This is a genomic window from Marmoricola sp. RAF53 (assembly GCF_052114005.1).
Lineage (GTDB): Bacteria > Actinomycetota > Actinomycetes > Propionibacteriales > Nocardioidaceae > Marmoricola.
The window spans coordinates 1-52,823 of record NZ_JBFRDX010000026.1; the positions used below are offsets into that span (position 1 = coordinate 1).

General features: G+C 71.7%; 62 protein-coding genes, 1 tRNA gene, 2 pseudogenes and 1 riboswitch (1 of these 66 running past the window's edge). Of the genes and pseudogenes, 40 read left to right on the top strand and 25 right to left on the bottom strand.

What is annotated here, in order from left to right; translation table 11 throughout:
* Both AB4Y76_RS18100 and AB4Y76_RS18105 read right to left on the bottom strand, forming a co-directional pair.
* Positions 1–192, bottom strand: a pseudogene (locus AB4Y76_RS18100) (hypothetical protein); the annotation flags it as partial.
* 99 nt (positions 193–291) lie between these two features.
* Positions 292–495 (bottom strand): cold-shock protein, encoded by a 204-nt coding sequence (locus tag AB4Y76_RS18105; protein ID WP_441927819.1) that lies wholly within the window; start codon positions 493–495, stop codon positions 292–294.
* Between the two features lie 303 nt (positions 496–798).
* Here AB4Y76_RS18105 and AB4Y76_RS18110 point away from each other — a divergent pair, with 303 nt between their 5' ends.
* From AB4Y76_RS18110 to arcC, 5 genes are all read left to right on the top strand, one after another.
* Positions 799–1,242, top strand: a complete 444-nt coding sequence (locus AB4Y76_RS18110) for a DUF5994 family protein (protein ID WP_441927821.1) — start codon at positions 799–801, stop codon at positions 1,240–1,242.
* A gap of 104 nt (positions 1,243–1,346) precedes the next feature.
* Positions 1,347–2,099: an ABC transporter ATP-binding protein gene (locus AB4Y76_RS18115; RefSeq protein ID WP_441927823.1), complete on the top strand. Its 753-nt coding sequence runs from the start codon at positions 1,347–1,349 to the stop codon at positions 2,097–2,099.
* Between the two features lie 11 nt (positions 2,100–2,110).
* Positions 2,111–3,370 (top strand): hypothetical protein, encoded by a 1,260-nt coding sequence (locus tag AB4Y76_RS18120; RefSeq protein ID WP_441927825.1) that lies wholly within the window; start codon positions 2,111–2,113, stop codon positions 3,368–3,370.
* Complete coding sequence (locus tag AB4Y76_RS18125; RefSeq protein WP_441927827.1) at positions 3,367–3,960, top strand: hypothetical protein; 594 nt, start codon at positions 3,367–3,369, stop codon at positions 3,958–3,960. Before AB4Y76_RS18120 ends, AB4Y76_RS18125 begins: the two co-directional genes overlap by 4 nt.
* A 31-nt stretch (positions 3,961–3,991) precedes the next feature.
* Positions 3,992–4,906 carry a carbamate kinase gene (gene arcC / locus AB4Y76_RS18130; RefSeq protein WP_441927829.1) on the top strand — a complete coding sequence of 305 codons (915 nt, stop codon included), beginning with the start codon at positions 3,992–3,994 and terminating at the stop codon, positions 4,904–4,906.
* 9 nt (positions 4,907–4,915) lie between these two features.
* Here arcC and AB4Y76_RS18135 read toward each other — a convergent pair whose 3' ends face one another.
* Complete coding sequence (locus AB4Y76_RS18135; protein ID WP_441927831.1) at positions 4,916–6,172, bottom strand: acetyl-CoA hydrolase/transferase family protein; 1,257 nt, start codon at positions 6,170–6,172, stop codon at positions 4,916–4,918.
* Positions 6,173–6,209: 37 nt separating this feature from the next.
* Between AB4Y76_RS18135 and AB4Y76_RS18140 the strand changes: the two genes are divergently transcribed.
* Positions 6,210–6,641, top strand: a complete 432-nt coding sequence (locus tag AB4Y76_RS18140; RefSeq protein WP_441927833.1) for a type II toxin-antitoxin system Rv0910 family toxin — start codon at positions 6,210–6,212, stop codon at positions 6,639–6,641.
* Between the two features lie 10 nt (positions 6,642–6,651).
* Here AB4Y76_RS18140 and AB4Y76_RS18145 read toward each other — a convergent pair whose 3' ends face one another.
* A complete protein-coding gene (locus tag AB4Y76_RS18145) occupies positions 6,652–6,837 on the bottom strand; it encodes a hypothetical protein (protein WP_441927835.1) in 186 nt (61 codons plus the stop codon).
* Between the two features lie 96 nt (positions 6,838–6,933).
* On the opposite strand from AB4Y76_RS18145, the gene AB4Y76_RS18150 reads away from it, so the two are divergent.
* Entirely contained in the window at positions 6,934–8,127 is a 1,194-nt protein-coding gene (locus AB4Y76_RS18150; protein ID WP_441927837.1) for a benzoate/H(+) symporter BenE family transporter, read from the top strand.
* Between the two features lie 83 nt (positions 8,128–8,210).
* Complete coding sequence (locus tag AB4Y76_RS18155) at positions 8,211–8,624, top strand: HIT family protein (protein WP_441927839.1); 414 nt, start codon at positions 8,211–8,213, stop codon at positions 8,622–8,624.
* Here the strand turns inward: AB4Y76_RS18155 and AB4Y76_RS18160 are convergent.
* Positions 8,591–9,703, bottom strand: a complete 1,113-nt coding sequence (locus AB4Y76_RS18160) for a phosphatase PAP2 family protein (protein WP_441927841.1) — start codon at positions 9,701–9,703, stop codon at positions 8,591–8,593. The genes AB4Y76_RS18155 and AB4Y76_RS18160 overlap by 34 nt on opposite strands.
* 143 nt (positions 9,704–9,846) lie before the next feature.
* Between AB4Y76_RS18160 and AB4Y76_RS18165 the strand changes: the two genes are divergently transcribed.
* Complete coding sequence (locus AB4Y76_RS18165; RefSeq protein ID WP_441927843.1) at positions 9,847–10,605, top strand: glucose 1-dehydrogenase; 759 nt, start codon at positions 9,847–9,849, stop codon at positions 10,603–10,605.
* Between the two features lie 112 nt (positions 10,606–10,717).
* A complete protein-coding gene (locus AB4Y76_RS18170; protein ID WP_441927845.1) occupies positions 10,718–11,767 on the top strand; it encodes a DUF3048 domain-containing protein in 1,050 nt (349 codons plus the stop codon).
* Positions 11,768–11,782: 15 nt separating this feature from the next.
* Here AB4Y76_RS18170 and AB4Y76_RS18175 read toward each other — a convergent pair whose 3' ends face one another.
* A complete protein-coding gene (locus AB4Y76_RS18175) occupies positions 11,783–12,499 on the bottom strand; it encodes a TetR/AcrR family transcriptional regulator (protein WP_441927847.1) in 717 nt (238 codons plus the stop codon).
* Positions 12,500–12,639: 140 nt separating this feature from the next.
* Here AB4Y76_RS18175 and AB4Y76_RS18180 point away from each other — a divergent pair, with 140 nt between their 5' ends.
* The 5 genes from AB4Y76_RS18180 (at position 12,640) to AB4Y76_RS18200 (ending at position 16,962) form a co-directional block, all read left to right on the top strand.
* Entirely contained in the window at positions 12,640–13,170 is a 531-nt protein-coding gene (locus AB4Y76_RS18180; RefSeq protein WP_441927849.1) for a hypothetical protein, read from the top strand.
* Between the two features lie 94 nt (positions 13,171–13,264).
* Positions 13,265–13,828: a YqgE/AlgH family protein gene (locus tag AB4Y76_RS18185; RefSeq protein ID WP_441927851.1), complete on the top strand. Its 564-nt coding sequence runs from the start codon at positions 13,265–13,267 to the stop codon at positions 13,826–13,828.
* Positions 13,829–13,918: 90 nt separating this feature from the next.
* Positions 13,919–14,131 (top strand): DUF3039 domain-containing protein, encoded by a 213-nt coding sequence (locus AB4Y76_RS18190; protein ID WP_441927960.1) that lies wholly within the window; start codon positions 13,919–13,921, stop codon positions 14,129–14,131.
* A gap of 20 nt (positions 14,132–14,151) precedes the next feature.
* Positions 14,152–15,141, top strand: coding sequence for a zinc metalloprotease (locus AB4Y76_RS18195; RefSeq protein WP_441927852.1), 990 nt, complete (start codon positions 14,152–14,154; stop codon positions 15,139–15,141).
* 9 nt (positions 15,142–15,150) lie between these two features.
* A complete protein-coding gene (locus AB4Y76_RS18200) occupies positions 15,151–16,962 on the top strand; it encodes a DEAD/DEAH box helicase (protein ID WP_441927854.1) in 1,812 nt (603 codons plus the stop codon).
* A gap of 3 nt (positions 16,963–16,965) precedes the next feature.
* On the opposite strand, the gene AB4Y76_RS18205 is transcribed toward AB4Y76_RS18200, so the two are convergent.
* Positions 16,966–17,433 carry an Lrp/AsnC family transcriptional regulator gene (locus tag AB4Y76_RS18205; protein WP_441927856.1) on the bottom strand — a complete coding sequence of 156 codons (468 nt, stop codon included), beginning with the start codon at positions 17,431–17,433 and terminating at the stop codon, positions 16,966–16,968.
* 81 nt (positions 17,434–17,514) lie between these two features.
* Here AB4Y76_RS18205 and hppD point away from each other — a divergent pair, with 81 nt between their 5' ends.
* The gene (gene hppD, locus AB4Y76_RS18210) at positions 17,515–18,744 is read left to right on the top strand and encodes a 4-hydroxyphenylpyruvate dioxygenase (protein ID WP_441927858.1); all 1,230 of its coding nucleotides are present in this window, start codon (positions 17,515–17,517) and stop codon (positions 18,742–18,744) included.
* 1 nt (position 18,745) lies between these two features.
* Here hppD and AB4Y76_RS18215 read toward each other — a convergent pair whose 3' ends face one another.
* The 3 genes from AB4Y76_RS18215 to AB4Y76_RS18225 are packed head-to-tail and all read right to left on the bottom strand — an operon-like array spanning position 18,746 to position 19,924.
* Positions 18,746–18,880, bottom strand: a complete 135-nt coding sequence (locus AB4Y76_RS18215; RefSeq protein ID WP_441927860.1) for a hypothetical protein — start codon at positions 18,878–18,880, stop codon at positions 18,746–18,748.
* Positions 18,881–18,908: 28 nt separating this feature from the next.
* Positions 18,909–19,196, bottom strand: coding sequence for a DUF4873 domain-containing protein (locus tag AB4Y76_RS18220; RefSeq protein ID WP_441927862.1), 288 nt, complete (start codon positions 19,194–19,196; stop codon positions 18,909–18,911).
* On the bottom strand, positions 19,196–19,924 hold the full coding sequence (locus AB4Y76_RS18225) for a TetR/AcrR family transcriptional regulator (protein ID WP_441927864.1): 729 nt from the start codon (positions 19,922–19,924) through the stop codon (positions 19,196–19,198). Before AB4Y76_RS18225 ends, AB4Y76_RS18220 begins: the two co-directional genes overlap by 1 nt.
* Positions 19,925–19,982: 58 nt before the next feature.
* On the opposite strand from AB4Y76_RS18225, the gene AB4Y76_RS18230 reads away from it, so the two are divergent.
* Positions 19,983–20,888: an AurF N-oxygenase family protein gene (locus tag AB4Y76_RS18230; RefSeq protein WP_441927866.1), complete on the top strand. Its 906-nt coding sequence runs from the start codon at positions 19,983–19,985 to the stop codon at positions 20,886–20,888.
* Between the two features lie 12 nt (positions 20,889–20,900).
* On the opposite strand, the gene AB4Y76_RS18235 is transcribed toward AB4Y76_RS18230, so the two are convergent.
* The gene (locus AB4Y76_RS18235) at positions 20,901–22,553 is read right to left on the bottom strand and encodes an ABC-F family ATP-binding cassette domain-containing protein (RefSeq protein ID WP_441927868.1); all 1,653 of its coding nucleotides are present in this window, start codon (positions 22,551–22,553) and stop codon (positions 20,901–20,903) included.
* A gap of 34 nt (positions 22,554–22,587) precedes the next feature.
* On the opposite strand from AB4Y76_RS18235, the gene AB4Y76_RS18240 reads away from it, so the two are divergent.
* Entirely contained in the window at positions 22,588–23,097 is a 510-nt protein-coding gene (locus AB4Y76_RS18240) for a DinB family protein (protein WP_441927870.1), read from the top strand.
* 20 nt (positions 23,098–23,117) lie between these two features.
* On the opposite strand, the gene AB4Y76_RS18245 is transcribed toward AB4Y76_RS18240, so the two are convergent.
* From AB4Y76_RS18245 to AB4Y76_RS18265, 5 genes are all read right to left on the bottom strand, one after another.
* The gene (locus AB4Y76_RS18245) at positions 23,118–23,873 is read right to left on the bottom strand and encodes an amino acid ABC transporter ATP-binding protein (RefSeq protein ID WP_441927872.1); all 756 of its coding nucleotides are present in this window, start codon (positions 23,871–23,873) and stop codon (positions 23,118–23,120) included.
* Positions 23,874–23,880: 7 nt separating this feature from the next.
* Positions 23,881–24,666: an amino acid ABC transporter permease gene (locus tag AB4Y76_RS18250; RefSeq protein ID WP_441927874.1), complete on the bottom strand. Its 786-nt coding sequence runs from the start codon at positions 24,664–24,666 to the stop codon at positions 23,881–23,883.
* Positions 24,667–24,700: 34 nt separating this feature from the next.
* Positions 24,701–25,501 carry an ABC transporter substrate-binding protein gene (locus tag AB4Y76_RS18255; protein WP_441927876.1) on the bottom strand — a complete coding sequence of 267 codons (801 nt, stop codon included), beginning with the start codon at positions 25,499–25,501 and terminating at the stop codon, positions 24,701–24,703.
* Between the two features lie 74 nt (positions 25,502–25,575).
* Entirely contained in the window at positions 25,576–26,805 is a 1,230-nt protein-coding gene (gene fahA / locus AB4Y76_RS18260; protein WP_441927878.1) for a fumarylacetoacetase, read from the bottom strand.
* Positions 26,806–26,817: 12 nt separating this feature from the next.
* Positions 26,818–27,702 carry a hypothetical protein gene (locus AB4Y76_RS18265; RefSeq protein WP_441927880.1) on the bottom strand — a complete coding sequence of 295 codons (885 nt, stop codon included), beginning with the start codon at positions 27,700–27,702 and terminating at the stop codon, positions 26,818–26,820.
* Positions 27,703–27,740: 38 nt separating this feature from the next.
* On the opposite strand from AB4Y76_RS18265, the gene AB4Y76_RS18270 reads away from it, so the two are divergent.
* The 5 genes from AB4Y76_RS18270 (at position 27,741) to AB4Y76_RS18290 (ending at position 33,755) form a co-directional block, all read left to right on the top strand.
* Positions 27,741–29,012 (top strand): homogentisate 1,2-dioxygenase, encoded by a 1,272-nt coding sequence (locus tag AB4Y76_RS18270; RefSeq protein WP_441927882.1) that lies wholly within the window; start codon positions 27,741–27,743, stop codon positions 29,010–29,012.
* 127 nt (positions 29,013–29,139) lie between these two features.
* Positions 29,140–29,212: riboswitch (cobalamin riboswitch) on the top strand.
* A gap of 96 nt (positions 29,213–29,308) precedes the next feature.
* Positions 29,309–30,163: a hypothetical protein gene (locus AB4Y76_RS18275; protein ID WP_441927884.1), complete on the top strand. Its 855-nt coding sequence runs from the start codon at positions 29,309–29,311 to the stop codon at positions 30,161–30,163.
* Between the two features lie 21 nt (positions 30,164–30,184).
* Complete coding sequence (locus tag AB4Y76_RS18280; protein ID WP_441927886.1) at positions 30,185–31,297, top strand: energy-coupling factor transporter transmembrane component T; 1,113 nt, start codon at positions 30,185–30,187, stop codon at positions 31,295–31,297.
* Positions 31,294–32,967, top strand: coding sequence for an ABC transporter ATP-binding protein (locus tag AB4Y76_RS18285; protein WP_441927888.1), 1,674 nt, complete (start codon positions 31,294–31,296; stop codon positions 32,965–32,967). Before AB4Y76_RS18280 ends, AB4Y76_RS18285 begins: the two co-directional genes overlap by 4 nt.
* Complete coding sequence (locus AB4Y76_RS18290; protein WP_441927890.1) at positions 32,964–33,755, top strand: ECF transporter S component; 792 nt, start codon at positions 32,964–32,966, stop codon at positions 33,753–33,755. Before AB4Y76_RS18285 ends, AB4Y76_RS18290 begins: the two co-directional genes overlap by 4 nt.
* Before the next feature lie 12 nt (positions 33,756–33,767).
* Here AB4Y76_RS18290 and AB4Y76_RS18295 read toward each other — a convergent pair whose 3' ends face one another.
* Entirely contained in the window at positions 33,768–34,310 is a 543-nt protein-coding gene (locus tag AB4Y76_RS18295) for a DUF1697 domain-containing protein (RefSeq protein ID WP_441927892.1), read from the bottom strand.
* Here AB4Y76_RS18295 and AB4Y76_RS18300 point away from each other — a divergent pair.
* Positions 34,299–35,891: an acyl-CoA synthetase gene (locus AB4Y76_RS18300; RefSeq protein ID WP_441927894.1), complete on the top strand. Its 1,593-nt coding sequence runs from the start codon at positions 34,299–34,301 to the stop codon at positions 35,889–35,891. The two genes, AB4Y76_RS18295 and AB4Y76_RS18300, sit on opposite strands and share 12 nt — an antisense overlap.
* A 4-nt stretch (positions 35,892–35,895) precedes the next feature.
* Here AB4Y76_RS18300 and AB4Y76_RS18305 read toward each other — a convergent pair whose 3' ends face one another.
* Positions 35,896–36,471: an isochorismatase family protein gene (locus AB4Y76_RS18305; RefSeq protein WP_441927896.1), complete on the bottom strand. Its 576-nt coding sequence runs from the start codon at positions 36,469–36,471 to the stop codon at positions 35,896–35,898.
* Between the two features lie 45 nt (positions 36,472–36,516).
* On the opposite strand from AB4Y76_RS18305, the gene AB4Y76_RS18310 reads away from it, so the two are divergent.
* A complete protein-coding gene (locus AB4Y76_RS18310; RefSeq protein ID WP_441927898.1) occupies positions 36,517–36,870 on the top strand; it encodes a nuclear transport factor 2 family protein in 354 nt (117 codons plus the stop codon).
* Positions 36,871–36,877: 7 nt separating this feature from the next.
* Here AB4Y76_RS18310 and AB4Y76_RS18315 read toward each other — a convergent pair whose 3' ends face one another.
* The gene (locus AB4Y76_RS18315; RefSeq protein WP_441927900.1) at positions 36,878–38,191 is read right to left on the bottom strand and encodes a nicotinate phosphoribosyltransferase; all 1,314 of its coding nucleotides are present in this window, start codon (positions 38,189–38,191) and stop codon (positions 36,878–36,880) included.
* Positions 38,192–38,218: 27 nt separating this feature from the next.
* Here AB4Y76_RS18315 and clpS point away from each other — a divergent pair, with 27 nt between their 5' ends.
* The 7 genes from clpS (at position 38,219) to AB4Y76_RS18350 (ending at position 41,608) form a co-directional block, all read left to right on the top strand.
* On the top strand, positions 38,219–38,518 hold the full coding sequence (clpS, locus tag AB4Y76_RS18320; protein ID WP_441927902.1) for an ATP-dependent Clp protease adapter ClpS: 300 nt from the start codon (positions 38,219–38,221) through the stop codon (positions 38,516–38,518).
* A gap of 91 nt (positions 38,519–38,609) precedes the next feature.
* Positions 38,610–39,191: a DUF2017 domain-containing protein gene (locus AB4Y76_RS18325; protein ID WP_441927904.1), complete on the top strand. Its 582-nt coding sequence runs from the start codon at positions 38,610–38,612 to the stop codon at positions 39,189–39,191.
* 35 nt (positions 39,192–39,226) lie between these two features.
* On the top strand, positions 39,227–39,655 hold the full coding sequence (locus AB4Y76_RS18330; RefSeq protein ID WP_441927906.1) for a Mov34/MPN/PAD-1 family protein: 429 nt from the start codon (positions 39,227–39,229) through the stop codon (positions 39,653–39,655).
* Positions 39,656–39,662: 7 nt separating this feature from the next.
* Positions 39,663–39,935, top strand: coding sequence for a MoaD family protein (locus AB4Y76_RS18335; protein ID WP_441927908.1), 273 nt, complete (start codon positions 39,663–39,665; stop codon positions 39,933–39,935).
* Entirely contained in the window at positions 39,935–40,882 is a 948-nt protein-coding gene (locus AB4Y76_RS18340; protein ID WP_441927910.1) for a PLP-dependent cysteine synthase family protein, read from the top strand. The genes AB4Y76_RS18335 and AB4Y76_RS18340 overlap by 1 nt, the downstream gene beginning before the upstream one ends.
* Positions 40,879–41,238 (top strand): hypothetical protein, encoded by a 360-nt coding sequence (locus tag AB4Y76_RS18345; protein WP_441927912.1) that lies wholly within the window; start codon positions 40,879–40,881, stop codon positions 41,236–41,238. Before AB4Y76_RS18340 ends, AB4Y76_RS18345 begins: the two co-directional genes overlap by 4 nt.
* On the top strand, positions 41,231–41,608 hold the full coding sequence (locus AB4Y76_RS18350) for a hypothetical protein (protein ID WP_441927914.1): 378 nt from the start codon (positions 41,231–41,233) through the stop codon (positions 41,606–41,608). Before AB4Y76_RS18345 ends, AB4Y76_RS18350 begins: the two co-directional genes overlap by 8 nt.
* Before the next feature lie 53 nt (positions 41,609–41,661).
* Here the strand turns inward: AB4Y76_RS18350 and AB4Y76_RS18355 are convergent, their stop codons facing one another.
* Positions 41,662–43,980 (bottom strand): choice-of-anchor J domain-containing protein, encoded by a 2,319-nt coding sequence (locus tag AB4Y76_RS18355; RefSeq protein ID WP_441927916.1) that lies wholly within the window; start codon positions 43,978–43,980, stop codon positions 41,662–41,664.
* 173 nt (positions 43,981–44,153) lie between these two features.
* Between AB4Y76_RS18355 and AB4Y76_RS18360 the strand changes: the two genes are divergently transcribed.
* A complete protein-coding gene (locus AB4Y76_RS18360; RefSeq protein ID WP_441927918.1) occupies positions 44,154–45,398 on the top strand; it encodes an MFS transporter in 1,245 nt (414 codons plus the stop codon).
* Positions 45,399–45,547: 149 nt separating this feature from the next.
* The gene (locus tag AB4Y76_RS18365; RefSeq protein ID WP_441927920.1) at positions 45,548–46,306 is read left to right on the top strand and encodes an MBL fold metallo-hydrolase; all 759 of its coding nucleotides are present in this window, start codon (positions 45,548–45,550) and stop codon (positions 46,304–46,306) included.
* 3 nt (positions 46,307–46,309) lie between these two features.
* Here the strand turns inward: AB4Y76_RS18365 and AB4Y76_RS18370 are convergent, their stop codons facing one another.
* Both AB4Y76_RS18370 and AB4Y76_RS18375 read right to left on the bottom strand, forming a co-directional pair.
* A complete protein-coding gene (locus tag AB4Y76_RS18370; protein ID WP_441927922.1) occupies positions 46,310–47,005 on the bottom strand; it encodes a response regulator in 696 nt (231 codons plus the stop codon).
* Positions 46,984–48,165 (bottom strand): sensor histidine kinase, encoded by a 1,182-nt coding sequence (locus AB4Y76_RS18375; RefSeq protein ID WP_441927924.1) that lies wholly within the window; start codon positions 48,163–48,165, stop codon positions 46,984–46,986. Before AB4Y76_RS18375 ends, AB4Y76_RS18370 begins: the two co-directional genes overlap by 22 nt.
* 142 nt (positions 48,166–48,307) lie before the next feature.
* Between AB4Y76_RS18375 and AB4Y76_RS18380 the strand changes: the two genes are divergently transcribed.
* The 4 genes from AB4Y76_RS18380 (at position 48,308) to AB4Y76_RS18395 (ending at position 51,480) form a co-directional block, all read left to right on the top strand.
* A complete protein-coding gene (locus AB4Y76_RS18380; RefSeq protein ID WP_441927926.1) occupies positions 48,308–49,246 on the top strand; it encodes an ABC transporter ATP-binding protein in 939 nt (312 codons plus the stop codon).
* Positions 49,243–50,019, top strand: a complete 777-nt coding sequence (locus AB4Y76_RS18385; protein ID WP_441927928.1) for an ABC transporter permease — start codon at positions 49,243–49,245, stop codon at positions 50,017–50,019. The genes AB4Y76_RS18380 and AB4Y76_RS18385 overlap by 4 nt, the downstream gene beginning before the upstream one ends.
* A gap of 113 nt (positions 50,020–50,132) precedes the next feature.
* Complete coding sequence (gene rph / locus AB4Y76_RS18390) at positions 50,133–50,852, top strand: ribonuclease PH (RefSeq protein ID WP_441927930.1); 720 nt, start codon at positions 50,133–50,135, stop codon at positions 50,850–50,852.
* A complete protein-coding gene (locus AB4Y76_RS18395; protein WP_441927932.1) occupies positions 50,845–51,480 on the top strand; it encodes a non-canonical purine NTP pyrophosphatase in 636 nt (211 codons plus the stop codon). The genes rph and AB4Y76_RS18395 overlap by 8 nt, the downstream gene beginning before the upstream one ends.
* A gap of 1 nt (position 51,481) precedes the next feature.
* Here AB4Y76_RS18395 and AB4Y76_RS18400 read toward each other — a convergent pair.
* Positions 51,482–51,554, bottom strand: a tRNA-Leu gene (locus AB4Y76_RS18400).
* A gap of 54 nt (positions 51,555–51,608) precedes the next feature.
* A pseudogene (locus AB4Y76_RS18405) lies at positions 51,609–51,875 on the bottom strand (redoxin domain-containing protein); the annotation flags it as partial.
* Positions 51,876–51,924: 49 nt separating this feature from the next.
* Here AB4Y76_RS18405 and AB4Y76_RS18410 point away from each other — a divergent pair.
* Together AB4Y76_RS18410 and AB4Y76_RS18415 are read left to right on the top strand one after the other, a co-directional pair.
* A complete protein-coding gene (locus AB4Y76_RS18410; protein ID WP_441927933.1) occupies positions 51,925–52,170 on the top strand; it encodes a DUF3618 domain-containing protein in 246 nt (81 codons plus the stop codon).
* Positions 52,171–52,237: 67 nt separating this feature from the next.
* The gene (locus tag AB4Y76_RS18415; protein ID WP_441927962.1) at positions 52,238–52,537 is read left to right on the top strand and encodes a GroES family chaperonin; all 300 of its coding nucleotides are present in this window, start codon (positions 52,238–52,240) and stop codon (positions 52,535–52,537) included.
* A gap of 5 nt (positions 52,538–52,542) precedes the next feature.
* Here the strand turns inward: AB4Y76_RS18415 and AB4Y76_RS18420 are convergent, their stop codons facing one another.
* Positions 52,543–52,823, bottom strand: partial view of a DNA adenine methylase gene (locus AB4Y76_RS18420; protein WP_441927935.1) — the end only. 784 nt of this gene lie beyond the right edge of the window; only the last 281 of its 1,065 coding nucleotides appear in the window; its start codon lies off the right edge, out of view; its stop codon occupies positions 52,543–52,545.

Consider the following 52,823-nt stretch of genomic DNA (forward strand, 5'->3'; position numbering starts at 1 on the left):
CAGCAGCGCTCCCATGAAGATCGAGGTCTTCGTCAGGCCGAGGCCGAGGGTGTCGTTGAGGTAGTCGGCCGCGGTCTCGCCGACCGTGGTGCACAGGATCTTGATCAACCAGAAGTAGACGGTGACTTCGGGGACCTTGTTCAGCATCGTCCGCGCGTCAGGAACACGGGTCGTCGTCGTGGGAGCACTCATGGAAGCAGAGCGTGACGGCAGGTTCCTGACACCCACCTGACAGCCCGGAAAGCACGAAGGGCCCCGACCGTGTTCACGGTCGGGGCCCTTCGCGAGAAATCAGGAGACGCGGACGTTCTCGGCCTGCGGGCCCTTCGGGCCCGTGGTCAGGTCGAACTCGACCTTCTGGTTCTCGTCGAGCGACTTGAAGCCGTTGCCCTGGATCGCGGAGAAGTGCACGAAGACGTCGTCGCCGCCGCCATCCTGCGCGATGAAGCCGAAGCCCTTGTCAGCGTTGAACCACTTGACGGTGCCCTGAGCCATGATCTTTACCCTTTGTTCGGTACTGGGCGCACTGTGCACCCGAGCTGCTGAAGACATCTACCTGTGCTGATGATGTCCAGCGCGAACCGAAGACCAGGAGTACGAGATACACAAGCCGGGACATCCTGCCCGGCCAGAACGACGCGTAGTCGTCCCTTCAACAAGACCAGCGTACGGCATCGACAGCCGGACCGGCGATTTCGTCTGAGGGCGCGCCGGACCGAGGTGTACCGTCTGAGCAGGGACTTGGGCGTTGCGATCCAATGATTGTCGTCGATCCGGTGCCGGAGAGGGCGAGTCCCGATGACGACCGTACGCCTCAGCAACAGGTTCAGATCGGGTGGTTCGTCGGCCCGGCTCGGCATGCTCGATCCGCCCGACACCGGCATGCACGGCGTCTGGTGGCCGCGGACGCGCCAGCTCAGCAGCGAGCTGGTCGACCTCAACGAGGTCCTCGTCGGCGTCCACGGCCTGATGCACCGGATCACCTACGCCGCCAGCGATTGGGACGACACCGAGAACGGCTCGTGCCGAGCCACCCGAGCGGGCAGCTTCGTCCGCCTCGCGGCCTCCACGACGATGCCGACCCACACCCTGCTGATCGACACGCTGCGCAACACGAACATCAGGCTCCTGGTGCTCCCGCCGTCGTTCGACGAGGTCCAGGCCCGGTGGGCCCTGCGGCTGATGCAGCGGACCAACGGCCGTTGCAGCGCCGACCAGATCCTCCGCTGGTGCGGGGTCTGAATCCCGGCGTTGCCAACTCGCGTAATCCCTGAGGTCGGGCCCACGTCCTACCGGTGACAGCAGTGCCGAGCAGCGGCACGCAGCCACGGGAGGTAGGACCCGCGATGTTGAGCTGCATCGGCCTCGGCCACGTCTACCGGCCCTCGAACACGGCCCTGTCTGCGATCGACCTCTCGTTCGGCCCTGAGGTGACCGGGCTCGTCGGCGTCAACGGCGCCGGGAAGACCACCCTGCTGCAGGTGGGCGCGGGAGCGCTTTGTCCGACGACCGGGAGGGTGTCCGTGGACGGCGCCGATCTCTACGCATCGTCCCGCAGCCGGCGCCGACTGCTCCGGGGGATCGCGCTCATGCCCCAGGACTTCCGGGTTCCCGCGGAGCTGCGGGTTCGTGATGTTCTCGCCTACTGCGCCTGGCTTCGCGGGCTCGGCGGGGACGTCGCCTCGGAACGTGTCGAGGCGTGTCTGTCGGCCGTGGACCTCGTCGCCCGCGCCGACGAGCGGTTCGCGGCGTTGTCCGGGGGGATGAGGCGCCGCGTCGCGCTCGCGCAGGCGCTCCTGGCCGACCCGGACGTTCTGCTCCTCGACGAGCCGACCACCGGCCTGGACCCCGAGCAGCGCGCCGGCGTGCGGACGCTGCTGCACGACCTGGCCGCGCAGCCCGGCGGCCGCACGATCGTGCTCAGCAGCCACGTGATGGAGGACCTCGAGGCGCTGGCGTCGCGCATCGTCGTGATCGATGCCGGTCGCGTGGTGCACGACGGACCGATGAGCGTCTTCCGGGAGACCTTCGGCGGACCCGAGAGGTCGGCGGAGACGGCCTTCCTGCGGGTGGTCTCCCGTCACCGGGAGGCCTCGTGAGGTCCGGTGCGGTGTGGCTGCGCGGAGCGCCGGGCGCTCTCGCTGCTCTCGGATTCCTGACGTTCCTCGGCGCCGTCGTCCTGGTGGCCGGTCCGCCGTGGTCCGGCTCGTGGAAGATGGCGCTGGACCAGGCGACCGGCGTGGTCCTGCTCGTGGGGCCCGGCGCTGCCGCGATCGCCGCCTGGACCTACGCCCGGATGACCGGAGCGCAATGGCCCCGGCAGCTCGCCGGTGTCGAACGCGGCCTTCGAGGCTGGCTGAGCCCGGTGGGCTGCGTCCTCGCCGTCGCACTCGCAGGCCTGCTGCTGTGCGTGCTGGCGGCGACCACGATCGCCTCGGCCACCGGCGCTCTCGCCTCGCCGGGCTCGCTGGCCATGCTCGTCCAGCCTGTCGCGGCGCTCGGCTGCGAGGTGGTCCTCGGAGCCGTGTTCGGGACCTACGTCCGCGACTGGATCGCCGTTCCGCTCGCGGCGGTGACCAGCTTCCTGCTGGCGGTGGTCTCCGTCGACGGCATTCTCCCGGGGCTGTTCCGCACCGGCGGCGTCACCGGACCCCTGGCAGGGGAGCGGTTCGTGCTGCCGACGCTCTACCTCCAGGCGGCGGTCCTCGCCGCGATCGGCGTCGCGCTGCTCACGGTCCTGATCCGTCCTGCGACCGCCACCTCGGCGGTGCGCCACGTCCTGCCGGTTGCCGCAGCAACGACGCTCGCCGCGCTCGGCATGACCCAGCTCTGGAGCCACGGGTACACGCGGTACGAGGCCGAGCCGGGGGGCCCGCGGCTCGCCTGCCGGGGGTCGGCACCGCAGGTCTGCACCTCCCGCGACACGACCCGTCCGCTCGGCGACCTGGTGGCGAAGCTCGGGAAGTTCTCCGGCCCGATCACCGCGGCCGGCGCGACGCTCCCGGAACGCTTCGTCCAGGACCTCCCCGGGCGCGTGCCGGACCGGGACGGCGTCGTCATCCTGGTGGGGAGCGAGCCGGTGTCCTCGACCGTGTCGACCGGGTCGGCGGTCCTCGCACTCGCGACGCCACGCGGCTGCCCGGCCTTCTCCGCCGAGCGCCCGCCCGAGCAGGCCCTGCAGGTCCGTGCCGTCCTGGCCGACTGGATCGCCGTGCGGAACCGGCTCCCTGGCATCGCGGTCGATCCCGCCTCGCCGGAGGGGCGTTGGTTCTCCACGCCGGCGGAGGAGCAGCAGCGCTGGGTCGCGCGGACCTACGCCCAGCTGCGCGCGTGCGACCTGACGAACCTCCGGCTGCCGTTCAGCCCGTGAGGACCTGCCTCGTCGTCGTGCGTGCCTGGGGACTGAGCCTGTCCCTGCCGATCGCCGTGGGCCTCGGACTCCTGGCGGCGCTGACCTGGGACGACAGCGCCCAGGTGCCGACGATCCCGCTCCCGATCTCGACCGCGGTGCTGATCCCGGTGGTGGCAGTCCTGCTGCTGTCCGCCACCGCCGCCGACCGTTGGGAAGGGCAGACCCGTACGGCGACTCGGGCCGGCTGGAGGATCGCGGCAGCGCGGTACGCCGCCACCCAGCTGGTCGCCTGCACGCCCGCCCTCGTCGGGGCGCTGGCCTGGTCGTCGGTCGAACCGGTCGTGGTCACCTGGTGCGGCGTGGGCCTGATGTCCCTGGCCTGGACATCGGTCGGCCGCCTCGCGCCGCTGGCCGGTCTCCCCGTCGCGTACCTCTGGCTCCGGTTCGCGAGCAGCCGGAGCCCGCTGCACCTCCTCGACCACGCGCTGCTCGCGGCCGTGCTCCTCGGTGGTGCGCTCGGCGCTGCCTTCGTGCTCGTCACCGTGGCACGGGACGCGCACCGCTTTCACCCGCCGAGGGTGAGCCGGGCACGGTCGCCGGGCCCGTAGCCTCCTGGAGATCCGTCCCGGAGGAGGCCTGATGCGCGTCGTCGTCGCTCTCGGAGGCAATGCGCTGCTGCGCCGGGGCGAGCCGATGACCGCGGAGGCGCAGCGGGCCAACGTCCGGTCGGCGGCGCCGGCGCTGGCCACGGTCGCGGCGGAGCACCAGCTCGTCCTCAGCCACGGCAACGGGCCCCAGGTGGGGCTGCTGGCGCTGCAGGCCGCGGCGTACACCGAGGTGGCGCCGTACCCGCTCGACATGCTGGGAGCCCAGTCCGAGGGCATGATCGGTTACGTCCTCGAGCAGGAGCTCGGCAACGTGATGCCGCTCGACGTGCCGCTGGCGACGATCCTGACCATGGTCGAGGTGGATCCCGGCGACCCGGCGTTCGCCGACCCGACGAAGTTCGTCGGTCCCGTCTACACCGAGCGCGAGGCCGACCGGCTCCGGGCCGAGCGGGAGTGGGCGTTCAAGCCGGACGGGAACGCCTGGCGGCGGGTGGTGCCGTCGCCGGAACCGCGGCGGATCTTCGAGATCCGGCCGATCCGGTGGCTCCTGGAGCAGGGAGTGGTGCTGATCTGCGCGGGCGGCGGCGGGATCCCGACGATGTTCACCGAACCCGACGAGAGGACGCTGGTCGGCGTCGAGGCCGTCATCGACAAGGACCTCGCCAGCGGCCTGCTCGCCCGGGAGGTCGACGCGGACCTCCTGGTGATGGCCACCGACGTCGACGGCGTGTACGCCGACTGGGGGACGCCGCGACAGCGGCTGATCGAGCGGGTCACCGCGGCCGAGCTCCGCGCCGGCGCGTTCCCCGCCGGGTCGATGGGCCCGAAGGTCGAGGCGGCCTGCCGGTTCGTCGAGGCCACCGGCGGGCGGGCCGCCATCGGCGCGCTCACCGCGATCCACGAGATCGTCGGCGGAGCCGCGGGAACGCAGGTGGTCGCGTCCTGAGAGCCGGAGTCACCGCAGGCCGAACGCGGCCGCGGCCTCCCAGAGCGCTTCCCGGACCCGGGGGTGTGCGGCTCGCTCGATCAGGTTGCTCGCCTGGGTGCGTTCGTCGCGCCCGTACATCTCGGCGACTCCGTTCTCGGTGATCACCGCGGTGTGCTGGAAGCTGGTGACGGGTGCGCTGAGCCGGTCGACGATGGTGGAGACGTCCGCCTTCGGGTGCCAGGAGGCGAGCGTCATCAGCGCCTGCCCTTCGGGAGCGTGCAGGGCTCCGACGATGAAGTCGGTCTGGCCGCCGAACCCGGAGTAGATCCGGGCGCCGATCCTGGACGCGTTCGCCTGCCCGAACAGGTCCACCTGCAGCGCGGTGTTGATCGACACCATCCGCGGGTTCAGCGCGATCCGGGCGGGGGAGTTCACCAGCTCGGTGCGCATCAGGCGCACCGCCGGGTTGCGGTCGACCCAGGAGTACACCGCCGGCGAGCCGAGCACGAACGAGGCGATCACGGGCTCGTTCTCGTCGAGGCACCCGTGCTCGGCCAGGTCGAGGACTCCGTCGGAGAACATCTCCGACCAGACCCGCAGCTGCCGGTGGGATCCCAGCCTGGCCAGCACCGCGTCCGGGATGGCGCCGATCCCGGTCTGCAGGGTGGCGCCGTCGAGGACCCGGGCGGCCGCGGCGTCCGCGATCGCGCCGGACAGCTCGTCCGCCGCCGGCCGGGGCGGGGGACCGCCGAGTCCGGACCCCGCCTCCAGCACGTAGTCGACCAGGTCCGGGTCGAGGACGGCGTCGCCGAACGTGTACGGCATCGCCGGATCCGCCTGCGCGATCACGACACCTCCGCGGGCCCGGCACGCCTCGATGGCGCCCGGAAGGATGTTGACCTCGATGCCGAGCGACAACCGGCCGTCGGGTGCGGCGGGCGTGGTGTGCACGATGACCACATCGGGCGGCAACGTGGTCGCGAACAGGTGCGGCACCAGCGAGAGCCGGGCCGGCACGTAGGACAGCGACTCGCTGTGCCGCATGGCCGGCCCGACGAAGGCGGTCTCGTGGACGACGCCGTCGCGGGCCGGGATCGGCGGGTGCGCGTTCAGCACGAACAGCCGGTAGCTCGCCACCTGCTCGTCGAGGATGCCGAGCGCCACCTCCGGGCGGGCGGCGTTGCCGGAGACGACGACCCGTAGCGGCTCGCCGTCCTGCCCGGTGTGCCACTCGCCGAGGGCGCCGAGGATCGAGGCGAGCTCGGCCTCCGACACGTTTCTCATCGCCACCGACCCTAAGCCCCGCTGCTAGCCTCCGGCCATGCCTCAGGTGCACCTCACCGAGTCCGTGCCGGTCCCGATCGAGCGCGCCTGGGTGCTTGTCTCCGACCTCTCCCGGTACGGCGAGTGGCTGACCCTGCTCGACGGCTGGCGCAGCGAGCTGCCCGCCGAGCTGGCCAGCGGCACCGAGGTCAGCGCGGTCGTGAAGGCCAAGGGGATCCGCAACCGGGTCACCTTCACCGTCGGCGAATTCGATCCGCCGCACCACGTCAGCCTGGTCGGCGCAGGCGTCGGCGGCACCGGCGTCACGATGACCTTCAGCCTGACCGCGGCGGGGGCGTCCACCGACCTCGCCTTCGACGTGGACTTCCGGCACCCTGCCCTCAAGGGGCCGATGAGCACGATCGCCGCGCGGACGATCAAGGGCGACCTGGCGACGTCGCTGGCCCGGCTGCGGGCGCTGGACGCCTGACCGCGTCGGCTCAGTGCGGGCCGAAGCCGCCCTGGATCCGGTGCTGGTTCATGAGGCCCTCGGCGTAGTCGTCGTTGTGGTTCGCGAACTCGCCGTGGGCCTTCCGACGGCGGGCGAGGCCCGACCACTGCAGTGCGGCCAGGGCCAGGCCGAGCATCACCACGAGGACCACGACGGTCCAGATCCAGCTGGGCATGCGAACTCCTAGGAATGAGGTCCCTCCAGGGTAGGGCCGGACAGCCGACCGGTGTCGGGATCTGCCGAGCAGTCGACGTCGTTATCGTGTCGGCCCATGGAGCGGCACGACGTGGAGACCATCGAGGACCGGCTGCTCCATCCCGTCACGGCCGGGGTGATGGCCGCGCTCGTCGGGTTCGCGAGCTCGTTCGCCGTCGTGCTGGCGGGCCTGCGCGCGGTCGGGGCGACGCCGGCCGAGGCCGGCTCCGGCCTGCTCGCCCTCTGCCTGACCCAGGCGCTCGGCATCCTCTGGCTCACCTGGCGGCACCGGATCCCGCTGGTACTCGCCTGGTCGACCCCGGGGGCCGCGCTGCTGGCCAGCACCGGGGCTGTCGACGGCGGCTGGCCCGCTGCCGTCGGTGCCTTCCTGGTGGTCGGCCTGCTGATCCTGCTGACCGCGCTCTGGCCGCGGCTCGGCGACCTGATCGCCGCGATCCCGGGGGAGATCGCGCAGGCGATGCTGGCCGGCGTCCTGCTGGCGATCTGCCTCGAGCCGGTCCGGGCGCTGGTGGACCGGCCCGGGCTGGTGGCGCCGATCCTCGTCGTCTGGCTGGTCCTGCTCCGGTTCTCGCCGAAGCTGGCGGTCCCCGGCGCCTTCGTGACCACGCTCGTGGTGATCGCGGCGTACCTGGTCGCGCACCCGGCGCCGGCCCCGCGGCTGCTGCCCGAGGTGGTGTTCACCGCGCCGCACCTGAGCTGGCAGGCCGTGGTCGGGCTGGCGGTGCCGCTCTACGTGGTCACGATGGCCTCGCAGAACGTCCCCGGCGTCGCCGTGCTGGCGACGTTCGGCTACCGGGTGCCGTGGCGGGAGTCGATGACGGTGACGGGGCTGGGGACGCTCGCGGGGGCGACGGCCGGCGGGCACGCGATCAACCTCGCCGCGATCACCGCCGCGATGGTGGCGTCGCCGGAGGCGGACCCGCGTCCCGAGCGGCGCTGGATCGCGGCCCACACCGCGGGCTGGACCTACGTCCTGCTGGCGGCCGCCTCGACGGGGCTCGCGGGCTTCGTCGCCGGGGCTCCCGACGGCCTGGTGGAGACGGCGGCCGGGCTGGCGCTGCTCGGCACCCTCGCGGCCGCGCTCTCCGGCGCGACCTCCTCGCCGACCGGCCGGGAGGCGGCCGTGGTCACGTTCGTCGTCGCTGCCAGCGGGGTGACCCTGGGCGGCATCGGCGCCGCCTTCTGGGCACTGGTCGCCGGCCTGGTCGTCCACGTCGCGCTCGCCTGGGGAAGACGGCCGACGGCCTGAGCGCGCTTCACGCAAGGTGCATCCACGACGACGGAGCTGGAGATCAGCGACGTTCCGGAGGAGCCTCCACTAACCTCGCACGCATGCGCGACTGCCTCTTCTGCGCGATCGCGGCGGGGGAGCAGCCCGCGACCGTGGTGCTGGCCGACGACGACTTCGTCGGCTTCCTCGACGTGCGCCCGGTCTTCAAGGGGCACGTGCTGCTGGTCCCGCGGGAGCACGTGGTGACCCTGCCGGACCTGCCGGCCGGGTTGCGCGACGGCTTCCTGGCGCAGGCGCAGAGGCTGGCGTCCGCGATGGTCGACGGGCTCGGCGCCCAGGGCTCCTTCGTCGCGATGAACAACACCGTCTCGCAGTCGGTCCCGCACCTGCACTGCCACGTCGTCCCGAGGACCAAGGGGGACGGCCTGCGCGGGTTCTTCTGGCCGCGGACGAAGTACGCCGACGAGGCCGAGGCCGACGACTACGCCGGCCGGTTGAGGGCCGCGCTCGGCTGATCGTCGTGGTCGGTCGGCTCCGTGGCGTGCTCGTAGGTGCCGCGGTCGACGAGCTTGGGCCTGCCGTTGACGTGGTTGCCCGTCCCGAGCGCCGCGAGCCAGACCGCCAGACCGCCGAGGACGAAGCCGCCGAGGGCGTCCAGCGAGAAGTGCCAGCCGAAGTAGATGGTGGCCAGGATGGTGAGGCCGAGGTAGACCCAGGCGACGATCCGCATCCAGCGGGCCGCGCCGACCAGGGTGAGGAAGAGGCAGATCGTGACCATGATCCCGACGTGCAGCGACGGGAACGCGGCGATGGTCTGCAGTGCGTGGGTACCGTGCGGGTCGCCGCCGGTGGCCCCGCCGGGCAGGCCGGGCGGGACGACCAGGCCGCGGTCGTGGGCGAGGTTCTCGACCAGCTGGGTGGTGTAGGTGCGCCGCAGGTCGCTGAAGTCGCCCGGACGGCTGTACGCCGGCCCGAGGGTCGGCAGCAGGTAGTAGCCGATGGCGCCCAGGCCCCAGCACAGCGAGATCGCGGTGACGTACCAGGAGCCGGCCGCGGGGTGCCGGGTGAAGACCAGCGCGATCGCGATCGACACCGGGACCAGCACGATCCAGGAGACGTAGATGAAGGAGAAGAACTCCGCGGCGAGCGTGGTGCCGAAGATCGCGTGCAGGACGTTCGCCGGGTCGTGCCCGAGCCAGAGCGCGTGGTCGATCCGGAGCAGGGTGTCGTCCCAGATCCGGTCGTTGACGAACGGCACGTAGCTCTTCAGGTTCCGGAACGCCGCGTAGCAGACGTACCAGGTCGCCAGGCCGCTGAGCGCGAACACGGTGTGCCGCCGGTTCCAGCGCTCGTGCACGACCTCGGCGAAGTGCGCCGGCAGCCGGCGCCACTCGCCGAGACTCCGCCCGACCGCGCGGGGGACCACGTCGAGCAGCCAGGCCACGCCGAGGATCATCGGGATCTGCACGTAGGCGGGCACCACGACGCCGTCGGGGTCGCGGATCGGCAGGTCGTGGATCGAGGAGATCAGCCACGTCGAGATCGCGAGCGCGACGGCGCACGCGCCCCCGAACATGAAGTTGGCCTTACCCACGGGGTGCAGCCTAAGGCGTGCCCCCGCGCGTTGCGTGGTCCGGCCGCCCGGACCACCTCCGGAGCGGGCTCCCGCACGGCCTAGAGTGACCCGTGCGCTCCGCCCCCGGAGCCGCTCACCACGGATTCGATCAAGGAGCAGTCATGGGTCGTTACGACGGACGCGTCGCGATCATCACCGGTGCCGCGCGCGGGATCGGCGCGGGCACCGCCAAGCGTTTCGCCGACGAGGGCGCCGCGGTGGCGATCTTCGACATCAACGAGGAGCAGGCCGCGGAGACCGCCGCCGGCCTCGGGGGTGCGGCGAAGGCGATCGGCGTCGGCGTCAACGTGACCGACGCGGCGTCCGTCGAGGCCGGCGTGGCCCGGGTGCTCGACGAGCTCGGTGGCCTGCACGTCGTGATCAACAACGCGGGCATCACCCGCGACAACCTGCTCTTCAAGCTCACCGAGGACGACTGGGACTCGGTCATGAACGTGCACCTCAAGGGCGCGTTCCTGATGAGCAAGGCCGCGCAGAAGGTCTTCGTCGAGCAGAAGTACGGCAAGATCCTCAACCTCTCGAGCATCTCCGCGCTCGGCAACCGCGGCCAGGCGAACTACTCGGCCGCCAAGGCCGGCGTGCAGGGGTTCACCCGGACCCTCGCGCTCGAGCTCGGCCCGTTCGGCGTGAACGTGAACGCGATCGCCCCGGGCTTCATCGCCACCGAGATGACCGACGACACCGCCCGCCGGCTGAAGATGGACGTCGACGAGTTCCGCAAGCTGAACGCCGAGGCCAACCCGGTCAAGCGCGTCGGCTTCCCGGAGGACATCGCGGCCGCCGCGGCGTTCCTCTGCAGCGACGAGGCGTCGTACATCACCGGCCAGACGCTGTACGTCGACGGCGGCGCGAAGATCTGACCCGCTCGGTTCATCCCGAATGGTCCGAATGGACCAGTTTGGTGTGAGACAGGTCACGCAACACGGAGGGGTCCTGCCGGAAACGCTAGGACCCCTCCTGCATGCTTGCCGCATGAATTCTCGCAGCACTGCTCGTCGCACGTCCCGCTACCGCCTCTCCGCTGCGGTAGCGCTCGCCCTCGTCGCCGGTCTCGTGGCCGCCGGCTGCGGCTCGACCAAGGACTCCGGCGGCAGTGGTGACGAGCCCGTCTCGCAGCCGACCCAGGGTGGCACCGAGCTCGCCGCGGTCTGGCCGCTGACCGGCCTGCCGGCCCCGGAGCAGACGCCGGACCACCCGGTGATGATCGTCAAGATCGACAACACCTACGCCAGTGAGCCGCAGGTCGGCCTCGGCAAGGCGGACATGGTCGTCGAGGAGCTGGTCGAGGGCGGCATCACCCGCCTGGCGACCCTCTTCTACTCGCAGCTCCCGCAGACCGCGGGCCCGGTCCGCTCGATGCGCGCCTCGGACATCGGCGTCGTGAAGCCGACGCACGCCGTCCTGGTGGCCAGCGGTGCCGCCCCGCCGACCTACGGCCGCCTGAACGCCGCCAAGGTCAAGTACTTCACCGAGGGCGCCCCGGGGATGGTCCGGGACCACTCGCGGCACGCGCCGTACAACCTGTTCATGCACCTGCCCGAGCTGGCCAAGAGCCTGAAGGGTCAGCCGGTCGTCCCGGCGAGCTACCTGCCGTGGGGCCAGGACAGCGACTTCGCGGGCGTGGCGCCGGCGACGACGATCTCCGCGAAGTTCAGCCCGGCGACCACCACGAAGTTCGCGTTCAACCCGCAGACGAAGAAGTACCTCAACACCAACACCCACGCCGGCAGGAACGACCAGTTCCGGGCCGACTCGGTGCTCGTGCTCCGGGTCCGCGAGGGTGACGCCGGCTACCGCGACCCGGCCGGCAACCCGGTCCCGGAGACGCTGTTCTTCGGCACCGGCAACTTCGTCCTCTTCCACAACGGTCAGGCCGTGCGCGGCACCTGGACCAAGCCGAAGCGGGAGAGCCCGCTGGAGCTGTCGACGGCGGCCGGCTCGCTCAAGGTCCCGGCCGGGCACACCTGGATCGAGCTGCTCCCGAAGGACGTCGCGGGCGGGCACCTGTCGTTCGCCCCGTGAGCCGAGGCCCGGGGGCTACTCCTCCTCGTCGGGGAGCAGGTCCTCCGGGTCGGGCAGCTCGACGCCGCTCTCGGCCAGGGAGCGGAGGCCGGCGAGGATGAACGCCATCGCGGTCTCGACCTGGGCCACGGCGATCTTGGTGTCGGTGGCCGTGCTGACGCTCTCGCCGGCCGCGGACATGGCGCCGAAGAAGATCCGGCTGAAGGTCTCGAGCATCTCGTCGCTGAGGTCGTAGGCCGAGCCCTCGAGGACGAGCTTGACCATCTCCTGGACCAGGCCGAAGCTCGAGCGCTCCTCCTGCTCGCGGAAGCGCTCGTAGCCCAGGACGGCGGGGCCTTCCTGGATGACGACTCGCTGGTAGGCGGGGTCCTGGACGATCTCCAGGAAGGCGCGCAGCCCGATCAGTGCCTTGTCCCACGGGTCCTTGGAGCGCTTGAGCGCCTTGCGGATGTGGGCCGAGGCGTCGTTCTCGATCCGCTCGAAGACGGCCTCGAAGACGGCCTGCTTGCCGCTGAAGTGGTGGTAGAGCGCGCCCTTGGTGACCCGGGCTCCGGCGACGATCGCGTCGAGGCTGGTGGCGGCGTAGCCCTGCTCGGTGAAGAGGCGCGTCGCGACGTCGACGAGCGCCTTCTTGGTGGTCGCGGAGTACTGCGCCCGGCGTGAGACCCCGGGCACCTTGGGCACCTTGGGGAGCGTCGAGCGCAGCTTCTCGGCGTGAGATCGGCTGGCCACGGGCGCAGTCTATGGCCTGTCCGCCGCGCTGATGTGGTTGAGGTCACCGCCGGAAACGCGGCTTCTGAGTTGCCTACCCCCGGTCGGCTGCATACTCTCAGTACGTACCAACGGTATGTGAATGAGAAAGGATGTGGACCATGACCTGGAACGCTTTCCATCACCGCGGAGAGATCCTCCAGACCGTTATCGACACCGCGGACCTGCGGCGCGACGGCGTCCTGCCGCTCGACGTACCGGGTGTCTCCGAGACCTTCCACGGCGAGCTGGACCTCGTCGGCGCACTGCACCTCAAGTGGCACGCCCGCCTGTCGGGCAACATCGAGCGCGAGCTGATGACCCAGCCGATGGACCTGCAGGACGCGATCGCCCGTGCCTGGGCCAAGACGAGCGTCGAGGCCCCTGGCATCCGGATGATCATCGACCGCTATACCGAGACCCCCACCGACGCCCAGATGGCCGACGCCCTCCAGCGCGCCCGCACCAAGGAGTGGCTCAAGCTCGCGGCCGCCGCCGGGCTGTCCAGCGACGAGAGCGCCTCGTCGGCCCGTGCCGGCGAGCAGGTCGAGCTGAAGGGCCGCGCCGCGGTCGGTCAGCCGGCCTCCCAGAACATCGACGATGTGGTTACTCCCTCCCTCGTCGACCGGATCAAGGCGGTTCTCGCCGCCTGATCCACCTCCCACAGAAATGATCCCCGGGCCGCCCTCCCTTGGCCCGGGGATCGCTGTTTCCCTCCGGCGGTCGGCGGGTGACACCATGGACGGCATGGATCCCGCGCCCGGACGGCTGCTCGTCGCTTCGCCGACGCTCGCCGACCCGAACTTCGCGCGGACGATCGTGCTCCTGCTGGACGCCGGGGACGACGGCGCCCTCGGCGTCGTGCTGAACCGCCCCACCTCCCTGGAGGTCGCCGAGGTCCTGGCCGGCTGGGACAGCGTCGTCGACGGTCCCGGGGTCCTGTTCCAGGGCGGCCCGGTCGAGACCGACAGCGCCCTCGGCGTCGCGTCGGTCGCCGGGACCGACAGCGAGGACGGTGAGCCCCTCGGCTGGCGCCGGGTGTTCGGCAGCACCGGCCTGGTCGACCTGGACGCCCCGATCGAGCTCATGGCCGAGGCGGTCTCCGCGCTGCGGATCTTCGCCGGGTACGCCGGCTGGTCGGCGGGTCAGCTGGAGGACGAGATCGCCGAGGGCGCCTGGTACGTCGTCGCGGCCGAGCCCGAGGACCCGTTCCGGGTCGACCCGAGCGACCTGTGGGCCGAGGTGCTCCGCCGTCAGGGCGGCGTGCTGGCGATGATGGCGACGATGCCGGTCGAGCCCGGGTTGAACTGAAGGGATTTACCGGACAGCCGGTAGGATGCCCCGGTGACTTCGCCGCAGAACCCGGGACTCGGGACGAGCGTCCTCGAGGACGACCTCGTCATCGAGGAGCGCGTCAACCTCGAGGAGGGGGACCACGAGCGCTTCTCGCACTACGTCCCCAAGGACAAGCTCATGGAGGCGATGGTCAACGGGACTCCCGTGATCGCGCTCTGCGGCAAGGTCTGGGTGCCGAGCCGGGACCCGCAGCGCTTTCCGGTCTGCCCGGACTGCAAGGACATCTGGGAGAACATGAAGGAGGGCGACGACGAGTGAGGGCCGCAACCACGACCTCGATGGCCAGGTTCGCAGGCGTCGGGGCGGCCGCAGTCGCGCTCCTGAGCCTGTCGGTCCTGGGGACCGGGGCCGCCCAGGCCGTCGCCCGTCCCGCGAGCAGCGCCACAGTTCCGTGCGCCGCGACGACGTCCGCCGCACGCACGGCAGTCCCGACGTCGGGCTGGCGTCGCAGCACGGACACCCTCGACCTGAGCTCCGCTGAGCGGACCGCGACCCAGGCCCAGCTGGGCACCTCCCAGCGGACCCTGAACCGCTCCGCGCGCACCGAGGTCGCCGCGCTCGCCTCACGGGTGGTGATCCCGGTCTACGTGCACGTGATCCAGGGCAGTCACCGCAAGGAGCGGACCGTCAACGTCACCAAGGTCCGCCGGACCCTGGCGATCCTGCGCGGCGGTTTCGCCGGCACCCAGGCCGCCGGTGCGGCCCGGACGCGCTACAGCTTCACGATCAAGAAGATCAACTTCGTGAAGAACGACAAGTGGTACCACGCGTCGCTGTTCAGCAAGGCCGACCGGCAGATGAAGACCAAGATGCACCGCGGCGGGTCGCGCTCGCTGAACCTGTACCTGAGCGGAGCCCGGGCCGACGGCCTGCCGCTGCTCGGCTACTCGCGCTTCCCGTGGCAGTACCGGCTGAACCCGAAGCTCGACAGCGTGACGGTGAATGTCGACGGCCTCACCGGCGGTCGTGCGAACGGCTACAACCTGGGCGACACCGTCATCCACGAGGTCGGCCACTGGATGGGCCTGTTCCACACCTTCGAGGGTGGCTGCAGCGAGATCAACGACGCCGTCGCGGACACCCCCGCGGAGAAGGCGCCCAACTACCGCTGCGCCGACGTCGGGCACGTCTGCGACCCGACCGAGCTCGCCACCAAGGTCGACCCGGCGTACAACTTCATGGACTACTCGCTCGACCAGTGCATGCGGATGTTCACCGAGGGCCAGGCCAGCCGGATGGACGCCGAATTCGCGCTCTACCGGTCCTGATCCGCCTCGATGACCTCCCCTGAGCCGCCGGCGCCGCTCGACAAGCTCTCGCCGGCCTACCCGGCGCGTGCCGCCTGGGGCACCGCGACGAGCCTGCGTGCGTGGCAGGCCGAGGCGATCGGTCAGTACTTCACCACCGACCCGCAGGACTTCCTCGCGGTCGCGACGCCGGGCGCCGGCAAGACCACCTTCGCCCTCACCATCGCCGCCGAGCTCCTCGCCCGCCGGGTGGTCGACCGGATCACGGTGGTCGCGCCGACCGAGCACCTGAAGACCCAGTGGGCGCAGGCCGCCGCGAAGGTCGGCATCCCGATCGACCCGGCGTACTCGGGCGGCAAGGGCAGGACCAGCGGCGACTTCGTCGGCATCGCGGTGACGTACGCCGGCGTCGCGGCCAACCCGCTGGCGATGCGGATCCGCACCGAGCGGTTCAAGACGCTGGTCATCCTCGACGAGATCCACCACGCCGGCGACGCGCTCTCCTGGGGCGACGCGGTCCGGGAGGCCTTCGAGCCGGCCCGGCGGCGGCTGGCGCTCACCGGGACGCCGTTCCGCTCCGACATCAACCCGATCCCGTTCGTCACCTACGAACCCGGCGGTGACGGGATCCCGCGGTCGCGCGCCGACTACGGCTACGGCTACGGCCACGCGCTGCGCGACCACGTCGTCCGGCCGGTGCTCTTCTGGGCCTACGGCGGCGACCTGCAGTGGCGCACCCGGGCCGGTGACGAGGTCACCGCACGGCTCGGCGAGCCGTTGACCAAGGACATGGCCGCGCAGGCGCTCCGGACCGCGCTCGACCCGGGCGGCTCGTGGATCTCCTCGGTCCTGGAGGCGGCCGACAAGCGGCTCTCCGAGGTCCGCAAGAACGTCCCCGACGCAGGCGGGCTGGTCATCGCCAGCGACCAGGACTCGGCCCGCGCGTACGCCGCGGTGCTCGCCACCATCGCGGGCGAGAAGCCGACGGTGGTCCTCTCCGACGAGAAGGCGGCGTCGAAGAAGATCGAGAAGTTCGCCGGCGACACCTCGCGCTGGATGGTCGCGGTGCGGATGGTCTCCGAGGGCGTCGACGTCCCGCGGCTGGCCGTCGGCGTCTACGCCACCAACACCGGCACCCCGCTGTTCTTCGCCCAGGCGATCGGCCGTTTCGTGCGCTCGCGCGGCCGCGGCGAGACCGCCTCGATCTTCCTGCCGTCGAGCCCGTCGCTGCTCGGCTTCGCCTCCGAGATGGAGGTCGAGCGCGACCACGTCCTCGGCCGCAAGATCACCGACGAGGGCGACATCTTCGCCGCCGAGGACGCGATGATGCAGCGCGCCCAGGCGGGGGAGGCGGCCTCGGCGGAGCTGGAGGCGGTGCCGTTCGAGGCGCTCGGCTCCAGCGCCACCTTCGCCCACGTCCTGTACGACGGCGCCGAGTTCGGCCACGCCGGCGAGGTGCACGTCGGGTCGGAGGAGGAGATGGACTTCCTCGGCATCCCCGGCCTGCTGGAGCCCGACCAGGTGCGCAGCCTGCTGCAGAACCGGCAGAAGCAGCGCCGGGAGCGGCAGGCCAGCGCCGCCTCCCGGGCCGCCGCGGAGGTGGACGTGGTCGCGCCCCGCGAGGATCCCGACGTGGCCGCGCACGAGCGGCTCGGCATCCTGCGCCGCGAGCTCAACGGCCTGGTCGCGGCGTGGAACCACCGCACCGGCCAGCCGCACGGGGTGACCCACGCGGCGCTGCGCAAGGAGTGCGGCGGGCCGGCGGCCGCGGTGGCCACCAGCGAGCAGCTGCAGGCGCGGATCGACCGCCTCCGGGAGTGGGCGGCGAAGAAGTCGTCCTAGGGATCAGTCCTGGTCGACGACCGAGCGCAGCAGCGGCGCGGTCCGGTGCGGCACCTGGGTGGCGAGCGCGATCACGGTGGAGGAGCGGACGATCCCGGGGTGCGCGAGCGTCCGGTCGATCACTGTCTGCAGGTCCGCGTTGCTGCGTGCGACCACGCGGCACCACATGTCGCCGGGCCCGGTGATCGTGCACGCCTCGAGGACTTCGGGGATCGCGGCGAGGTGCTCGCCGACGGTGTCGTGCCCGGCGCCCTGGCGGATCTCCAGGGTCAGGAACGCGGTGACCGGGTGGCCGAGGGCGGCCGGGTCGAGGTGCGGCCCCCAGCCGGTGATGACGCCGGTGCGCTCGAGCCGCTCGAGCCGGGCGGTCACGGTGCCGCGGGCGATGCCGAGCCGGCGGGACGCCTCCAGGGCGCCGATCCGCGGCTCGGAGGTGAAGAGTTCGATCAGGTTGACGTCGAGCGTGTCCACGCGGAGCCCCCGTACTGTGCAATCTGCTCACTTGATTCCTGAAGTGTTGCACAGGATGCCTGAAGCGACGACCCTGGGCGCATGGCTGTGACGACCACTGACTCCGGATCCCTGACCGTCGACGAGCTCCGGGCGGACCTCACCCTGGAGCAGCTCAAGCAGCTCGTCGGCCTGGTCGAGTACGACGCCGAGCAGGACGTCTTCCCGGTCACCGGCTGGGACGCGATCGTCTTCGTGGTCGGCAACGCGACCCAGACCGCGCACTACTACCAGTCCGCGTGGGGGATGCAGCTCGAGGCGTACTCCGGCCCGGAGAACGGCAACCGCGACCACAAGGCGTTCGTGCTGCGCTCCGGCTCGATCCGGTTCGTCGTCACGGGCGCGGTCGACCCGGAGAGCGCGCTGGCCGACCACCACCGGCGGCACGGCGACGGCGTCGTCGACATCGCGCTCGAGGTGCCCGATGTCGACCGCTGCATCGCGCAGGCCCGGTCCGCGGGCGCCACGGTGCTGGTCGAGCCGCACGACGAGACCGACGAGCACGGGACCGTCCGGGTGGCCGCCATCGCGACGTACGGGGAGACCCGGCACACGCTCGTGCAGCGCACGGTCGACGGCGTGACCTACGCCGGCCCGTACCTGCCGGGCTACCAGCCGCGGTCCTCGTCGATCGTCCGCAAGCCGGGGCAGCCGAAGCGGCTCTTCCAGGCGCTCGACCACATCGTCGGCAACGTCGAGCTCGGCCACATGGACGAGTGGGTCGACTTCTACAACCGGGTGATGGGCTTCACCAACATGGCCGAGTTCATCGGCGACGACATCGCGACCGACTACTCGGCGTTGATGAGCAAGGTCGTCGCCAACGGCAACCACCGGGTGAAGTTCCCGCTGAACGAGCCGGCGATCGCGAAGAAGAAGAGCCAGATCGACGAGTACCTGGAGTTCTACCGCGGCGCGGGCGCCCAGCACCTCGCGGTCGCCACGAACGACATCCTCGCGACCGTCGACGCGCTGCGCGACAACGGCGTGGAGTTCCTCGACACCCCGGACTCCTACTACGAGGACCCGGAGCTGCGGGCCCGGATCGGCAACGTCCGGGTGCCGATCGAGGAGCTGCAGCAACGGAAGATCCTGGTCGACCGCGACGAGGACGGCTACCTGCTGCAGATCTTCACCAAGCCGCTCGGCGACCGTCCGACGGTCTTCTTCGAGCTCATCGAGCGGCACGGCTCGCTCGGGTTCGGCAAGGGCAACTTCAAGGCGCTCTTCGAGGCGATCGAGCGCGAGCAGGACCTGCGCGGCAACCTCTGACTCAGGTCGCGGGAATCTCGCAGACGCGCTCGGCCAGCGGCGCGCCGTCGCAGCAGTTCGCCTTCATGTGACAGTGCGGGCACAGCCAGCGGGTGCTGATCGGGTCGAACGGCTGGCCGCAGTAGTCGCAGGGCATGGGCCGAAGTCTAGAACGGGCGCAGGGTCTAGAACGGAGGCGTGCCGAGACCGGCGATCCGGAAGCGGCCCCACGGGTCCTTGTCGGAGAGGCGGCCCGCGGCCTCGCCGTACGGCGTCCGGAGCGTGACCGTCGAGCCGGAGCGGTGGGCCTGGTCGAGGGCCTCGTCGGCGGCGATCCGGCCGTACCAGTGGAACCGGCCGTCCAGCGGTTCGAAGTGCCCGCGCAGGGTCACCTCGACCGGGAGCGGGCCACTCTCGGCCGCGATCTCGGCGGCGCCGGCGTACTCCTCCTGCTGCTCGTGCGCGGTCTCCATCAGGCTTCCTTCTTCCGGGTCCGGGCCGGCTTCTCGGACTGCACCAGCCGGAGCTCGTCGACGCCGTCGACGACGACGCCGTTGTCCGCGGCGAAGCCGCTGAACGCGTGCCAGATGAAGGAGGCCAGGTAGTCGGCGGTGGCCTGCCGGCTCATCACGTCGCGGCGCAGGTACCACTCGCCGACCGACAGCCCCATCCCGATCACGCCGTGCGCCCACGGCTCCGCGCCACCGGCGTCGACGCCGAGGCGGCGCAGGGTGTCGCCCATGAGCTTGGCGAAGGTGGCCGCGATCTGCTCCTTGCCGTCGGCCAGCGGGTCGTCGCTGGACCGGTGCTCCACGAGGAGCAGGAAGACCTGCGGGTGCTCGTCGAGGAAGGCCAGGTACTCCGCGCAGCCGCGGTAGACCTTCTCCCGGATCGTCTCCTTGGTGAGCAGCACGGGCAGCAGCCGGTCGACGACCTGCTCGGCGCCCCACTGCCCGACCGCGCGGTAGAGGTCGTCCTTGTCGCCGAAGTAGCGGTAGAGGACGGGCTTGCTGACGCCCGCGGAGGCGGCGATCTCGGCGATCGACGCCGCCGGCCCGTGCCGGTCGATCGCGTCGACCGCGGCGGCGACCAGCTCGGCGCGCCGTGCCTCCCGGTGGTCGTCCCAGCGGGTGCTGCGCCCGTCGCCGTCCTTCTGCCCCAATGCCGGTTCGGGGGTGGGGTCCTTGACTCGCGATGCCATGTGGACCACAGTAGCGGATTAGATGTTACTGGGAGTAACACCAAGCCGAGGAGCTCCGATGACCGCCACGCTGCCCCCGCCGGACACCGCTCTCGTCGAGCGGCTGCTCAAGGGGTCCGCCCGCCAGTCCTACGACCCCGACGTCGACCTTGACTGGGACGCCCCCGAGGTGCCCGGCCTGTGGTGGATGCAGCCCGAACGGATGTCGCTCTACGGCACCGAACTCTGGGACGGGCTCACCGAGGAGCAGCGGATCCTGCTCTCCAAGCACGAGGTCGCCTCGATCGCGAGCGTCGGCCTCTGGTTCGAGATCGTGCTCATGCAGCTGCTGCTCAAGGACGTCTACCGCAGCGACCCGACCTCGCCGCGGACCCACTACCTGCTCACCGAGATCGCCGACGAGTGCCGGCACTCGACCATGTTCGGCCGGGCGATCGGGCAGTTCGGCGTGCCGGCGTACGGGCCGCGGGAACCGCTGCACACGATCGCGAAGCTCGGTCCGGCCGTGCTCCGCGGCGCCAGCGCGTACGCCGGCATCCTGATCGGCGAGGAGCCGGTCGACCGCTGGCAGCGCGACGCGATGAACGACGAGCGGCTGCAGCCGCTGATCCGGATGGTCGCCCGGATCCACGTGCTCGAGGAGGCCCGGCACGTCAGCTTCGCCCGCGACGAGCTGGAGAAGGCGACCCGGTCGATGACCCGGCGCGAGCGGCTCTGGCACCAGACGATGACGGCGCAGATCGCCTACGCCACGATGCGCTCGCTGGTCCACCCTGAGGTGTACGCGGCCGTCGGCATCGACCCGATGACCGGCCGCCGCGCCGCGCTCTCGAACCCGCACTACCGGGAGACGATCGCCTGGATGGGCGAGAAGATCGTCCCCTACCTGGACGGCCAGGGACTGATCCCGGAGACCGGGCGCAACCGGAAGACCTGGCAGGCGTCGTTCCTGCTGCGCAAGTAGGTCCGCGCCCGCTCAGCCCACGTGCACGGTGGTGACCCGGCCGTCCTCGACCTGCCAGCGCTGGTCGAGCCGGACGTTGTCCAGCAGCCGGCGGTCGTGGGAGACGAGCAGCAGGGCGCCGTCGTAGGACTCCAGGGCTTCCTCGAGCTGCTCGATCGCCGGCAGGTCGAGGTGGTTGGTCGGCTCGTCGAGGGCGAGGAAGTTGACCCCGCGCGCCTGCAGCAGCGCCATCGCGGCACGCGTCCGCTCGCCCGGGGAGAGCCGGGCGACGAGGCTGGTGACCTGGTCGGCCTTGAGGCCGAACTTCGCCAGCAGCGTCCGCACGTCGGCGGGAGCCATCTGCGGCACCGCGGCCTCGAACGCGTCGCCCAGGGGCAGGTCCTCGGCCAGCCCGGTCCGGGCCTGGTCGATCTCGCCGACCGCGACGGAGGCGCCCAGGCTGGCCCTGCCGGTCGACGGGGCGAGCCGGCCGAGCAGGAGCCGCAGCAGTGTGGTCTTGCCCGCGCCGTTCGGGCCGGTGACGCCGATGCGGTCGCCTGCGCTGACCTGGAGCGAGGCCGGGCCGAACGTGAACTCGCCGAGGTTCGCCGTGGCCGCGTCCAGGGTCGCGACGACCGAGCTGGAGCGTGGGGCGCCGGCGATCGTGAACTGGAGCACCCACTCCTTGCGCGGCTCCTCGACCTCCTCGAGGCGCGCGATCCGGGACTCCATCTGGCGGACCTTCTGGGCCTGCTTCTCCGAGGACTCCGACTGCGCCTTGCGGCGGATCTTGTCGTTGTCGGGTGACTTCTTCATCGCGTTCCGGACGCCCTGGGAGCTCCACTCCCGCTGGGTGCGGGCCCGGCTGACCAGGTCCGCCTTCTTGTCCGCGAACTCCTCGTACGCCTCCCGGGCGTGCCGGCGGGCGACCGCACGCTCCTCGAGGAAGGAGTCGTAGCCGCCGTCGTACACGGCCACCTGGTTCTGCGCCAGGTCGAGCTCGACGATCCGGGTCACGACCCGGGACAGGAACTCGCGGTCGTGGGAGACCAGCACGACCCCGGCACGCAGACCCCGCACGAACGTCTCCAGCCGTTCCAGCCCAGCGAGGTCGAGGTCGTTGGTGGGCTCGTCGAGCAGCACCACGTCGAAGCGGCTGAGCAGGAGCGCGGCCAGCGCCGCCCGCGCGGCCTGCCCGCCGGACAGCGCGGTCATCAGGGCGTCCGGGCCCACGTCGAGACCGAGGTCGGCGAGCATCGGCGGGAGTCGCTCGTCGAGGTCCGGGGCGCCACTGGCCAGCCAGTGGTCGAGGCTGTGCGCGTAGGCGTCCTCGTCCGCCCGGGAGGGGCTCTCGGCGCCCAGCGCGTGGGCCGCTTGCTCCATCGCGGCAGTCGCGGCGGCGGCGCCGGTTCGGCGGGCGACGTACTGGCCGACGGTCTCGCCGGGGACGCGCTCGTGCTCCTGGGGGAGCCAGCCGACGAACGCGTCGCTCGGCGCCGTCGCGACGACGCCGTCCAGCGGGGCCAGGTCGCCGGCGAGGATCCGCAGCAGAGTGGTCTTGCCGGCACCGTTGGCGCCGACCACGCCCACGACGTCGCCGGGCGCGACGGTCAGGTCGAGGGCCTCGAAGAGAGTGCGGTGAGCGTGCCCGCCGGACAGGTTCTTGGTGACGAGGTTCGCGCTCATCCGGCGATCCTAGAATGCCGCCCTAGAATGCCGCGTGGACATCATCGCCGAGACCTACCAGGTGCACACGGCCGACGAGCGGACGCAGCTCGACGCCTTCCTCCGCACGTACCGACGCGCGTTGAACGAGGCGCTGGACGGGGTGACCGAGGAGGAGGCGCGCACGCGGCTCGTCCCGTCGAAGACGACGCTGCTCGGACTGGTCAAGCACGCCGCGTACGTCGAGCAGGTCTGGTTCGTCGAGACCGTCTCCGGGACGCCGCGCGCCGAGCTGGGACTGCCGCCCGCGGTCGACGCGTCCTTCGACCTCGAACCGGGGGACACGGTCGCCGGGGTGCAGGCGTACCACCGGCGGGTGTGCGACGCCTCGGAGGCAGCCGTCGCGTCGCTGCCGCTCGACACCGTCCTGGTCGGCCACCCGCGGATCGAGCAGGTCACGCTTCGCTGGGTCCTGCTCCACGTGATCCGCGAGCTCGCCCAGCACACGGGCCACGCCGAGATCCTGCGCGAGCAGCTGTTCGCGGCACGGGGGAGCGCCCGGTAGCGGCCGGGTGCGCTGGCCGCCTACAGCACCTTCGACAGGAACGCCTGCGTCCGCTCGTGCTGCGGGTTGGCCAGCACCTCGTGCGGGTCGCCGGCTTCGACGATGACGCCGCCGTCCATGAAGACGAGCTTGTCGCCGACCTCGCGCGCGAAGCCCATCTCGTGGGTGACGACCATCATCGTCATGCCCTCCTGGGCGAGCTGACGCATCACGTCGAGGACGTCGCCGACGAGCTCGGGGTCCAGGGCGCTGGTGGGCTCGTCGAAGAGCATCATGTCGGGGTCCATAGAGAGCGCCCGCGCGATCGCGACGCGCTGCTGCTGGCCGCCGGAGAGGTGCGCCGGGTAGGCGTCCTCCTTGCCGGCGAGTCCGACCTTGGCCAGGTTGGCCCGGGCGATCTCGACCGCCTCGGTCTTGTTCCGCTTCTTGACCCGCTGCTGGGCGATGCAGAGGTTCTGCATCACGGTCATGTGCGGGAAGAGGTTGAAGGACTGGAAGACCATGCCGATCCGGCTGCGGATCTGGTCGAGGTCGATCTCCTCGTCGGTGATGTCGACACCCTCGACGATGATCTTGCCGGAGGTCGGCTCCTCGAGCCGGTTGACGCAACGCAGCAGGGTCGACTTGCCGGACCCCGACGGGCCGATCACGCAGACGACCTGCCCCTGGTCGACGTGGAAGTCGATGCCCTTGAGCACCTCGTTCTCGCCGAAGTACTTGTGCAGCTCGCGCACCTCGATGGCGCGGTTGCTGGTCTTGTTCATATCGGTCGTCATCGCTTCCTCACCGGGCCCTCTGCTGGCGCTTCTCCAGCCACGCCACCAGGCGGGTCAGGGGGAGCGTGATGATCAGGTAGAGCAGCGCGACCTGCGTCAGGGCGGTCGACGTACCGGCCGTGGCGCCGCTGGAGGTGAAGTCGCGGGCGACGCTGGAGAGCTCGCGCTGGCCGAACTCGACGCCGATCAGGTACAGCAGCGAGGTGTCCTTGAGGATCAGCACGAACTCGTTGGTCAACGGCGGGATCACGATCCGGAACGCCTGCGGGAGCACGATCGAGAACAGCGTGCGCGCATTGCTCATGCCCAGCGAGCGCGCTGCCTCGGTCTGCCCCTTCGGCACCGCCTGGATGCCGGCGCGCAGCGTCTCGGCCATGTACGCCGAGGAGACCAGGATGAGGCCGAGAAGGCCCGCCCAGATGATCGGCGGGTGCCAGTCGAAGGCGATCGGTACGCCGAACGCGCACGCCAGGATGACGACCAGGGCGGGCAGCCCGCGGAAGAACTCGATGTAGCCGGTCGCGAGCCAGCGGTACGGCGCCACCGGGGACAGCTTCATCAGCGACAGCACGGTCGCGAAGATCAGGCCGACGAAGAAGCAGACCGCGGTGTACTCGAGGGTCTTCACCACGCCGATGGTGATCAGGTCGTGCCAGTTGTCCTTGCGGCCGGGCGCCCAGAAGGTGGCGTGGACGGCCTGCCAGTTCACCGTGAGGGCGACCCAGGCGACGATCGCGACGAACAACGCGTAGAGCCCGAGACGGGTGAGCTTTCTCTTGGTGGACCGCTTCACTGGTTCTCCGTCCCGGGCTCTCGCGTCGTCGTGATCAGTTGGTGGCGAAGTACGAGTCGTAGATCTTCTTGTACTCGCCGTTCGTGTTCAGCGTCTTCAGCTGCTCGTTCACCGCGTCGACGAGCTTGGTGTTGCCCTTCTTCATGGCGAACCCGTACTGCTCGTCGGTGGAGTACTTCTCGACGACGGCGTACTTGCCGTCCTTGGTGTGGTCGAGGTTGACCGGGAGGTCCTGGAGCAGCGCGTCGACCTGGCCGGCCTTGATCGCGGCGAACATCTCCGCGTCGCTCGGGAAGGTGACGATCTTGGCGCCCTTGGCGTTCTTCTCGGCGTAGCTCTTGCCGGTGGTGCCCTGCTGGACGCCGACCTTCTTGCCGTCGAGGTCGTTGATCGAGGTGATCGACGAGCCGGTCGGGACCAGCAGCGACTGCTCGGAGTCGTAGTAGCCGTCGGAGAAGGCGAGCGCCTTCTTGCGGTCCTCGGTGATCGTCATGGCGCTGGCGACGAGGTCGCACTGGCCGGCGTTCAGCGACTGGCCGCTCTGCAGCGCGTCGAAGGAGGAGTCCTTGATCTTGAGCTTGAGGTCGAGGCCGGTGGAGATCTTCGAGATGACGTCCACGTCGAAGCCCTTGAAGCCCAGGTCCGAGCTCTTGTCGAAGTCCTCGAACGGCGGGTAGGGCACGTCCGAGCACACGGTCAGGGTGCCGGAGGAGATCAGGTCGAGCCCGTTGGAGGAGCCGGTCTTGTCGCTGCTGCCCGAGCTGCCGCACGCGGTCAGCGCGAGACCCAGGACCGAGGTCAGCGCGAGGGCCTTGAACACGTTGTTGGTCGTCATGACGAGCACCCTAGACCGCGCGCCGACGCGGGGGACAGCGCACTGTGACGGGAAACCGTTCCGTATCCGAGACGTTATCCAGCCGTGATCCGGCCGGTCACCTCGCCGAGGGCGATCCGGTTCCCGAGCGTGCCCGGGGCGGTCGCGCGGAGGGTCACCTCGTCGCCGTCCTCGAGGAAGGTCCGCGGGCCCGACGCGGTCGCGAACGGCTCCTGGCCGCCCCAGGAGAGCTCGAGGAAGGACCCGCGCTCGGCGACCTCGTCACCGCTGATCGTCCCGCTCGCGAACAGGTCGCCGGTGCGCAGCGACGCCCCGTTCACGGTCAGGTGGGCGAGCATCTGCGCCGGCGACCAGTACATCGAGGCGTACGGCGGCCGGCTGACCACCTCGCCGTTCAGCAGCACCTCGAAGGCGATGTCGAAGCCGGCCGGCCCGTCGACCTCCAGGTACTCCAGCGGCGCCGGGTCCTGGCCCGGCAGGTCGACCCGGGCCGCGGCGAGCGCCGCCAGGGGGGTGACCCAGGCGGAGACCGAGGTCGCGAACGACTTGCCGAGGAACGGGCCGAGCGGGACGTACTCCCAGGCCTGGATGTCGCGGGCCGACCAGTCGTTGAGCGGGGTGACGCCGAAGACGTGGTCGGCGAAGGCCGACGTCGGCACCGACGTGCCGAGGGCCGTCGGGGTGCCGACGACGAAGCCGAGCTCGGCCTCGATGTCCAGGCGCCGGCTCGGGCCGAAGGCGGGCGGGCCGCCGTCGGCGGACGGGCGGCCCTGACCGGTCGGGCGGCGGACGTCGGTACCGGAGACGACCACGGTCCCGGCCCGGCCGTGGTAGCCGACCGGCAGGTGCCGCCAGTTCGGCAGCAGCGCCTCGCCGTCGGGACGGAAGATCCGGCCGACGTTGGTGGCGTGCTGCAGGGAGCAGTAGAAGTCCACGTAGTCGGCGACCGTGAACGGCAGCTGCATCGTGACGCTGTCGAGCGGGTGCAGGAAGGGCTCGACCAGGCCGCGGTCGGACTCGTTGGTGAGCAGGCTGACCAGCCAGGACCGGGCCTCGTCCCAGACCGGGCGGCCGGCCGCGAGGAACGGGTCCAGCGAGTCGGTCCCGAAGAGGGCGGCGAGACCGCCCTCGGTCCAGAAGCCGGCGCCCGCCGCGACCGCGGCGAGATCGACCACGTAGTCACCGATCCGAGCGCCCACCCGGGCCGGGTCCTCGCCCTCGGAGAAGACGCCGTACGGCAGGTTGTCGACGTCGTACGCCGATCCGGCGGCGCCGTCCACCCAGGTCTGCTGCTTCTCGCTCATCGGTTCTCCTCCTCAGGTCAGCAGGCCGAGCTCGACCAGGTCGTCGTGGGGCTCCAGCACCGAGCAGGAGCCGAAGCCGGTGAACCAGTGCCGCGTCCGTGCGGCCTCCTCGGCGTCGAAGCCGTCGAGCAGCACCCGGGCGGACTCCTCGGCGAGCACCTCCGAGCCGTCCTCGCCGTCGAGCGCGGCGCGGGTCGCGCGGAGCACGTTGAGGAAGCCGTGGTGGGTCAGGCCGGTGGCCGGGTCGTGGTGCCGGACCGCGTGGTGCAGGCCGGCGGTGCACTTGAACGGGACCTCCCGGTCCAGCGCCGCCGCGATGGCGTCGGCGAGCTCGCCGGAGGTGGGGAAGGCGTCCTGGTCGACGCCGCCGGTGCGGAACTTCGCGCGCAGGCCACGCATGCCTACCTCGTCGAGGGCGGCCAGCCAGCCGGCCGTCGGCTCGCCGCGCAGCGGCGGGAGCTCGAGGTAGACGTCCACCTCGTCCAGCTCGGCGTCCAGCGTGTCGACCACGGTGATCGCCCGGCGGGCGTTGTGGGACAGGTCGGCCTCCTCGCGGAGCGCGAACTCGATCGCCCGCAGGTGCAGCAGCGGCGCCCGGGTCGCCCACCGGACGGCCGGCTCGATCGCTCCGGCGCCGCCGGTGACCACGACGTTGACGCCGAGGGAGCGCTCGTCGTCGCGCTCGTCGAGATAGTGCTCGTCCAGGTGGGCGATCAGGTCGGGGAGCTTCACGTCGCTGACCACGAAGCCGCCGACGAGGGCGGCGTACTCGGCGTCCTGGTGCTCGTAGTGCTCGGCCACGGCCCGGTCCAGGGGCAGGTTGCCGGGCGGGAAGATCGACGCGTCGTCGACGAGTCCGGTGAGCCAGGTGGGGAGCGAGCCGTCGGAGGAGACCACGGTCGCCACGTTAGTACCGGTCGTGGCAAGGTGAGCAGGTGGCGTATTACAGATCAGTCGGAGAAGTGCCGCGGACCCGTCACACGGCCTTCCGGGACCCGGACGGGAACCTGCGCTACGAGGAGCTGATGGGGGAGGAGGGCTTCTCCTCCGACTCCTCGCTGCTCTACCACCGCGGCGTGCCGTCGGCGATCGTCGACAGCCGGGCCTGGGCGCTGCCGGACCTGAGCACCACCGCGAACCACCCGCTCAAGCCCCGGCACCTCAAGCTCCACGACCTCACCACCCACGACGAGGACCGCGAGGGCCCCTCGCGGGAGCCGAACGCCGTCGAGCACCGACGCCTGGTCCTCGGCAACGCCGACGTCCGGATCTCCTACGTCGTCGCGGACGCGCCCTCGCCGCTCTACCGCAACGCCGTCGGGGACGAGTGCGTGTACGTCGAGTCCGGCAGCGGGACCGTCGAGACGGTCTTTGGGGTGCTGGCCTACCGGAGCGGCGACTACGTCGTGCTGCCGCGGGCGACCACGCACCGCTGGGTCCCCGCCGAGCTCAGCCGGCTCTACGCGATCGAGGCGAACAGCCACATCACGCCGCCGCGGCGCTACCTGTCCCGCTTCGGGCAGCTCCTCGAGCACGCGCCGTACTGCGAGCGCGACCTGCACGGGCCCGGCGCGGTGCACCTGGTCGAGGGCCCGGAGGCGACCCAGGACGTGGACGTGCTGGTCAAGCACCGCGGCAACGGGCCGTCCGGCCTGGTCGGCACCCGGCTCACCTACGCGACCCACCCGTTCGACGTGGTCGGCTGGGACGGCTGCCTCTACCCGTACACGTTCAACGTCGAGGACTTCATGCCGATCACCGGCAAGGTGCACCAGCCGCCGCCGGTGCACCAGGTCTTCGAGGGCCACAACTTCGTGGTCTGCAACTTCTGCCCGCGCAAGGTCGACTACCACGAGGGCTCGATCCCGGTGCCGTACTACCACTCCAACGTCGACTCCGACGAGGTGATGTTCTACGTCGGCGGCGACTACGAGGCGCGCAAGGGGAGCGGCATCGGCCTCGGCTCGATCTCGCTGCACCCAGGCGGCTACGCGCACGGTCCGCAGCCCTCGGCGATCGAGGCGTCCATCGGCGTGGAGTACTTCGACGAGCTCGCCGTGATGGTGGACACCTTCCGCCCGCTCGAGCTCGGCGAGGCCGCGCTGGCAGTGGAGGACCCGGCGTACGCGTGGACGTGGAGCGGCCGGAGCCGACCGAGGGACGAGGTCGGGTCCGACGCCGCGAAGGTCGAGCGAGCGCGCGACTGAGCCTGCGAAGTCGCGGATGCGGGTCGAGACCAGGGCCGCGGACCGACCGAGGGACGAGGTCGGGTCCGACGGGGCGGTGTAGATTTACCCGCTGGAGCCCGCAGGGCTCCACCACCGAGATGCCCAGGGGAAGCCGGTCGAAGTCCGGCGCTGACCCGCAACCGTAGGCCGGTCCGGAAGGACGGGTGAGCCGGAGCACCTGGTCGCTCGTGCGGCTCCCTGAACACCCGTCGAGGTCCACGGGACGGAGCCTGGGTGCCGGTCATCCAGGTCCTTCCGGGCCACCTGGAGAACACATGAGGCACCACCCGCCCGTCGTCTGGCTCGCCGGCGTCGTCGTCGCCCTCGGAGCATTCGTCGTGGGCGCTCCGGCCGCGCAGGCGGCCGCCTGCTCCGGCACGTCGGGGGTGACCGTCGTCGTCCAGTTCCCGGACCGGACCATGATCGGCTGCGCGCCGGGCAACCCGAGCTCGGGGTACGACGCGCTCCGGTTGGCGGGCTTCGATCGGACCTTCGCGCAGGGCAACGGCGCCGGCGCGCTCTGCCGCATCGACGGCGTCCCGGGCAGCAACCCGTGCACGAGCATGCCGCCGGCGAACGCGTACTGGTCCTACTGGCACGGCAAGCCCGGCGGGTCCTGGAGCTACGCCAGCACCGGCGGCGGCGCCTACGACCCGGCGCCCGGAACGGTCGACGGCTGGCGGTTCGGCGACGGCAATTCCGCGCCGAGCACTCCGCCGCCGGGGGCGACCGCCCCCAAGCCGACGCCCAAGCCGACGCCCAAGCCGACCCCGAAAGAGACCGTGAAGCCCACCCCCCGGGCCACGACGTCCGCGCAGGTCGCCGCACCGGGCACGACGGCCCCGGACGCCACCGCTTCTGCTCCCGCCGCTGCCTCGACGTCCGCCGCGCCCGTCCCGTCGGCGAGCGCCTCGGAGGACTCCACCGCCGACTCCGCCGCCGACCCCGCCGCCGACACCTCCGACGGTCCGACCGACGACACCACGGTCGCCGCCGCCGGCACCGAGGACGAGGCACCCGCCGCGGACTCCGCGGACTCCGGGGGCCTCTCCTGGGTCTGGGGCGTCGCGCTGCTGGCCGTCGTCGGCACCGCCGGCACGGTCACCTACCTCCGCCGACGTCAGGGCTGAGCCGATGGCCGGGCCGAACCGATGACCGGGGCGCGACTGCCCCGTGCGCTGCACCCGCTCGCGTGGTGGGGCTGGGCGCTCGGGCTCGCCGTCGCGGCAAGCATGACCACCAACCCGCTGCTGCTCGGCCTGCTGGTCGGGGTGATCTGGTTCGTGGTGAGCGAGCGGCGTACGGCCTCGCCGTGGGCGCGCGCCTTCCGGCTGTACGTGACCCTGGGCCTGGTCGTGATCGCGTTCCGGGTGGTGCTGCACGTCCTGGTCGGCCTGAAGTGGGGCACGATCGTGGTGCTGCCGCTGCCGAGCATCGCGCTGCCGTCGTGGGCGGCCGGGATCAACCTGCTCGGCACCGTCTACCTGGAGGGCTGGCTCGCCGCCGTCCTGCTCGGCGTCCAGCTCGCCGTGCTCATCATCGCCATCGGCGGCGCCGTCGCGCTCGCGAACCCCAAGCGGCTGCTCCGGTCGCTGCCCAACGCTCTCCACGAGGTCGGCACCGCCGTGGTCGTCGCGATCAGCGTCGCGCCCCAGCTCGCCGACAGCGTCCAGCGGGTGTTCCGGGCACGCCTGCTCCGCGGGGACGCCGAGCGCGGCCTGCGGGCCGTGCCCCGGGTCGCGCTGCCGGTCCTCCAGGACACCCTCGACCGGTCGCTGCTGCTGGCGGCGGCGATGGAGTCGCGCGGCTACGGCAGCCGGCACGTGGAGGCCGACGCCCGGGCTCGCGCGGGCCGCCGCGCCGCGACCGGTGCGCTCACCCTGCTCGGGCTGCTCACCGTCGCTTTCGGCATGTACGGCGTCCTCGACCCGACCCGGTCCCCGGGATGGTCCGGCGCGCCGGTGCTCGCCCTCGGCCTCGCGATGGCCTTCGCCGGGATGGCGCTCGGTGGCCGCGAGGTGCGGGTCACCCGGTACCGGCCGGACCCCTGGCGCTGGCCGGAGACGGTGACCGTGCTGTGCGGACTCGTCGCCGTCGCCGGCATGTTCGTCAGCCGGGACCAGTCGCCGCTGCTGCTCGCGATGCCGCTGTCGCCGCTCGCGGCTCCGGGACTGCCCGTCGCCGCGACGCTCGGGATCCTGGTCGCGGCGCTGCCCGCCGTCGTCACCCCGCCGCCCCCGGCCAGCGGGAGGGCGGGCCGATGACCGGGCCCGGGAGCAGTGACGCACTGTCGCTCCGCGGCGTCTCGGTCCGGTACGACGGCGCCGACCAGCCGGTGCTCCGCGACGTCGACCTCGTCGTCGAGGAGGGCGAGCTCGCGCTCGTCGTCGGCCGGACCGGCTCCGGCAAGAGCACCCTGCTCGGCGTCCTCAACGGCCTGGTCCCGCACCTCACCGGCGGTGAGCTGTCCGGGTCGGTCCGGATCCACGGGCGCGACACCCGCGACCACCGCCCTCGCGACCTGGCCGGGCTGGTCGGCGTCGTCGGGCAGGACCCGCTCGCCGGCTTCGTGACCGACACCGTCGAGGAGGAGCTCGCCTACGGGATGGAGCAACTCGGGCTGGCGCCCGCGGTGATGCGCCGCCGGGTCGAGGAGACGCTGGACCTGCTCGGGATCGCCGACCTGCGCGACGCCCCGCTCGCCGAGCTCTCCGGTGGTCAGCAGCAGCGGGTGGCGATCGGCTCGGTGCTGACGCCGCACCCGCGGGTGCTGGTCCTCGACGAGCCGACCTCCGCGCTCGACCCGACCGGGGCCGAGGAGGTGCTCGCCGCGATCACCCGGCTGGTGCACGACCTGGCCGTGACCGTCGTGGTCGCCGAGCACCGGGTCGAGCGCGTCCTCGCGTACGCCGACCGGGTGATCCACGTCGCCGACGGCCGCGTCGAGTCCGGCGACCCGGCTGGGCTGATGCGGACCTCGACGATCGCCCCGCCGGTCGTCGAGCTCGGCCGCTGGGCGCACTGGTCGCCGCTGCCGATGTCCGTCCGGGACGCGTGGCGGGCCGGCCGCGACCTGCGGCACGAGCTGGACCGGGTGCCTCCTTCCCCGGTGGTCGAGGAGGGTGCTCCCGCGCCCGTCTCGAAACCCGCCGAGGTGCTCACCGCCTCCGGCCTCACCGTCCGGCACGGCGACCTGGTCGCGGTCCGGGCGGTCGACCTGGCGCTGCGGGCCGGCGAGGTCGCCGCGCTGATGGGCCGCAACGGCGCCGGGAAGTCGAGCCTGCTCTGGGCGCTGCAGGGCACCGGGGCACGCACGTCCGGCAGCGTCCTGGTCGACGGCACCGACCCGAGCGGCCTGTCCGCCTCGGTCCGTCGCCGCCGGGTCGGCCTGGTACCGCAGACTCCGGCGGACCTCCTCTACCTGCCGACCGTGGAGAAGGAGTGCGCGCAGGCCGACGAGGAGACCGGGTCGGCGCCCGGGACCTGCCGCGGCCTGCTGGACCGGATCGTCCCCGGCATCGACGGCCGGACTCACCCGCGCGACCTCTCCGAGGGGCAGCGGCTCGGGCTGGTGCTGGCCGTCCAGCTCACCGCCGAACCCGGGATCGTGCTGCTCGACGAACCGACCCGCGGTCTCGACTACCAGGGCAAGGCCGCGCTCGCGGCGCTGCTCCGCGGCCTGGCTGCCGAGGGCCGGGCCGTGCTGCTGTCGACCCACGACGTCGAGTTCGTCGCCGAGGCGGCCGACCGGGTGCTGGTGATGGCCTCCGGCGAGGTGGTCGCCGACGGGCCGACCGCCGAGGTCGTCACGGCGAGCCCGGCCTTCGCGCCCCAGGTGGCCAAGGCGCTCGGGCACGGCCTGCTCACCGTCGACGACGTCCGGGAGCGGTTCAGCGAGCGCGCAGCGGAGCCGCCGACCGGGGTCCTGCCATGAGCACGAGCACCCGGGTCCGCCCGGTCAAGGCGATCGCGCTGCGGCCGCGCTCGACGGCCGCGATCGCCCTCGCGGTGGTCGCGGGCGTGCTCGCGTTCTGCTGGCCGCTGTTCATGTCGGCGGACTCTGCCCTGGCCGGCAACCCGGTCGCGCCGCTGGTGCTCGGCCTGCTGCTGCCGGTGATCCTCGCGGTGGTGCTCGTCGAGATCAGCGAGGGCGGTCTGGACCCGAAGGCGGTCGCGATGCTGGGCGTCCTCTCCGCGGTCGGTGCCGCGCTGCGCCCGCTCGGCGCCGGCACCGCCGGGCTGGAGACGGTCTTCTTCCTGCTGGTCCTGGCCGGCCGCGTCTTCGGCGCCGGCTTCGGGTTCGTGCTCGGCGCGACCACGCTGTTCGGGTCGGCGCTGATCACCGGGGGCGTCGGGCCGTGGCTGCCGTACCAGATGCTCGCCGCCGCGCTCGTCGGCCTCGGTGCCGGCCTGCTGCCGCCACTCGGCGGCCGTGCGGAGGTGCTCCTGCTCGCCACCTACGGCCTGGTCGCCGGGCTGCTCTACGGCCTGCTGATGAACCTGTCCTTCTGGCCGTTCACCGTCGGTGAGGACACCCAGCTCAGCTTCGTCGCCGGGGCGCCGGTGGCGGAGAACCTGCACCGGTTCGTCGTCTACTCGGTGACGACCGCGCTCGGCTGGGACCTGGTCCGCGGGATCACGAACTTCGTGCTGATCGTGGTGACGGGGCCGGCGATCCTGGCCACGCTGCGCCGGGCGGCGCGCAAGGCCGCCTTCCGCTAGCGAGCGGGTGGCTCAGCACCACCGCGCGACGATCTCGCGCAGCACCTTGAGGCTGCGGTTCGTGGCCGGTCCGACGGTCCGCTCCAGCTTCGGGTTGGACAGCTTGCCCTGGCCGAAGGCGACGTCGTACAGCAGGTGCACCGCGCGCCCGCGGACGACGACGGTCTCGCCGGGCAGGCTCAGCTCCGCCCCGGCCCGCGCGACGGCGGCGGTGGCCGGCTCCTTGAGCAGGCTCACGTAGTGGGCGTACTCGGGGGCGCGGCCCAGCGCCCCGGTCGCGACCTCGTCGGCCTCGTCCACGACGGCGGCGAGCTCGGCCGGCGCGAAGACCATCGTGGTCACCTCGAAGCCCCGGTCGGCCAGGAAGAGCGCCTCGAGCTCGGCCTCGACCTTGGCGCGCGAGCGCAGCGGCGAGTCGATCCGGATGTTGCCGGTCTGGATGTAGGTCTCCACACCGCCGTACCCGGCGCCCTCGAGGGCGGCCCGCAGGTCCGCGGTCTTGTACTGGCGCTTGCCGATGTTGACGGCGCGGAGGAAGCCGAGATGAGTAGCCACCCGGCCACCCTAGTCAGCACTACGGTGGTCGGCATGTACCCCGGAACCTGGGCGGCGACGACGCCGGACAAGCCTGCGCTGATCATGGCCGCCACCGGGGAGGTCACCACGTACGCCGCCCTGGAGGAGCGCAGCGCCCGGCTGGCCCGGCACCTCCACGACCGGGGCCTGCGTCCCGGTGACGTGGTCGCCCTGGTCACCGAGAACCGCCCGGAGGCGTTCGTCGCGTACTGGGCGGCGCTGCGCTCGGGGCTCTACCTCACCGCCGTCAACCACAACCTGAACGTGGACGAGGCGGCGTACATCGTGACCGACTGCGGCGCCCGCGCCCTGATCGGCTCGGCCGGCAAGGCCGACCTGGTGTCCGGGATCGCGGACCGGGTCGACATCGAGCACCGGCTCGCGTTCGGCGGGGCGCTCGCCGGGTTCGCGGACTTCGAGGATGCCCTGGCGGCGGCCTCGCCCGAGCCGCTGCCCGAGCAGCCGCACGGCGACGACTTCCTCTACTCCTCGGGCACCACCGGGCGGCCGAAGGGGATCAAGATCCCGCTGCCGCCGATCCGGGTCGACGAGCCCGGCTACCCCTACGTCGTGATCTTCGGCGGGCTCTTCGGGTTCGGCCCGGAGACCGTCTACCTGTCGCCGGCGCCCGTCTACCACGCCGCTCCGCTGCGCTTCATGGGCGTGATCCAGGCCCTCGGCGGCACCGTGGTGATGATGGAGAAGTTCGAGCCGGAGGCCTTCCTGGCCGCCGTCGAGAAGTACCGGGTGACCGACACCCAGGTGGTGCCGACGATGTTCGTCCGGATGCTCAAGCTGCCGCCGGAGGTGCGCGAGCGCCACGACCTGTCCTCGCTGCGGATGGTCGTCCACGCCGCGGCTCCCTGCCCGGTCGCGGTCAAGCAGCAGATGATGGTGTGGCTCGGCCCGATCATCCACGAGTACTACGCCAGCACCGAGGCCAACGGCGCCACCTACGTCGGGCCGGAGGACTGGCTGGCGCACCCGGGCACCGTCGGCCGGCCGCTGCTCGGGGTGCCGCGGATCTGCGGGCCGGACGGCGAGGTGCTCGGCGCCGGCCGGGTCGGCACCGTCTACTTCGAGCGCGACGCGATGCCGTTCAGCTACCACGGCGACCCGGAGAAGACCGCCTCGACGCAGCACCCGGAGCACCCGACCTGGTCGACCGTCGGCGACCTCGGCTACCTGGACGAGGAGGGCTACCTGTTCCTCACCGACCGCAAGGCCTTCATGATCATCAGCGGTGGCGTCAACATCTACCCGCAGGAGATCGAGGACCTGTTCAGCCTGCACCCCGGGGTCTCGGACATCGCCGTGATCGGGGTCTCGGACGACGAGATGGGGGAGCGGGTCGTCGCGTACGTCGAACCCGCCGGCGACACCGACGGGCTGGCCGAGGAGCTGACCGGCTACGCCCGCGACCGGATCGCGCACTTCAAGGTGCCGCGCGAGTTCATCCTCACCGACGACCTGCCGCGCACGCCGACCGGCAAGCTGGTCAAGCAGACCCTCCGCGACCGGTACGCCGCGCTGGTCGTCGAGCCTGTCGAGACGGAGTGAGGGCCTACTCGACCGCAACCCCGGCGACCCGCATCACCCCGATCGCGGTCTCCGTCGTCTCCGGGTCGACACCCGCGCAGAGGTCGAGGAGCACCCGGGTCGCGAAGCCGCTGCCGACCGCGTCCAGCGCGGTCGCCCGGACGCAGTGGTCGGTGGCCAGGCCGCAGACGTCGACCTGCTCGACGTCGTGGCCGCGCAGCCAGGTCTCCAGGTCGACGCCCTCGCGGGTGCGGCCCTCGAATCCCGAGTAGGCCGGACCGTCCTCGCCCTTGAGGAAGACCGCGTCGAAGGGCTGCGGGTCGAGGTTCGGGTGGAACGCCTCGCCGTCGGTGCCGACCTTGCAGTGCACCGGCCAGGAGTCGACGAAGTCGGGTTCCTTGGACCAGTGGTCGCCCGGGTCGAGGTGGTGGTCCTTGGTGGCCACCACGACGTCGTACGGCGGGGCCTTGGGGTCCTTGCGGGTCCAGTGGTGCAGCAGCGCGCTGATCTCGCTGGCGACCCGGGCGCCACCGTCCACGGGCAGCGAGCCGCCTTCGCAGAAGTCGTTCTGCACGTCGACCACGATCAGTGCCCGGGCCATGGCAAAGAGGCTATCGGGGGAGGGCAGTTCTGTCAGGGTGGCCTCATGGCTTCCAAGGAAGAGATCCAGGCGCTCGTCGAGAGCTACGTCGCGGCGGTCGGCCGCCAGGACCTGGAGGGCGTGCTCGCGGTGTTCGCGGACGACGTCGTCCAGGAGGACCCGATCGGCACGCCGCCGAACGTGGGCATCGACGCCGTGCGCGGCTTCTTCGAGAAGTCCTTCGGGATGCCGTTCAGCACCGAGCTCACCGGCCCGGTCCTGGTCACCGGCGACTACGCCGCCTTCCACTTCACCATCCGGATCCCGCTCGGCGAGGACACCATGGTCGTCCGGGTGATCGACCAGATCCGGGTGGACGCGGACGGCAAGGTCGCCGAGCTCCGCGCCGTCGTCGACTGACGCGCCGCTACACGAACCGGGTCGGGATCGCCGGCTCGCCGCGCTGCAGCTGGGTCGCGGTGACCGGGAGCTCGGCGCGGGCGGCCGCGTGCCGGTCGCGGGCGACCCGCAGGTCCTCGCGGCCGACGACCTCGCCGTCGCGGACCAGTGGCACCAGCAGCGCGCGGTCGTCGCCGTCGTCGACGGGCGGGGTGCCGATGCCGACCAGCTCGGCCGTGGCGGTCCCGTCCGGGTCGCGCCGGCGCAGGGCGTACTTGCGGCCGCCGACCGAGACCTTGTCGGTGCTCTTCTTGGCGACGTCGACCATGACGCTGTCCGGGCCCTCGCGGGCGACCAGCTTGTAGACGAAGCCGCAGGTCGGGTGGCCGCTGCCGACCACGACCTGGGTGCCGACGCCGTACACGTCGACGGGCGCGGAGCGCAGGGACGCGATCGCGTGCTCGTCGAGGTCGGAGGTGACCACGATCCGGGTGCCGGTGGCGCCCAGGTCGTCGAGCTGCGCGCGGACCTCGACGGCGAGCGCGCCGAGGTCGCCGGAGTCCAGCCGGACCGCGCCGAGCCCCGGGCCGGCGACCTCCACCGCGGCGCGGACCGCTTCGTGCACGTCGTAGGTGTCCACCAGCAGGGTGGTGCCGGCGCCGAGCGCGTCGACCTGGGCCCGGAACGCACCCGTCTCGGTGTCGTGGAGCAAGGTGAACGAGTGCGCGCTGGTGCCGCCGCTGGGGACGCCGTGCCGGCGGCGCGCCTCCAGGTTCGAGGTGGTGGCGAACCCGGCCACGTACGCCGCCCGCGCGGCCGCCACCGCGGACTCCTCGTGGGTGCGGCGCGACCCCATCTCGATGCACGGCCGGTCGCCGGCGGCGGCGGTCATCCGGGACGCGGCCGCGGCGACCGCGGAGTCGTGGTTGTAGATCGAGAGCAGCAGCGTCTCCAGCAGCACCGCCTCGGCGAAGGTCGACTCGACGACCAGCACGGGGGAGTGCCCGAAGTACACCTCGCCCTCGGGGTAGCCCCAGACGTCGCCGCCGAACCGGTACGACGCCAGCCGGTCCAGCGTCGGCTCGTCGACGATCCGCTCGCGGCGCAGGAAGTCGATCTCCTCGGCTCCGAACCGGAACCGCTCGACGGCCTCCAGCGCCCGGCCGACGCCGGCGACCACGCCGTACCGGCGGCCCTCGGGGAGGCGCCGGGCGAAGAGCTCGAAGACCGCCCGCCGGTCGGCGTTGCCGGACCCGAGCGCGGCCTGCAGCATGGTGAGCTCGTAGTGGTCGGTGAGCAGCGCGGAGGACGGTGCCGGTGAGGGTGCGGCGGCGTTCACCACTGCAGGCTAGCCACTATCGTGGAGGTCATGTCCGCCCCCAGCCCCGTCGAGCTCGACGAGCCGGTGACCGACGACCTCACCGTGACCGCGACGCCCTGGGTGACGATCGTGTGGAACGACCCGGTCAACCTGATGTCCTACGTGACGTTCGTGTTCACCAGCTACTTCGGCTACTCGAAGAAGAAGGCCGAGAAGCTGATGCTGGAGGTGCACCACGACGGGAGGTCGGTGGTGTCCACCGGGAGCCGCGAGGAGATGGAGCGCGACGTGCAGGCGATGCACGAGTACGGGTTGTGGGCGACGATGCAGAAGGCGGACGCGCCGTGAGTGCCCCGCGAGCGAGCGTAGCGAGCGAAGCAGTCCTGCACAGCACGCCCGTGAACCGCTCGGGCGCGGCCGACGCGAAGCGAGGTCGGGCATGAGCGGCTTCACCCGGCACCGTCGCTCGGGCGCCTGCGTGGCGACCTTCAGCACCTTCGAGGCCGACCTGCTGCGCTCGCTGGCGGCCCAGCTGATCGAGCTGCTCCGCAACGAGTCGGCCGTCCCGGAGACCCCGGTGGACCCGTTGGAGGAGCTCCTCGACTTCTCCGGCCCGACGCTGGAGCCGGAGGACCCGGTGCTGGCCCGGCTGTTCCCGACGGCGTACCCGGAGGACGACGAGGCGGCGGCGGAGTTCCGCCGCTACACCGAGGGCACGCTGCGCAACGGCAAGGCCGCCGGCGCCGCCGCGGTGATCGACGCCCTGGAGGAGGCCGGGCTGGCGCCCGAGCCGGAGGACGGGGTCTTCATCGACGTCGAGCTCGACCGCGAGCAGGCGGTCACCTGGATGCGCTCGTTCGCCGACATGCGGCTGGCCATCGCCACCCGGCTCGGGGTCGAGGACGGCGACGAGGAGTTCTGGTACTCGCTGCCCGAGGACGACCCGCGCGCCCAGGTGCACGACATCTACGACTGGGTCGGGTTCCTCCAGGAGACCCTCGTCCAGTCCGTGGCCCACTGAGCCCGGAGCCGTCGCCACCGCCTACCCTTGTCCACGTGCTGAGACTCGACCAGGCCACGTACGACGCGATCGTGGCGCACGCCAAACGGGACCACCCCGACGAGGCCTGCGGGATCGTGGCCGGCCCCGAGGGTTCCGACCGTCCCGAGCGCCACGTGCCGATGATCAACGCGGCCGGCTCGCCGACCTTCTACGAGTTCGACTCCACCGAGCTGCTCGCGCTCTACAAGGAGATGTGGGACCGCGACGAGGAGCCGGTGGTGATCTACCACTCGCACACCGCGACCGAGGCCTACCCGAGCCGGACCGACATCGGGCTCGCCAACGAGCCGGGCGCGCACTACGTGTTGGTGTCCACACGCGAACACGGGAATAGTGAGGGCCCGGTGGAGTTCAGGTCCTACAGAATCATCGACGGGACGGTCACCGAAGAAGACGTCACCGTCGTCGAGACGAAGAACTGAGGAAGACATGGCCATCGAGGTCCGGATCCCCACGATCCTGCGCACGTACACCGGCGGCGAGAAGGCCGTGGACGCCGACGGCGCCACCCTGTCCGCCCTCATCGACGACCTCGAGGCGAACCACCCCGGGATCAAGGACCGCCTCATCGAGAGCGGGGACCTGCGCCGGTTCGTGAACGTCTACGTCAACGACGAGGACGTCCGGTTCACCGGTGGTCTCGAGACCTCGCTCTCCGACGGCGACCAGGTGGTCGTGCTCCCCGCGGTGGCCGGCGGCTGATGCGCTACGACAGCCTGCTGGAGTCGGTCGGCGGGACCCCGCTGGTCGGGCTCCCGCGGCTCTCGCCGTCGCCGGACGTGCGGATCTGGGCCAAGCTCGAGGACCGCAACCCCACCGGCTCGATCAAGGACCGTCCGGCCCTGAAGATGATCGAGCAGGGCGAGAAGGACGGCCTGCTCCGCCCCGGCTGCACCATCCTCGAGCCGACGTCGGGCAACACCGGCATCTCGCTGGCGATGGCGGCCAAGCTCAAGGGCTACCGCGCCGTCTTCGTGATGCCCGAGAACACCTCCGAGGAGCGGCGCCAGCTGCTCCGGATGTGGGGCGCGGAGATCTACTCCTCGCCGGCCGCCGGCGGGTCGAACGAGGCCGTCCGGGTCGCCAAGCAGATGGCCGCCGAGCACCCCGACTGGGTGATGCTCTACCAGTACGGCAACGCCGCCAACGCGCTCGCGCACGAGGAGGGCACCGGCCCGGAGCTGCTGGCCGACCTCCCCGAGATCACGCACTTCGTCGCCGGCCTCGGCACCACGGGCACCCTGATGGGCGTCTCCCGGTACTTCCGGAAGGCCAAGCCCGAGGTGAAGATCGTCGCTGCCGAGCCGCGCTACGGCGAGCTCGTCTACGGCCTGCGCAACCTCGACGAGGGTTTCGTCCCCGAGCTGTACGACGCCGGCCTGATCGACTCCCGGTTCTCGGTCGGCCCGCGGGACGCGGTGCGCCGGGTCCGGGAGCTGCTCGAGTCCGAGGGCATCTTCGCCGGCATCTCGACCGGCGCGATCCTGCACGCCGCGCTCGGCCAGGCCGCCAAGGCGGTCAAGGCGGGGGAGCGGGCGGACATCGCGTTCGTGGTCGCGGACGGCGGCTGGAAGTACCTCTCCACCGGCGCCTACGAGGGCACGATCGACGAGGCCGAGGAGCGCCTCGACGGTCAGCTCTGGGCATGACAGGACTCGCCTGGGTCATCACGACCCTGTCCCTGCTCACCGCGCTCGCACTGGTCGTCGACATCGTCCGGGACCGTCAGCCGGGCAACGTCTCGTTCGCCGGTCTCGTGCTCGTCGAAGCTGCGCTCGTCGTCCAGCTGGTCTGGGGGATCGTCCGCGTCCTGGGGGACCACGAGGGCGTCTCGGTCGTGACCTACGTCGGGTACCTGATCGGCGCGCTGGTGATGATTCCCGTCGGCTTCGTCTGGTCGGCCTCCGAGAAGAGCCGGAGCGGAACCGCGGTGCTGCTCGTCGCCGTGCTCGTGGTCCCGTTCCTGTGCCTGCGGTTGCACGACATCTGGGCGACGCATGTCTGAGCGCGCGGCCACCGGCTCCGGTTTCGGCCGGGTGCTGGTCTTCGTCTACGGCATCTTCGCGCTGAGTGCGACCGGGCGCTCGTCCGTGCAGCTGCTCACCAAGGCGTCCGAGGCGCCGGTCGCCTACACCTTGTCCGCGGTCGCCGCGGTCGTATACATCGTCGCGACCTGGGCGCTCGCCACCGGGCGACGCACGGTCGCGCTGGTCGCGGTTCTCGTGGAGATGGCCGGCGTGCTCGTCATCGGCGCGCTCAGCCATCCCGCCGACATCGAGAAGTCGACCGTCTGGTCGGGATTCGGCAGCGGCTACGGCTACGTGCCGCTGGTGCTGCCGTTCGTCGGACTCTGGTGGATCCTGCGCACCAAGTAGTCCGCGGGGGAAGCACGCAGGGCGGCGACCGGAGTCACCGCCCTGCGCATTTCTCAGCCTCCCGGCTGCAGGACCCCGTTGGCCTTCAGCGAGTAGCGCGCGTACTGGGCGCTGGTCTCGGTCGGGTCGTCGTAGGTGACGATCGCGGACACGACGGTCGCCTTCTTGCCGAGACCGCGCTGGAGCGCGCGCCCGGCGAGGGTGCCGTTGAAGTTCCGGTCCAGCTTCAGGCGCTTGTACCAGGCGTGGCCCGCGGCGTCGTACCCGACGAGCTGGACGGTGAAGCCGGCCACCTTGACCGGGCTCACCTGGGTGATCGTCTGCCACCCGGCCAGGGTGCTCGGCAGTGCGGTGCCGCCGACGGCGATGTTGCGCACCCAGAAGCCGGCCTCGTTGACGCCCGCGTCGGTGAGGTAGCGGAAGCCGAGCAGGACGGTCTTGCCGGCGTACGCCGACAGGTCCGCGGTCTCGGACTCCCAGGTACCGCTGTCACCGGTGAAGCCGGGCAGCTGCGCGACGACCGCCGGGTCGGCGCCCGGGTCGTGGTCGGACGTCGTGTCCGCCGTCGCCAGGCTCTTCCAGGTCTTGCCGCCGTCGGTCGAGACCTGCACAGCCGCGAAGTCCCACGCCTCCTCGGTGTCCCAGAGGGCGTCGAACGTCAGGCTCGCGCCGGTCGCCGGCACGGCCACCGAGCGGACCAGGGATCGGTCGAGGTTCTCGCCGCAGCCGGAGTACAGCGCGGCGGGACCGCCACCGGCGCCGACGTCACCACAGGTGGTCGCGGCCGTGGTCGCGTCCGGCGGGGTGGCCTCCTCGGTCCACTCCACCGGCGTCGGCTCGAGGCCCTTGGCGCCGGAGAAGGTCACCTTGTTCAGGTCACGGGCCGACAGGTAGGCGCCGTTCGCCTTGCGCAGCCGGACGTAGTCCGAGCCGTTCGGCGGGGCGCCCGGGCTGTCGTAGTCCTGCGGGTTGTCCCAGTTGATCTTCGCGTTCATCGACGCGATCTGGAGCGCCCACGGCTTCGCGCCGTGCGGACCCTTCTTGCCCGAGACCGAGTCCAGCGCGAGCGCGGCGGCCCAGTCGTGGATGGTCTGCTGGGCGGTGGTGCCGGCGTGGAACTTCTTCAGCACCGCGTCCAGGCCGACCAGCCCGTTGCCCGGGTTGGTGTGCAGGGCGCTCATGAACTTCTTGCCGTAGTGGCTGGCGAGGTACTCCATGAAGCTGTACGCCGCGCCGTAGTCGCAGAGGATCTCCGGGCCGCCCTGGTCGCTCCAGCGGGTCAGCGAGTTCTCCGCGCCGCCGAAGGCCGGGGCGGCGAAGCCCTGGATGCAGGCGAGGTGGCTGTCCGCGCCGGGCTGGTCGGGCGCGATCGACGGGTCGACGTACCCGACCAGGGTCTGCGCCCAGTCGGAGAGGCCCTCGTTGATCCAGGACAGCTCGTCCGGGTCGACGTAGTACTCGAGCAGGTGCTGGTACTCGTGCGCGAAGGTGCCCTCGTACAGGTGCGGCTTCGCGGCGCCGTACGGGCGGTTCGAGCCCTGGTCGGCCGCGCAGGCCACGTACGCCGGGTCGGCGCTGTCGTCCGGCGGGGTCGCGCCGGTGCGGTGCAGCCAGTCGTAGGCGTCGATCGTCATCACGTTGCGGTCGACGTACTCGTTGAACACCGAGTAGAAGAACCCGGCGATGTAGGTCTGGCCGTCCGGGGTGCCCGGGTCGTAGTAGTTCGCGTCCTTGACGTTGTCGACCAGGACCACGATGTCGTCGGACTGGGAGGCGTCGACCTTCCAGTAGTCCTCGGGCAGGCCGACCTGTCCGGCGAGGTCGGCTCCGCCGGTGCCGTCACGGTTCGGCGGGGTGGAGAAGGTCGCCGACTCCGAGGGGTAGATGTTCGTGTCGAACTCGTGCACGAAGCTCGAGACCTGGGCGTCGGTGACGGCCGCCAGCCCGAGGGTGTTGCGGCAGTCGCCGCTCGGGAACGAGGTGTCGTTCGCGACCCACACCTGGATGTGGTCGCCGATCCCGCGCAGCGTGTAGTTCTTCAGGCCGATCTGGCTGGTGACGTCGTTGAGGGCGAGCCAGGTCTTGGTCGTCCCGACGGTGGGATCGGCGGCTGCGGCGTTCGCCTTCGCCGAGGCGGAGGAGCGGCCGGTGGCCAGCTTGGACTGCGGCGTGCGCGCGAGCTTGAGCGCCTTGCCCTGGTTGTAGTCGGGCCCGACGTTGCGGGTGTCGGCGCCCTTGCCGGCGCTCTTCCCGTGAGGGGAGCCGGGGCCGGGCGGGTCGGCGAAGGCGGCGGTTCCGCTGAGGGCTGTGGTGGTGAGGAGGGCGGCTGTGGCGGCGAGCGCCCACCCGAGAGGTCGTCCTGTCCGAGACATGTAGTTGTCCTTTTGCACCGAGACGGGCAGCGGACTGATCGAGCCGCACTGCCCCTGACCTGTGTGATCAAACACTCCTCCACCGGCAGGGGTCAACGTTCCGGGCCGGAATGTTCTGGTCCCGGAATGTTCTGGCCCTGGAATGTTCTGGCCCCGTGTCGGCTTGTCCTGGGGTGAGCACCCTCGACGACGCCCAGACGGTCACCCGGAAGGTCGACCAGCCGTCCCCGGTCGCCGGGGCCGCGGCACCCGTCGACCCGCGGCGCGCCGCGCTGGCGATCGTGGCGCTCGCCCTCGGGGGGTTCGCGATCGGCACCACCGAGTTCGTGACGATGGGGCTGCTGCCGGAGATCGCGCACGGCATCGGGGCGTCGATCCCGACCACCGGCCACGTGATCACGGCGTACGCGCTCGGCGTCGTGGTCGGCGCGCCGGTCATCGTCGCGCTCGGCGCGCGGCTGCCGCGCCGCGGCCTGGCCGTCGGGCTGGTGCTCGCGCTCGGCCTCGGCAACGCCGTCACCGCGCTCGCCCAGGGCTACGACCAGCTGATGGTGGCCCGGTTCATCGCCGGGATCCCGCACGGCGCCTACTTCGGCGTCGCGTCGCTGATCGCGGCCTCGCTGGTGCCCGCCGAGCGCAAGGGCCGTGCCGTGAGCGGCGTGATGCTGGGGTTGTCGGTGGCGACCGTCATCGGCGTCCCGGCGAGCACCTGGCTCGGGCAGGGCCTCGGCTGGCGCAGCGCGTACTGGCTGGTGCTGGGCATCACGGTGGTCACCGCGGTCGGCCTGCTCTGCTTCGTCCCCGGTACGCCGGGGGACCCGACCGCCACCGTGCGCCGCGAGCTGCGCGCGCTCAAGCGGCCCCAGGTCCTGTTCGCGATCACCGCCGGCATGATCGGCTTCGGCGGCATCTTCGCGATGTACAGCTACGTGGCGCCGCTGGTCACCGACGTCGCGGACCTCGGGCGGTCGGCGATCCCGTGGTTCCTGCTCGCCTTCGGCATCGGCTCGGTCCTCGGCGCCTGGCTCGCCGGCCGGCTGGCCGACTGGGACGTGGAGCGCTCGGTCGTCGGCGGCTTCGTCGCCACCGCCGTCGTGCTGCTGCTGGTCGCGTCGCTGGCCGGCCTCCCGGCGGCGCTCTGGGTGCTCGTCGGGGTCACCGGCGTCCTCGGGTCGGTGCTGGCGATCAACCTGCAGCTGCGGCTGATGCACGCCGCCGGCGACGCCCAGATGCTCGGCGCGGCGCTGAACCACTCGGCGCTCAACGTCGCCAACGGTCTCGGCGCCTGGCTCGGCTCGGTCGTCATCGCGGCCGGCCACGGGTACCGCGCGCCGAGCCTGGTGGGTGCCGGCCTCGCGGTCGCCGGGCTGGTCGTCTTCGTCCTCGGGCTCGCCCAGGCACGTCGCGCGCGCGTGTGAGGGTGCCGGAGTGATGTCTGTCGCGGGTCGCTCCCAAAACGGCTCCGGACCACTAGCCTGGGGCGCGTGGCGGTCGCTCACCTCGTCATCCCGGTCCTCCCCGGCGCGCCTCGCGGCGTCCGGGGCGTGTGGCGTTCCCGGGGTGAAGCATGAGGCTGACCGTAATCGGGGCCTCCGGCTCCTACCCCGGACCTGACTCCCCGGCGAGCTGCTACCTGCTCGAGTCCGAGCACGAGGGCCGGCTGTGGCGCGTGCTCGTCGACATGGGCAGCGGTGCGCTCGGCGTCCTGCACCGCTACATCGACCCGGCGAGTGTCGACGCGGTCCTGCTCTCGCACCTGCACGCCGACCACTGCCTCGACCTCTGCGGGTTCTACGTGCTGCGCCGCTACCACCCGACCGGCGCGCAGCCGAAGATCCCGGTGTGGGGCCCGGTGGACACCGCCCGCCGGATGGCGAAGGCCTACGACCTCGACGAGGACCCGGGCATGAACGAGGAGTTCGACTTCCTGCTCTACCCCGAGGAGACGTTCACCGTCGGGCCGTTCACGGTGACCGCGCGCGAGGTGGCGCACCCGGTGACGGCGTACGGGCTGCGGATCGAGGCCGACGGACGCGCGCTCGCCTACTCCGGGGACACCGGCACCTGCGACGCCCTGGTGGAGACCGCGCGCGACGCCGACCTCTTCCTCTGCGAGGCCTCCTTCATCGAGGGCTCGGACAACCCGCCCGACCTGCACCTGACCGGCGCCGAGGCCGGCCGGATGGCCAGCGCGGCCGCGGCCAGGCGGCTGGTGCTCACCCACGTGCCGCCCTGGTACGACCCGCAGGTCGCCCTCGCCGAGTCGAAGCTCACCTACGACGGCGACGTCGAGCTCGCCGAACCCGGCAAGACGTACCTCATCTAGCCGCTACTCCAAGCCGGCGTCGTGCACGCACAGCGCGATCTGCACCCGGTTCTCGACGTCGAGCTTGGTGAACAGCCGGGAGATGTGCGCCTTCACCGTCGGCACGCTCAGGTAGAGCTCGGCCGCGATCTCGGCGTTGCTCAGTCCGCGGCCGACCGCGACCGCGACCTCGCGCTCCCGCTCGGTCAACCGGTCCAGCCGGGCGAGCGCGGCGGTCGACCGCTCCGGCGCGAGCTGGGTGACCTGCTGGATCAGCGTCGTGGTGACGCTCGGGGAGAGCATCGGCTCGCCCGCGGCCACCCGGTGGATCGCGTCGACGATCGCCGTCGGGGCGGTGTCCTTGAGCAGGAACCCGCTCGCCCCGGCCGCCAGCGCGCGCATCACGTACTCGTCGGCGTCGAACGTGGTCAGGACGATCACCCGCGGCGGGTCGGTGCGCGCGGCGAGCTCCTCGGTGGCCTGGAGGCCGTCCATCACCGGCATCCGGATGTCCATCAGGACGACGTCGGGGGAGTGCTCGTCGATCGCGGCCAGCCCCTCGGCGCCGTTGCCGGCCTGCGCCACCACGTCCAGGGTCGGGGTGCCGCCGAGGATCAGCGCCAGCCCGCTGCGGACCAGCGGGTCGTCGTCGACGATGAGGATCTTGATCACGGTGTCGTCGTTCACGGGGTCGTCGTTCACGGGGTCGTCGGGCTCCACGGCAACCAGCCTCGCAGCACGAACGCGTCCCGGGTGTCCTCCACGACGAGTGTCCCGCCGGCGAGCGCGGCCCGCTCGCGCAGGCCGACCAGGCCGAGCCCGGACCCCGGCGTGGTCGAACGGCTCACGCCGACCGGTTTGGCGTTGCGGACGACCACGGTCGCCCCCGACTCCGGGTCGCCGTCGAGCCGGACCGTCACGTGCGTGCGCGGGGCGTGCTTGCGGGCGTTGGTGAGGCCCTCCTGGACGATCCGGTACAGCGTCCGGCCCACCTGTTCCGCCGGCTGGCGCCCGGCCAGCCCGTCGGCGAGGTCGACGACCATGCCGCCGTCCCGGGACTCCTCCAGCAACCGCGCCAGGTCGTCGAGGGTCGGCTGCGGGCGGTCGCCGGTGCCGGGGGTCCCGCGGTCGTCGGCACGGAGAACGCCGAGCACCTGGCGGAGGTCGGTGAGCGCCTCGTGGGCCTTGGCCTGGATCAGCTCGGCGGTCTCGCGGACCTGCTCGGGCGGCAGGTCGGTCCGGTAGGCGAGCGCGCCGGCGTGCATCGTGACCAGCGAGATCCGGTGCGCGAGCACGTCGTGCATCTCCCGGGCGATCCGCTCCCGCTCGGCCGACCGGGCCTGGTCCATCCGCAGCTCCTGCTCGGCCTCGGCCTGCCGGGCACGCTCCTGCAGCGTCCAGATCAGCTCGCGGCGCGAACCGATGTACATGCCGAACGTCGCGAACGCGACCGCGAGCAGGATCCCGATGAAGATGTTCAGCCAGAACGGGTCGGCACTCGGATCCGGCTGGTAGGCGTAGAAGACCTGGCCGACGACCACGCTGGTCGCCCCGACCGCCAGGATCTGCGGGATCCGCCGCCGCGTCGCCAGCGACACGTACGCCAGCACGCCGGGGCCCGCCGCCGAGGCCGAGAAGAGCCCGATCACGGTGATCGCCATCGCCACCCCGAACGGCCAGCGCCGCCGGAAGAAGACCAGCACGAACGACGCCACGCCCCCGGCCAGGTCCAGCCAGAACAGGCCCGGGTGGTGGTTCCACTGCTGCGGCAGGAGCTCCCACCAGGCCAGGCCGGACACCGCCAGGCACAGGACGGTGCGCCACAGGTGACCCCAGCGGGTCAGCGGCGGGTTGTAGTCCTGCGGGTCGGCGTCGAGCACGCTCCCAGGCTAGGGATCCGGACGGGCGTCGTACCAGCGTCCGGGGTCGTGGCGGGGTCCCGGGTGCCCCCTACTTTGGTCGGGGTCATCCCGAGCCCCCGGGCCGATGTGCGGGGCAGGGGCGTCCGGCAGGCTGGGGTCCATGATCAAGCTCGAGGGAGTCACCAAGCGCTACGGCGAGTTCACCGCCGTCGACGACGTGTCCTTCGTCGCCCAGGCCGGTCGCGTGACCGGGTTCCTGGGACCGAACGGGGCCGGCAAGTCGACGAGCATGCGGATCATGGTGGGGCTGACCCCGCCGGACCGCGGGACCGCCACCATCGGGGGGCACCGGTACGCCGACATCCCCAACCCGGGACGCCACGTCGGCGTCCTGCTCGACGCTTCCGCGCAGCACGCCGGCCGCACCGGCCGCGAGGTGCTCACCCTGACCGCCCTCACCATGGGGCTGGAGGAGAAGCGGGTCGACGAGATGCTCGAGCTCGTCGGGCTCAACGACAAGGAGTCCAAGCGCCGGGTCAAGAACTACTCGCTCGGCATGCGCCAGCGGCTCGGCATCGCGAACGCCCTGATCGGGGACCCGTCGGTGCTGATCCTGGACGAGCCGGCCARCGGCCTGGACCCGGCCGGCATCCACTGGATGCGGAGCCTGCTGCGGCACTACGCCGAGCGCGGCGGCACCGTGCTGCTCTCCTCGCACCTGCTGCACGAGGTCGAGATGATCGCCGACGAGCTGGTGCTCATCGGCAGCGGCCGGATCGTCGCCCAGGGCACCAAGGCGGAGCTGCTCCAGACCGCCGGCACGTTCGTGCGGCCGGAGAGCCCGGAGAAGCTGACCGCGGCGCTGTCCGAGGCCGGCATCAAGGCGATCCCGTCGGGCGACGGCGGGTACCGCGCGGAGGTCGACCCGATCGACATCGGCCGGGTGGCCGCCGCCGCCGGCGTCGTCCTGTCCGAGCTCCGGCCGGCCGACGGGGCCGGCCTGGAGGAGATGTTCCTCGAGCTGACCGCGAGCGACGCCCGCGAGGCCCTTCCCGGAGCGACGCAGCCGGGTGCGACCCAGAACGGAGTCCAGGCATGAGCACCACCACCTACGCCGCGACGCTCGACGTGAGCGCGACGCCGCACGTGCCGATGAGCCGGCTGGTCAAGGTCGAGCTCCGCAAGATGGTCGACACCCGGGCCGGCATGTGGCTGATGATCACGATGGCCGCGGTCACCGTGATCGCGGTGACGATCTTCGGGTTCGCCGCGGGCGACTCGGAGCAGACCTTCCTGAACTTCATGCAGTTCGCCGGTGCTCCCCAGGGGTTCCTGCTCCCCGTGATGGGCATCCTGCTGGTCACCCAGGAGTGGGGCCAGCGGACCGCGATGGTGACCTTCGCGCTGGAGCCGCGCCGCGGCAAGGTGCTCGCCGCGAAGGTGTACGCCGCGCTGCTGATCGGGCTGGCGGCCTTCCTCGTGGCGATCGCCGTGGCGGCGGTGGCGACGGTCGTCTTCGGGCCCTCGGGCGCGCTGACCGACGTCGGCCCGATGGACTTCGTGAAGTTCGGGATCATCCAGGTCGCGGGCATCCTTCAGGGCCTCGCCTTCGGTCTGCTGTTCCTCAACAGTGCCGCCGCGATCGTCCTGTACTTCATCCTGCCGACGGTCTTCTCGATCATCGCGAACGTGTGGAGCTTCCTGGCCGACAAGGCCGCCTGGATCGACTTCGGCACCGCTCAGGGGCCGTTCTTCGACTCCGGGAACCCGACCGGGCAGGAATGGGCGCAGCTCCTGGTCACCGGGACGATCTGGGTCATCATCCCGTTCGTCCTCGGCGCCTGGCGGATGCTCCGCGCCGAGCTCAAGTAGCTCCCGGCCCGAAAGACGCGCCCTCCCTCCCGAGGGCACGGGACGACGGGGTGGTGCCCTCTCGGGTGCCACCCCGTCGCGCCGTCCGGAGCAACATTGCCTAGGCTCGCTGCATGACCCGAGCTGACGGCCGCGCCGACGACGAACTCCGCCCGATCACCTTCACCCGGAACTGGCAGGACCACCCGGCCGGCTCGGTGCTCGTGGAGTTCGGCCGGACCAGGGTGCTGTGCGCCGCGTCCGCGTCGATCGGCGTCCCGCGCTGGCGGAAGGGCTCCGGTCTCGGCTGGGTCACCGCCGAGTACGCGATGCTCCCGTCGGCCACCAACACCCGGTCGGACCGCGAGTCGGTCAAGGGCCGGATCGGTGGCCGCACCCACGAGATCTCCCGGCTGATCGGCCGCTCGCTGCGCGCGGTCGTCGACTACAAGGCGCTCGGCGAGAACACGATCGTGCTCGACTGCGACGTGCTCCAGGCCGACGGCGGCACCCGGACGGCGGCGATCACCGGCGCGTACGTCGCGCTGGCCGACGCGGTCGCCCACCTCAAGGGCGAGGGCGCGCTGGCAGGCGACCCGCTGATCGGCTCGGTGGCGGCGGTCTCGGTCGGCATCATCGACGGCGTCCCGCGGCTCGACCTGCCCTACGAGGAGGACGTCCGGGCGGAGACCGACATGAACGTGGTGATGAACGGCGCCGGCGCGTTCATCGAGGTCCAGGGCACCGCCGAGGGCGCGCCGTTCGTGCGCTCCGAGCTGGACGCGTTGCTCGCGCTCGCCGAGAAGGGCTGCGCGGACCTGACCCGGCTCCAGCAGGAGGCCCTGAGTGCCTGAGGCCCACCCCCGGCGGATCTTCCTCGCGTCCCGCAACGCCAAGAAGATCGCCGAGATGGAGCGGATCCTCGGCGCGACGATGCCGGGGCTGAAGGTGCTCGGGCTCGACGACGTGGCGGCGTACGAGGAGCCGGTGGAGGACCAGCCCGACTTCGCCGGAAACGCGCTGGTGAAGGCGCGCGCCGGCTTGGCCGTGACCGGGCTGCCGTCGCTGGCCGACGACAGCGGGCTCTGCGTCGACGCGCTCAACGGGATGCCGGGTGTGCTCTCGGCGCGCTGGTCCGGACCGCCCAAGGATGACGCCCGCAACAACGCCCTGCTGCTCGCCCAGCTCGAGGACGTCCCCGACGAGCGCCGCGGGGCGGAGTTCCGCTGCGCCGTCGCGCTGGTCGTCCCCGGGCCCGACGGCACCCCGGTCGAGCGCGTCGTCGAGGGCGCCATGCGCGGCCGGGTGATCCGGGAGCTCCGCGGCACCGGCGGCTTCGGCTACGACGTGCTCTTCGTCCCCGACGACCAGGACGGCGACCTCACCTCGGCGGAGATGACCGCCGAGGCCAAGGACGCCATCTCCCACCGCGGCCGCTCGCTGCGGGCGATCGCCCCGGTGGTCGCCGAGATCCTCGGTTGAGTACGCCCGGTGAGATTCGAACTCACACTGTCACCGACCTAAACGGTGTGCCTCTGCCGTTGGGCTACGGGCGCTCAACCGCAAAGTCTAGGGAGTCGTGGGGGGGGGGGGGGGGGGGGGGGGGGGGTGATGGTCAGGCCGTCGCGCTCGCGGAACTTCGCGAGCTTCTCCGGCTTGTCGGGGGAGATGCCGACGACGGTGTACCCGGCCGACTTGAGCGAGGCGATGTTGTCGCTGAAGTCGCAGGCCTGCTTCGTGCAGCCCGGGGTCATCGCGGCCGGGTAGAAGTACACGATCACCTTGCCGCCGCGCAGGTCCGCGAGGTGGACCGAGCCGCCGTCGTCGGTGGGGAGGGTGAAGTCGGGGGCCGGGTCACCGGGGGTCAGTCGCGTCATGGGCGACACGGTAACGTTCTGCCGGTCAGTACCGACTGGAGGAGTGGCTGTGGCCGACAAGAACCTGGGTTCACTCGAGAACGACGTCGAGATCACCCGAGCGCGACTGGCCTCGACGATCGACCAGCTCGCCTACCGGACGAGCCCGAAGACGATCGCGAAGCGTGAGGCCAACCAGTTCAAGGCCTACTTCGTGGACGAGAACGGCCCGCGCACCGAGAACATCGTCAAGGTCGTCGGCGGCGTCGTCGCCGTCATCGTCGCGGCCAAGCTCCTCCGCAAGATCGTCGGCTGACAGGCACGTGAGCAAGCGCACCACCGCGTCCGCGACGGACGCCTCGGGGGACCGCACCCCCATCCGGATGCTGCACGACCGCGTCCTGGTCGCCCTCGACAAGGAGGCCGGGGAGCGGAAGTCGAGCGGCGGCATCCTCATCCCGGCCACCGCCGCGATGGGCGGCAAGCGGTTGGCCTGGTGCCGGGTCGTCGGGATCGGGTCCCTGGTGCGCTCGGTCCAGGTCGACGACCGGGTCCTCTTCGACCCCGAGGAGAAGGCCGAGGTCGAGGTCAACGGCGAGCTCTACATCGTGCTGCGCGAGCGTGACATCCACGCGGTCGCGGCCGACCGTCTCGGCGACAGCCCGACCGGGCTCTACCTCTAGGACGATCAGGCCGGCGCGGCCAGCCGGCCGGTCTCCAGCGCGGCGGCCACCTTCGCGGCCGGACCGGCCACGAAGACGAGCTCGGTGTTGTGCAACCGCCCGACCCGGCCGACCTTCTTGCCGTCGCCGTTGAAGATGCCGATCCGGGCGCCGACGTACCGGCGCGACTCGAAGCCCAGCACGCCGACCTCCTCGTGGCCGGCGTCGCGCAGCCACCCGGTCATCTGCTCGGCGGTCACCCACGACTCGTCGTTGTAGGAGACGACCACGACCTCGGCGTCGACCG

What these genes read in the sequence shown, in the direction of transcription:
- AB4Y76_RS18105 (WP_441927819.1), bottom strand. Translation starts at nt 495, where the DNA reads ATGGCTCAGGGCACCGTCAAGTGGTTCAACGCTGACAAGGGCTTCGGC.
- AB4Y76_RS18110 (WP_441927821.1), top strand. Translation starts at nt 799, where the DNA reads ATGACGACCGTACGCCTCAGCAACAGGTTCAGATCGGGTGGTTCGTCG.
- AB4Y76_RS18115 (WP_441927823.1), top strand. Translation starts at nt 1,347, where the DNA reads ATGTTGAGCTGCATCGGCCTCGGCCACGTCTACCGGCCCTCGAACACG.
- arcC (WP_441927829.1), top strand. Translation starts at nt 3,992, where the DNA reads ATGCGCGTCGTCGTCGCTCTCGGAGGCAATGCGCTGCTGCGCCGGGGC.
- AB4Y76_RS18135 (WP_441927831.1), bottom strand. Translation starts at nt 6,172, where the DNA reads ATGAGAAACGTGTCGGAGGCCGAGCTCGCCTCGATCCTCGGCGCCCTC.
- AB4Y76_RS18140 (WP_441927833.1), top strand. Translation starts at nt 6,210, where the DNA reads ATGCCTCAGGTGCACCTCACCGAGTCCGTGCCGGTCCCGATCGAGCGC.
- AB4Y76_RS18145 (WP_441927835.1), bottom strand. Translation starts at nt 6,837, where the DNA reads ATGCCCAGCTGGATCTGGACCGTCGTGGTCCTCGTGGTGATGCTCGGC.
- AB4Y76_RS18150 (WP_441927837.1), top strand. Translation starts at nt 6,934, where the DNA reads ATGGAGCGGCACGACGTGGAGACCATCGAGGACCGGCTGCTCCATCCC.
- AB4Y76_RS18155 (WP_441927839.1), top strand. Translation starts at nt 8,211, where the DNA reads ATGCGCGACTGCCTCTTCTGCGCGATCGCGGCGGGGGAGCAGCCCGCG.
- AB4Y76_RS18165 (WP_441927843.1), top strand. Translation starts at nt 9,847, where the DNA reads ATGGGTCGTTACGACGGACGCGTCGCGATCATCACCGGTGCCGCGCGC.
- AB4Y76_RS18170 (WP_441927845.1), top strand. Translation starts at nt 10,718, where the DNA reads ATGAATTCTCGCAGCACTGCTCGTCGCACGTCCCGCTACCGCCTCTCC.
- AB4Y76_RS18180 (WP_441927849.1), top strand. Translation starts at nt 12,640, where the DNA reads ATGACCTGGAACGCTTTCCATCACCGCGGAGAGATCCTCCAGACCGTT.
- AB4Y76_RS18185 (WP_441927851.1), top strand. Translation starts at nt 13,265, where the DNA reads ATGGATCCCGCGCCCGGACGGCTGCTCGTCGCTTCGCCGACGCTCGCC.
- AB4Y76_RS18195 (WP_441927852.1), top strand. Translation starts at nt 14,152, where the DNA reads ATGGCCAGGTTCGCAGGCGTCGGGGCGGCCGCAGTCGCGCTCCTGAGC.
- AB4Y76_RS18200 (WP_441927854.1), top strand. Translation starts at nt 15,151, where the DNA reads ATGACCTCCCCTGAGCCGCCGGCGCCGCTCGACAAGCTCTCGCCGGCC.
- hppD (WP_441927858.1), top strand. Translation starts at nt 17,515, where the DNA reads ATGGCTGTGACGACCACTGACTCCGGATCCCTGACCGTCGACGAGCTC.
- AB4Y76_RS18215 (WP_441927860.1), bottom strand. Translation starts at nt 18,880, where the DNA reads ATGCCCTGCGACTACTGCGGCCAGCCGTTCGACCCGATCAGCACCCGC.
- AB4Y76_RS18220 (WP_441927862.1), bottom strand. Translation starts at nt 19,196, where the DNA reads ATGGAGACCGCGCACGAGCAGCAGGAGGAGTACGCCGGCGCCGCCGAG.
- AB4Y76_RS18225 (WP_441927864.1), bottom strand. Translation starts at nt 19,924, where the DNA reads ATGGCATCGCGAGTCAAGGACCCCACCCCCGAACCGGCATTGGGGCAG.
- AB4Y76_RS18230 (WP_441927866.1), top strand. Translation starts at nt 19,983, where the DNA reads ATGACCGCCACGCTGCCCCCGCCGGACACCGCTCTCGTCGAGCGGCTG.
- AB4Y76_RS18235 (WP_441927868.1), bottom strand. Translation starts at nt 22,553, where the DNA reads ATGAGCGCGAACCTCGTCACCAAGAACCTGTCCGGCGGGCACGCTCAC.
- AB4Y76_RS18245 (WP_441927872.1), bottom strand. Translation starts at nt 23,873, where the DNA reads ATGACGACCGATATGAACAAGACCAGCAACCGCGCCATCGAGGTGCGC.
- AB4Y76_RS18255 (WP_441927876.1), bottom strand. Translation starts at nt 25,501, where the DNA reads ATGACGACCAACAACGTGTTCAAGGCCCTCGCGCTGACCTCGGTCCTG.
- fahA (WP_441927878.1), bottom strand. Translation starts at nt 26,805, where the DNA reads ATGAGCGAGAAGCAGCAGACCTGGGTGGACGGCGCCGCCGGATCGGCG.
- AB4Y76_RS18275 (WP_441927884.1), top strand. Translation starts at nt 29,309, where the DNA reads ATGAGGCACCACCCGCCCGTCGTCTGGCTCGCCGGCGTCGTCGTCGCC.
- AB4Y76_RS18280 (WP_441927886.1), top strand. Translation starts at nt 30,185, where the DNA reads ATGACCGGGGCGCGACTGCCCCGTGCGCTGCACCCGCTCGCGTGGTGG.
- AB4Y76_RS18285 (WP_441927888.1), top strand. Translation starts at nt 31,294, where the DNA reads ATGACCGGGCCCGGGAGCAGTGACGCACTGTCGCTCCGCGGCGTCTCG.
- AB4Y76_RS18290 (WP_441927890.1), top strand. Translation starts at nt 32,964, where the DNA reads ATGAGCACGAGCACCCGGGTCCGCCCGGTCAAGGCGATCGCGCTGCGG.
- AB4Y76_RS18300 (WP_441927894.1), top strand. Translation starts at nt 34,299, where the DNA reads ATGAGTAGCCACCCGGCCACCCTAGTCAGCACTACGGTGGTCGGCATG.
- AB4Y76_RS18305 (WP_441927896.1), bottom strand. Translation starts at nt 36,471, where the DNA reads ATGGCCCGGGCACTGATCGTGGTCGACGTGCAGAACGACTTCTGCGAA.
- AB4Y76_RS18310 (WP_441927898.1), top strand. Translation starts at nt 36,517, where the DNA reads ATGGCTTCCAAGGAAGAGATCCAGGCGCTCGTCGAGAGCTACGTCGCG.
- clpS (WP_441927902.1), top strand. Translation starts at nt 38,219, where the DNA reads ATGTCCGCCCCCAGCCCCGTCGAGCTCGACGAGCCGGTGACCGACGAC.
- AB4Y76_RS18325 (WP_441927904.1), top strand. Translation starts at nt 38,610, where the DNA reads ATGAGCGGCTTCACCCGGCACCGTCGCTCGGGCGCCTGCGTGGCGACC.
- AB4Y76_RS18335 (WP_441927908.1), top strand. Translation starts at nt 39,663, where the DNA reads ATGGCCATCGAGGTCCGGATCCCCACGATCCTGCGCACGTACACCGGC.
- AB4Y76_RS18340 (WP_441927910.1), top strand. Translation starts at nt 39,935, where the DNA reads ATGCGCTACGACAGCCTGCTGGAGTCGGTCGGCGGGACCCCGCTGGTC.
- AB4Y76_RS18345 (WP_441927912.1), top strand. Translation starts at nt 40,879, where the DNA reads ATGACAGGACTCGCCTGGGTCATCACGACCCTGTCCCTGCTCACCGCG.
- AB4Y76_RS18350 (WP_441927914.1), top strand. Translation starts at nt 41,231, where the DNA reads ATGTCTGAGCGCGCGGCCACCGGCTCCGGTTTCGGCCGGGTGCTGGTC.
- AB4Y76_RS18355 (WP_441927916.1), bottom strand. Translation starts at nt 43,980, where the DNA reads ATGTCTCGGACAGGACGACCTCTCGGGTGGGCGCTCGCCGCCACAGCC.
- AB4Y76_RS18365 (WP_441927920.1), top strand. Translation starts at nt 45,548, where the DNA reads ATGAGGCTGACCGTAATCGGGGCCTCCGGCTCCTACCCCGGACCTGAC.
- AB4Y76_RS18385 (WP_441927928.1), top strand. Translation starts at nt 49,243, where the DNA reads ATGAGCACCACCACCTACGCCGCGACGCTCGACGTGAGCGCGACGCCG.
- rph (WP_441927930.1), top strand. Translation starts at nt 50,133, where the DNA reads ATGACCCGAGCTGACGGCCGCGCCGACGACGAACTCCGCCCGATCACC.
- AB4Y76_RS18415 (WP_441927962.1), top strand. Translation starts at nt 52,238, where the DNA reads ATGCTGCACGACCGCGTCCTGGTCGCCCTCGACAAGGAGGCCGGGGAG.